Source organism: Paenibacillus sp. FSL R7-269, from assembly GCF_000517865.1.
Taxonomy (GTDB): Bacteria; Bacillota; Bacilli; order Paenibacillales; family Paenibacillaceae; genus Paenibacillus_AQ.
The window spans coordinates 57,672-99,440 of record NZ_ASPS01000060.1 but is presented as its reverse complement, the minus strand read 5'-3'; the positions used below and the strand labels follow the sequence as shown (position 1 = coordinate 99,440).

The 41,769-nt window shown below is 53.8% G+C and carries 34 protein-coding genes (1 of these 34 cut by a window edge); 17 read left to right on the top strand and 17 right to left on the bottom strand.

The genetic code is table 11. The features are described 5' to 3' along the window. Window positions 1–45: 45 nt before the first annotated feature. Entirely contained in the window at window positions 46–951 is a 906-nt protein-coding gene (dapA, locus tag C162_RS25540; protein WP_036699186.1) for a 4-hydroxy-tetrahydrodipicolinate synthase, read from the bottom strand. Between the two features lie 121 nt (window positions 952–1,072). On the opposite strand from dapA, the gene C162_RS25535 reads away from it, so the two are divergent. Then, window positions 1,073–1,969, top strand: coding sequence for a LysR family transcriptional regulator (locus C162_RS25535; protein ID WP_036699185.1), 897 nt, complete (start codon window positions 1,073–1,075; stop codon window positions 1,967–1,969). 339 nt (window positions 1,970–2,308) lie between these two features. Here C162_RS25535 and C162_RS25530 read toward each other — a convergent pair whose 3' ends face one another. Then, a complete protein-coding gene (locus tag C162_RS25530) occupies window positions 2,309–3,199 on the bottom strand; it encodes a LysR family transcriptional regulator (RefSeq protein WP_036699184.1) in 891 nt (296 codons plus the stop codon). 169 nt (window positions 3,200–3,368) lie between these two features. Between C162_RS25530 and C162_RS25525 the strand changes: the two genes are divergently transcribed. From C162_RS25525 to C162_RS25510, 4 genes are read left to right on the top strand one after another with little or no spacing between them, the layout of a single operon-like run. Beyond that, window positions 3,369–4,373: an ABC transporter ATP-binding protein gene (locus C162_RS25525; RefSeq protein WP_036699183.1), complete on the top strand. Its 1,005-nt coding sequence runs from the start codon at window positions 3,369–3,371 to the stop codon at window positions 4,371–4,373. A 2-nt stretch (window positions 4,374–4,375) separates the two neighbouring features. Beyond that, window positions 4,376–5,461 (top strand): ABC transporter substrate-binding protein, encoded by a 1,086-nt coding sequence (locus tag C162_RS25520; protein WP_036699181.1) that lies wholly within the window; start codon window positions 4,376–4,378, stop codon window positions 5,459–5,461. A gap of 25 nt (window positions 5,462–5,486) precedes the next feature. Continuing rightward, complete coding sequence (locus C162_RS25515) at window positions 5,487–7,172, top strand: ABC transporter permease (protein ID WP_036699179.1); 1,686 nt, start codon at window positions 5,487–5,489, stop codon at window positions 7,170–7,172. Beyond that, complete coding sequence (locus tag C162_RS25510) at window positions 7,169–8,557, top strand: MBL fold metallo-hydrolase (protein ID WP_036699177.1); 1,389 nt, start codon at window positions 7,169–7,171, stop codon at window positions 8,555–8,557. The genes C162_RS25515 and C162_RS25510 overlap by 4 nt, the downstream gene beginning before the upstream one ends. A 470-nt stretch (window positions 8,558–9,027) precedes the next feature. On the opposite strand, the gene C162_RS25505 is transcribed toward C162_RS25510, so the two are convergent. Then, window positions 9,028–9,486, bottom strand: coding sequence for an AraC family transcriptional regulator (locus C162_RS25505; RefSeq protein ID WP_327196394.1), 459 nt, complete (start codon window positions 9,484–9,486; stop codon window positions 9,028–9,030). A 223-nt stretch (window positions 9,487–9,709) separates the two neighbouring features. Between C162_RS25505 and htpG the strand changes: the two genes are divergently transcribed. Beyond that, window positions 9,710–11,593, top strand: coding sequence for a molecular chaperone HtpG (htpG, locus tag C162_RS25500; RefSeq protein ID WP_036699175.1), 1,884 nt, complete (start codon window positions 9,710–9,712; stop codon window positions 11,591–11,593). Window positions 11,594–11,776: 183 nt separating this feature from the next. Here htpG and C162_RS25495 read toward each other — a convergent pair whose 3' ends face one another. Then, entirely contained in the window at window positions 11,777–12,646 is an 870-nt protein-coding gene (locus C162_RS25495) for a LysR family transcriptional regulator (RefSeq protein WP_036699173.1), read from the bottom strand. A 161-nt stretch (window positions 12,647–12,807) separates the two neighbouring features. Here C162_RS25495 and C162_RS25490 point away from each other — a divergent pair, with 161 nt between their 5' ends. Then, the gene (locus C162_RS25490; RefSeq protein ID WP_036699201.1) at window positions 12,808–14,547 is read left to right on the top strand and encodes an ABC transporter ATP-binding protein; all 1,740 of its coding nucleotides are present in this window, start codon (window positions 12,808–12,810) and stop codon (window positions 14,545–14,547) included. After that, window positions 14,544–16,283: an ABC transporter ATP-binding protein gene (locus tag C162_RS25485; protein WP_036699172.1), complete on the top strand. Its 1,740-nt coding sequence runs from the start codon at window positions 14,544–14,546 to the stop codon at window positions 16,281–16,283. Before C162_RS25490 ends, C162_RS25485 begins: the two co-directional genes overlap by 4 nt. 74 nt (window positions 16,284–16,357) lie before the next feature. Here the strand turns inward: C162_RS25485 and C162_RS25480 are convergent, their stop codons facing one another. Next, the gene (locus tag C162_RS25480) at window positions 16,358–17,230 is read right to left on the bottom strand and encodes an AraC family transcriptional regulator (protein WP_063829056.1); all 873 of its coding nucleotides are present in this window, start codon (window positions 17,228–17,230) and stop codon (window positions 16,358–16,360) included. A gap of 190 nt (window positions 17,231–17,420) precedes the next feature. Between C162_RS25480 and C162_RS25475 the strand changes: the two genes are divergently transcribed. Continuing rightward, complete coding sequence (locus tag C162_RS25475) at window positions 17,421–19,499, top strand: beta-galactosidase (protein WP_036699170.1); 2,079 nt, start codon at window positions 17,421–17,423, stop codon at window positions 19,497–19,499. 106 nt (window positions 19,500–19,605) lie between these two features. Here C162_RS25475 and C162_RS25470 read toward each other — a convergent pair whose 3' ends face one another. The 3 genes from C162_RS25470 to C162_RS25460 are packed head-to-tail and all read right to left on the bottom strand — an operon-like array spanning window position 19,606 to window position 20,928. After that, entirely contained in the window at window positions 19,606–20,241 is a 636-nt protein-coding gene (locus tag C162_RS25470; RefSeq protein WP_036699168.1) for an NUDIX hydrolase, read from the bottom strand. A 26-nt stretch (window positions 20,242–20,267) separates the two neighbouring features. Then, on the bottom strand, window positions 20,268–20,720 hold the full coding sequence (locus C162_RS25465; protein WP_036699165.1) for a hypothetical protein: 453 nt from the start codon (window positions 20,718–20,720) through the stop codon (window positions 20,268–20,270). Next, window positions 20,707–20,928 carry a helix-turn-helix transcriptional regulator gene (locus C162_RS25460; RefSeq protein WP_036699162.1) on the bottom strand — a complete coding sequence of 74 codons (222 nt, stop codon included), beginning with the start codon at window positions 20,926–20,928 and terminating at the stop codon, window positions 20,707–20,709. The genes C162_RS25465 and C162_RS25460 overlap by 14 nt, the downstream gene beginning before the upstream one ends. A 167-nt stretch (window positions 20,929–21,095) precedes the next feature. Here C162_RS25460 and C162_RS34635 point away from each other — a divergent pair, with 167 nt between their 5' ends. Beyond that, the gene (locus C162_RS34635) at window positions 21,096–23,267 is read left to right on the top strand and encodes an ATP-binding cassette domain-containing protein (RefSeq protein WP_051493916.1); all 2,172 of its coding nucleotides are present in this window, start codon (window positions 21,096–21,098) and stop codon (window positions 23,265–23,267) included. 104 nt (window positions 23,268–23,371) lie between these two features. Here the strand turns inward: C162_RS34635 and kduD are convergent, their stop codons facing one another. From kduD to kduI, 3 genes are read right to left on the bottom strand one after another with little or no spacing between them, the layout of a single operon-like run. After that, entirely contained in the window at window positions 23,372–24,127 is a 756-nt protein-coding gene (kduD, locus tag C162_RS25450; protein WP_036699159.1) for a 2-dehydro-3-deoxy-D-gluconate 5-dehydrogenase KduD, read from the bottom strand. A gap of 38 nt (window positions 24,128–24,165) precedes the next feature. Further along, complete coding sequence (locus tag C162_RS25445; protein WP_036699156.1) at window positions 24,166–24,921, bottom strand: DeoR/GlpR family DNA-binding transcription regulator; 756 nt, start codon at window positions 24,919–24,921, stop codon at window positions 24,166–24,168. Between the two features lie 34 nt (window positions 24,922–24,955). Further along, window positions 24,956–25,789: a 5-dehydro-4-deoxy-D-glucuronate isomerase gene (gene kduI / locus C162_RS25440; protein ID WP_036699154.1), complete on the bottom strand. Its 834-nt coding sequence runs from the start codon at window positions 25,787–25,789 to the stop codon at window positions 24,956–24,958. Window positions 25,790–26,011: 222 nt separating this feature from the next. Here kduI and C162_RS25435 point away from each other — a divergent pair, with 222 nt between their 5' ends. From C162_RS25435 to ybaK, 4 genes are all read left to right on the top strand, one after another. After that, window positions 26,012–27,691, top strand: a complete 1,680-nt coding sequence (locus C162_RS25435; RefSeq protein WP_051493915.1) for a hypothetical protein — start codon at window positions 26,012–26,014, stop codon at window positions 27,689–27,691. 239 nt (window positions 27,692–27,930) lie between these two features. Next, the gene (gene aspA, locus C162_RS25430) at window positions 27,931–29,355 is read left to right on the top strand and encodes an aspartate ammonia-lyase (RefSeq protein ID WP_036699151.1); all 1,425 of its coding nucleotides are present in this window, start codon (window positions 27,931–27,933) and stop codon (window positions 29,353–29,355) included. A gap of 89 nt (window positions 29,356–29,444) precedes the next feature. Continuing rightward, window positions 29,445–29,717, top strand: coding sequence for a YolD-like family protein (locus C162_RS25425; RefSeq protein ID WP_256706908.1), 273 nt, complete (start codon window positions 29,445–29,447; stop codon window positions 29,715–29,717). 12 nt (window positions 29,718–29,729) lie between these two features. After that, complete coding sequence (gene ybaK / locus C162_RS25420) at window positions 29,730–30,200, top strand: Cys-tRNA(Pro) deacylase (RefSeq protein WP_036699144.1); 471 nt, start codon at window positions 29,730–29,732, stop codon at window positions 30,198–30,200. Between the two features lie 100 nt (window positions 30,201–30,300). Here ybaK and C162_RS25415 read toward each other — a convergent pair whose 3' ends face one another. The 3 genes from C162_RS25415 to C162_RS25405 form a co-directional block, all read right to left on the bottom strand. Then, complete coding sequence (locus tag C162_RS25415) at window positions 30,301–31,122, bottom strand: phosphotransferase (protein WP_036699141.1); 822 nt, start codon at window positions 31,120–31,122, stop codon at window positions 30,301–30,303. Between the two features lie 53 nt (window positions 31,123–31,175). Further along, window positions 31,176–31,928: a YdcF family protein gene (locus C162_RS25410; RefSeq protein WP_036699137.1), complete on the bottom strand. Its 753-nt coding sequence runs from the start codon at window positions 31,926–31,928 to the stop codon at window positions 31,176–31,178. Window positions 31,929–32,382: 454 nt separating this feature from the next. Beyond that, complete coding sequence (locus C162_RS25405; protein WP_051493914.1) at window positions 32,383–33,345, bottom strand: helix-turn-helix domain-containing protein; 963 nt, start codon at window positions 33,343–33,345, stop codon at window positions 32,383–32,385. A gap of 174 nt (window positions 33,346–33,519) precedes the next feature. On the opposite strand from C162_RS25405, the gene C162_RS25400 reads away from it, so the two are divergent. Continuing rightward, the gene (locus C162_RS25400; RefSeq protein WP_036699131.1) at window positions 33,520–35,637 is read left to right on the top strand and encodes a glycoside hydrolase family 52 protein; all 2,118 of its coding nucleotides are present in this window, start codon (window positions 33,520–33,522) and stop codon (window positions 35,635–35,637) included. 229 nt (window positions 35,638–35,866) lie between these two features. On the opposite strand, the gene C162_RS25395 is transcribed toward C162_RS25400, so the two are convergent. The 3 genes from C162_RS25395 to C162_RS25385 form a co-directional block, all read right to left on the bottom strand. After that, a complete protein-coding gene (locus tag C162_RS25395) occupies window positions 35,867–36,973 on the bottom strand; it encodes a glycoside hydrolase family 88 protein (RefSeq protein WP_036699129.1) in 1,107 nt (368 codons plus the stop codon). A 118-nt stretch (window positions 36,974–37,091) separates the two neighbouring features. Next, complete coding sequence (locus tag C162_RS25390; protein WP_051493913.1) at window positions 37,092–37,949, bottom strand: AraC family transcriptional regulator; 858 nt, start codon at window positions 37,947–37,949, stop codon at window positions 37,092–37,094. Window positions 37,950–38,047: 98 nt separating this feature from the next. Continuing rightward, window positions 38,048–39,154 carry a GerAB/ArcD/ProY family transporter gene (locus C162_RS25385; RefSeq protein ID WP_036699127.1) on the bottom strand — a complete coding sequence of 369 codons (1,107 nt, stop codon included), beginning with the start codon at window positions 39,152–39,154 and terminating at the stop codon, window positions 38,048–38,050. Between the two features lie 180 nt (window positions 39,155–39,334). Between C162_RS25385 and C162_RS25380 the strand changes: the two genes are divergently transcribed. Then, complete coding sequence (locus C162_RS25380; protein WP_036699126.1) at window positions 39,335–40,843, top strand: spore germination protein; 1,509 nt, start codon at window positions 39,335–39,337, stop codon at window positions 40,841–40,843. A 1-nt stretch (window position 40,844) separates the two neighbouring features. Beyond that, window positions 40,845–41,769: the 5' portion of a Ger(x)C family spore germination protein gene (locus C162_RS25375; RefSeq protein WP_036699124.1), read on the top strand. Its footprint extends 293 nt past the window's final position; the window shows 925 of its 1,218 coding nt (coding positions 1–925); its start codon is at window positions 40,845–40,847; its stop codon lies beyond the right edge, outside the window.

Genomic DNA, 41,769 nt, shown 5'->3' with positions numbered 1-41,769 from the left:
TCACTGAAAATGGCGGGGGTTTGTCTGTTACATGACTCTTATCTGTTATATCGCTTCTTGGCTGCCCATGACAGCTTCCCCTGCAAGGTAGGCGCCCAGCTCTTCGCGCAGCGCGGCGCTGATGGAAGTCATTGGCAGGCGCAGCGTATCCGAGGAGAGCTCTCCGAGTTCGCTGAGCAGCCATTTGATCGGGGCTGGGTTGGACTCCTTGAACAGCAGCTTCATCAGCGGCACCAGCTGATCATACGCAGCCTGTGCAGCCTCAACCTGACCGGCTCTGTACTGCTCGTAGATACTGAGGAAGCGGCCGGTATATACATTGGCTGAGGCCAGCATGCCTCCGGCGGCTCCATAGCCCAGCATCTCGAAGAAATGCAGATCGTCGCCGCAGAGCACAGGCTTGCCGCCGCTCCTCGACAGCTCGGAGACGAGCAGGGGGGAGCCGGAGCAGTCTTTTAAGCCTACGACATTATTCATCTCCAGGATCGTACGGGCGGTGTCCAGCGTCATGCCGACTCCAGTGCGGCCCGGGATATCGTAAGCCATAATGGGCAGACCCACCTCTGCCGCCTTGCGGAAATGGGCGATGATGCCTTCCTGAGACGGACGGCTGTAATAAGGGACAACCACCAGTGCGGCATCGGCACCTGCGTTCGCCGCCAGCTCAGTACGGGCTACGGTAGAGTATGTATCATTCGTACCTGTGCCCACCACGAGCGGGATAGAGCTGGACTTCAAAAGTTCCCGTGAGGCATCCACGAGCGACTGTAATTCCTGTATATTGACTGTCGGCGATTCTCCAGTGGTTCCATTGACGACCAGACCATGAATATTGTTCTTGATGATGTTGTTCACATAACGCTGATACGATTCCAGATCAAGCTCACCAGCAGCATGGAACGGGGTGACCACGGGAACATAAATTCCATAAATCTGTTCTTCTGTTAACATGAATATCGTCCTCCAAAAATGTAAAATCCGTTTGTTCTACTGTACCATGGATTCTTGCATCGTTGTTAGCTATAATAAATGATGTGGGTTATCAATAATATTGATGTTAGGGTGAGAGACGATGGACTTAACGTATATGCGGACCTTCCGCGAAGTAGCCAAGCGGCAGAGCTTCACGCGCGCGGCTGAGGAGCTGGGCTATGCACAGTCCAGTGTCACAATGCAGATACAGAAGATTGAGAAGGAATACGGCGTGCCGCTTATCGAACGTCACGGCCGCGCCTTGCGCCTGACACCGCCGGGGGAGGAGCTGCTTAAGCTGTTCGTGGAGATTCTGGAGCTCTATGACCGCTCTAAGGAAACGATCGCCCAGCAGATCGGCGGAACGCTTACGATTGGAACGATTGATTCACTTGCGGCCTTCTATCTGCCGCCGTTCCTGCAGCAGCTGCGGACGATGTTCCCTGGTCTGAATATTCATCTGCAGACCGAGCAAGAGGCCAATCTGATCTCCAAGATCAGGGACGGCGAGGTCGATATCGGCCTTCTGCTGGACCGCAGCACGGTGGATAGCGCGCTTACGCGGACGATCATCCGAGAGGAGCCGCTTGTCCTTGTGGCACCAGCCAGCCATCCGCTGGCCCGGCTGGAGCAGGTGACCCTACAGGATCTGAATAACTGCGAGCTGATTGTCTCCGAGGAGAGCTGCATTTACCGCAGCCTGTTCGAGAACCTGCTCCGCGACCACGGCATCGTGTTCCGGATTGGTTTTGAGCTGTCGAATTTGGAGGCGATTAAGCGTTGTGTGCGCAATGGCCTGGGCATAGCGCTGCTGCCGCGGATTGTGGCTGAGGAGGAGATCGAGCGGGGGAACCTGTCCGAGCTGTCTTTTGCCCACCCGGAGATTCATTTCGATTTGCAACTGCTGCTGCATCCGAAGAAGTGGAAGTCCCTGCCGCTCCAGTCGCTGATTCAGATGCTGCTTGAGGATGCCAAGGCGAAGACTGTGGCGTTGTGAAAGTAACATACTGAAGCGGGGAGTCGCCTCGTACCAAATTCATACCACTAGAAGAGCACTGCCGTATCACCCTCAAGTAGGGTGCGGCAGTGCTCTTTTTCGAGTTATAAGCAAAATCGGTTGCTCCACGCTATGCATTAACGTTCTAGTTGTCGCGATGATGGTACTTTAGAACAGCAGGTTCCTTTGGCAAATATGTTGTAAGAATTACAACAGGGGAATGCTGCTTTTCGTACAACAATTGACGATTACGATCGTTAGTATAAGGGGCAAGTTGCATTTTGTGCAGGATTCGAAATGGGAATTGCGTTAATCCTGCATAGACTTACTCAATGGCAGCTAACAGTTTTTGGTTGCCAGCAGGCTGCTCCGGAAGCTCTCCATCTGCACCGAAGGATGCCGGTCCTTGTTATGCACGGCATAGATATAACGCGGCGCCATTTCCCCTTGAATAGACAGCATCTGAATTAGTCCTTGCTGCTCCTCCCACTGTACCGCCATCCGGGACATCACAGAGATGTGCCCGCCGAGCCGCACAAGCTGCTTGATAGCCTCCAGCGAATCCACCTCAATCGTATTGCGCAGCCGAAGCCCTTGCTGCTCGAACCAGCGTTCGGTCAGGCTGCGTGTGGTGGACTCGCTCCCATGCAGAGCAAAGGGAGTCTTACTGATCTCCTCCATGCTAAGCTGAGTCTTGCAGGCGAACGGATGCCCGGGAGAGCAGATCAGGACAAGGTCATCTGTAATCAGTGGCTCAGCCTGCAGGGCAGGCTCCGTGAAAGGCTCTGAGGAGATGACGCCTAAGTCAATTTCGTGGCGGATCAGCATCTCCCGGATCACAGGGGCGGGCTTTACGGACAGAGCCATACGGATGCCGGGGAACTCCCGGGAGAACGCATGTAATAAGGACGGCAGCAGATAGGTTGCAGGTACATAGCTGGCCCCAATCAGCAGCGCTCCCCGGTAGAGGGTGTCGAATTCGCCTGCTACCCGGCGGGCCTCACGGGCAAGCGCATTAATTTTCACGGAATAATGAAGGAGGGCTGCTCCGGCCTCGGTGAGAAAGGTTTTGCCGCTGCGGGCTTCGAATAGCCGGACCCCAAGCTCTTCTTCAAGCGACTTCATATGAAAGGTTACGGTCGGCTGTTTGATCCCGAGTACCTCGGCTACGCTGGTCATATGGTGCAGCTGGTCGATCAGTTCAATGATTTGCAGTTTCATCAGATTCATAGATGTACCTCTTCTATGCGTTAGTGGGAGATCCCCCACCATAGATTTTATCTATGAACGTTAACAGAATTCATATATAAAGTTAATTACATGTTTACATGAAAAATAAACAACCTGCGAATACAGACGTTAGACTGAGGACAGCTCAAGAAGACAGGCAGGGATCGAAATGAATATTCAGATGAAGGGGATTCATAAAAGCTTTGGCGGACAACCGGCGCTGCTGCCTGCGGGGCTTGAATTGAAGCACGGTAAGTTCACCACCTTGCTGGGGCCTTCCGGTTGCGGAAAAACCACGCTGCTGCGGATGTTAGCTGGCCTTGAGCGCCCGGATGGCGGGGAATTATACGCTGACGGGAAATGTTATTTCTCCGCTGCGCAGCGGATCGATCTTCCGGTACACAAGCGGAATTTGGGGATGGTGTTTCAGGATTTTGCACTCTGGCCGCATATGACGGTGTATGAGAATGTTGCTTTCGGGCTAAAGGCCTCAGGGCAACGTGCGCAGTTGCGGAGCAAGGTGCTGGAGACACTGGAGATGGTCCGGTTGCAGGGGATGGAGAATCGGTATCCGCATCAGCTGTCGGGCGGTCAGCAGCAGAGGGTTGCTTTTGCCAGAGCGGTAGTTGTCCGTCCGGGTGTGGTGCTCTTCGATGAGCCGTTAAGCGCGCTGGATGCCGTACTCCGGGAAGAGATGAGAGTGGAGATGATGTCGCTGGTCCGGGACATGGGTCTAACTGCACTCTACGTGACCCACGATCAGATCGAAGCGATGTCGATGTCCGACGAGATTGTAGTTATGAAAAGCGGGCGGATATTGCAGACAGGAACTCCTGAAGCAGTATACGAGGCCCCGTCAGAGCCGTTCGTCGCTTCGTTTATCGGCAAGTCCAACTGGCTTACGCCGGAGCAGGAGATGGTGCGGCCTGAGCATATCGGATGGAGCCGTACGGCGGGCGATGACCTGTGTTATTCCGCTGTTGTACGAAGTGTTAGTTATGTTGGAGAGCGTTATGAGATCCGCGCGGAGGTGGAGGGGGCCGGACTATGGACAGTTTATCTGAACAACCGGATTCCCGTAGGAGAAAGGGTCCAGCTCTATGTCTCACCACGGCAGATATGCCGGATGAACTCGAATTCAAATGAAGAAGAACCTAAAAGGAGCGAATCATAACTATGAAATGGAACAAATCACGTAAACAAGGGGCAATGCTGCTGTTATCTGCTGTGATGAGTATGAGTCTGGCGGGCTGCGGTACGGGCAACAGCACCAGTGCCGGCGGGGCCAGCACGAGTACACCTGAGGCAACGGGTGCAGCTGCGTCAACTCCTGAAGCTACAGAAGCTGCGTTAAGCGGCAAGCTGGTACTGTATTCCGCCGGCCCGCAGGGCTTGGCAGACGATATTGTGAATGGCTTCAAGGCCAAGACAGGCCTCACGGTGGAGATGTTCCAGGGAACGACCGGCAAAATTCTGGCCCGGATGGAGGCGGAGAAAGCAAATCCGGTGGCCGACGTGGTGATTCTGGCTTCCCTGCCTTCCGCACAGGCGCTTAAGGCGGACGGTCTGACGCTACCCTACCCGGAAGCGGCCAATAAGGAGAAGCTGAATCAGGACTGGTCGGATGCCGAAGGCAATTATTTCAGTTCAAGCGCCTCTGCGCTCGGGATTGTCTATAATACGAAGCTGGTAGCGAATCCGCCCAAGACCTGGGCAGAGCTGGCAGGTATGGAGTGGAAGGATGCCGTCAACATTCCTGATCCGACGCTGTCAGGCTCGGCGCTGGATTTCATTACAGGCTATCTCAGTGTGAACGGCGAGCAGGGCTGGGATCTGTTCAAGAATTACAAGGCGAACGGTGTTGCTATGGCTGGAGCAAACCAGGAAGCACTTGATCCGGTGATTACAGGAGCTAAGAGTATTGTGGCAGCAGGAGTAGATTATATGGCCTACAAGGCCAAAGCAAAGGGAGAGCCGCTGGATATTATCTATCCTGAGGAGGGCACCGTGGTTAGTCCGAGACCGGCAGCGATTCTGAAATCAAGCCCGAACGTGGCGAATGCCAAAGCGTTCATTGATTATCTGTTGTCCGACGAAGCCCAGCAGTTGGTAGCGGATGCGTATCTCATACCGGGCCGCGAGGATATTGAAGCTTCGAACCGGACCAATCTGAAGGACATCCCGCAGCTTAAGGTGGACTGGGCCTGGATGAGTGAGCACGGGAATGAGACGGCTTCGAAATTCGCAGAAATATACAAATAAAGGCTTAAGGTTGAGGTGAAAAGCAATGAGTCCAGTCTCCATGGACAGTAACCGGATACTTCGGAGAGCGGGCTTGCTGCTCTCCTTCTTTTTGCTGGCGGTCAGCATTGGCATTCCGCTCCTGCTCATCTTCTGGCAAAGCGTCACCCCGAATCAGAGCCTGGACTGGATGGCCCCGCTCCGTACGATCACCGGACAGAGTCTGTCCGGGGTGCTGCTGAATTCGGTATGGCTGGGAATATGTGTAGTAGCTGGAACCACGCTGCTTGCGATGCCGCTGGCCTGGATGATGGCTAAGACCCGTATGGGGCTGTACCGCTGGATTGACGTTATTCTGCTGATTCCGTTCATGACCCCGCCGTATATCGGCTCCATGGGCTGGATTCTATTCATGCAAAAAGGCGGCTATCTTCAGCAGTGGCTTCCGGGTGCGGGTGCGTTAAGTGATTCTTTCTTCAGCTTCTGGGGGATGGTCTTCATCATGAGCATGCATCTGTTCCCGTTCCTGTATCTGCTGCTTAGGGATGCGCTTATTCGTATAGGCGGCAATCTGGAGGAGGCGGGAGCGGTGCACGGGGCAAAGGCAGGCTACCGCTTCCGGCGGATCATCATGCCGCTGCTGCTGTCGGCCTATGGCATGGGGGTGATGCTCGTCTTCGTTAAGACGATTGCGGAGTTCGGGACACCGGCTACCTTCGGCCGCAAGATCGGCTATTATGTCATGACCTCGGAAATTCATAAATACATTTCCAGCTGGCCGATTGACTTCGGCAAGGCTACGTCGCTTGCATCCGTGCTGCTGTCGGTCTGTCTGGTGATCTGGTATATGCAGTCGGCGGTCAGCCGCCGGTTCACTTACCGTCTGGTGGGCGGCAAGGGACAGCGCTCCAAGACGTATTCGCTGCGCGGCGGCGCAGGCTGGCTCGCAGGCTTATATCTGGCTTCACTACTGCTATTATCCATAGGCATCCCTTACTTCTCGATTATCGCCGCCTCGCTGATGAAGCTGCGCGGTGCCGGGCTGTCGCTGGACAACCTGACGCTCGATCATTACAGGGAGCTGCTCTCCTGGGGATCGGTGAGTCTGAAGGCAATTGGGAACAGTCTGGGGCTGTCGCTTGCCGCAGCATCGGTGGCTGTCATACTTGGAGCCGGCCTTGCTCTGGCCATCGGCAGGTCTTCTACCCGGCTGCAGCGGATCATTGATCTGCTGAGTCTTTTGCCTAATACGGTTCCGGGTATTGTAATGGTGGTAGGGCTGATTCTGCTCTGGAATGCGCCATGGATGCCCTTCACGCTCTACAACACCTACGGCATGGTAGTACTAACGTATGTGGTGCTGTTTCTTCCTTATACGGTGCAGTATGTGAAGTCCAGCTTCTCGCAAATTAACGGGTTGCTGTTTCAAGCGGCCCAGGTTAGCGGAGCAGGACCATTCTATATCTTGCGGCGAATTCTGCTTCCGCTCATTATGCCCGGTATGTTGGCAGGCTGGATGATGACCTTCACCATATCTGTAAGGGAGCTGGTCGGATCGCTGTTGATTCTGCCGCCTTCGATGCAGACCTCGGCTACGTATATTTTTGCCCAGTTCGAGCAGGGGCAGGTATCGCTTGGCATGGCAATGGCGGTGGTATCGGTCGGCTTGACGGTGCTGCTGCTGCTCGGTATTGAACTGCTGAATTCCAGAAGAAAGTGGAATGGATCATGACGAAACTGACCATATGGGGCGGGGCCGGTGAACACGGGCGTTCTGCTTACCTCCTGAGTGGCGGCGGCTACCGTCTGCTGCTTGATTGCGGGGTGAAAAAAGGCGGAGCCGGACAATATCCCCTTATCGATCCCGGGCAGGTAGCCCTGCTGGATGCGGTACTGCTCTCCCATGCCCATGAGGATCATTCGGTTGCACTACCGCTGCTGTATGCGCAGGGTTACAAGGGAGAGGTATGGACAACGTGGGAAACCAGGGCTCAACTGGATGCCTATTTCCGCTCCTGGCGTTCGAGTATTAGCCGTGAGGGGCATGAACTGCCATACACTGAAGCAAATGTACAAGCGATCCGTTACCGGTATCTGGAGGAGGAGGGCAGCTGCCTGTCCTGGTTCGGACTGGTTCCCGGGGTTCAGGTCATGTGGGGGCGAAGCGGGCATCTGGCGGGATCAGTATGGTTCCTGATCGCTGGGGAAGGGCAGTCGATCTTCTATTCCGGTGACTATACGGCGGAATCTCTGCTGCTTGCTGCTGATTCACCGGCTGAAGCAATACAGGCAGCCGGGGGCATCCCTGACCTTGAACAGAGACTGAGGGCATGGTCACGCGGCCAGCGTCTTGATCTGGCGGTTGCCGATGCGGCCTACGGAATGGACGAGGAGAGCCAGTCTGATAAGCAGAGGCAGCTGGAGCAGGCCATACGCAGGACTGCGGCACGGGGAGGCAAGGTACTGCTCCCGGTTCCGGCAGGCGGACGCGGCCAGGAGATGATACTGTGGGCCGCCAAGCTTTATGCGGATCTGCCAATGGTAGTGGAGAAGAAGCTGATAGAGGGGATGAGGCGGCTGGCAGACTCGCCGTTCTGGCTTAGGAGCGCTGAGCGAACGGGAGAGTATTCCGCACTGGAGAACATAGCAGATTTTCTTGCCGCCCGCCGCTGGACGATACCGCAGTGTGAGGCGGAGCGGGAGGCGCTGCTGTCAGGCTCCGGCCCTTCCCTGTGGTTCGTACCAGATGGCATGATGCAATCGTCCTTGTCGCGTTGGTACTATGCGAGGTGGGCGTCCCATTCAACCTATTCCGTGCTGATCACCGGTCATGTAGCCGCCGGAACCTTCGGGTACAGGCTGCTGCATGAACCCGGACAGCATGGAGTATGCGAGGTGCTTAAGCTGCGTTACAAGGTGCATCAGGGCCGGAAAGATGTGCAGCGTATGCTGAAGTCCCTCCCCGTCCGGCACGCCGTGCTGGTTCATGCCGCGAAGCCGGAGACCGACAAGCTCCGTGAAGCTTTGATCCAGGGTGGACAGCTGACCGGCTGCACGCTGCATTCTATGGCGCCTGGAGAAGAGTTGGATTTGGAAGGCCAAGGAAATAACGGATGAAAAGAGGCTGTCTTATAAGTGGAATTTCACTTATAGAGATGGCCTCTTTTTTGTTGGGGGGTGACGCGTAGGCCAAATGTATGCGAAAACCGAACACAATGTGCAGACACGAAGGTAATCGACCCAATGTATGCGGAATTCCGAATACAATCGGTGCTGCTGCAGTGAGGAACGCGCCCCATGCTCCGCAGTCCGTAACATTGTAGAGAAATCATGCAAGAAATGCAGCAATACTGCCCGGTAGAAGCGACTGCTGCTGAAATCCTGCATAAAATGCAACAAATCCGGCGCTAACTTGCTCCCATCACCGGAATTCCTGCAAGTGATGCAACAATGTACCACACCCAGTAACTTCTTTAGTGAAGTCCTGCAAAATGTGCAACAATACTGCTTCATACAAGTGGTCGGTGAGAGAAAATTTCAGAACTGGCTAGAGATGAGGAGCACTTTTTCAAAGCGCCTTCGCGCTCTTAATCAAGCACAGGAAAACACAACTCACAAAGATGCCTGCTGACCATGACTTCCGTGTATCTCTCTATAACCGGCCGTCCGGGATCAAGCTTATAGCCGCTGCGTGACAGCGCCGGGAGAATCTCGGCCCATGCTTGTAGTACAGCCTCAGCCGTATGCTGGATGGTTACCACTGCGTAGGCTCCGCCGGGAAGCTCGCCGTAAGGTACTAAGGCCTCGGCTGGAGAATTCTCAGGCAGGCTGATGCAGGCATCATATCTGCACTCCGCAGGTGGGGTGGTCTCAGGGTTGTCCTGCGGAATACCGAACAGCACCGCCGAGCCTTGAAGCAAGCCTTGTTCCCGCGCCCACTCCTTCAATTGTTCCATCGCCTGGACGTTACCGGGTCCGTAGTGACCTGTCCGCCGTACATAAGCTATGCGTGTTGCCGGAATGCTCTCGAGCTGAAGATTCATCATTGTTCATGATCCTTTCTGTGGTCAAATGAAGTACATTTCGAATGCTAACATGGACTAAAATAGAATGCATATCATTTTTCGGCAGCCTATTATATGCAGCAAGATATTGACATGAAAAACGAGAATATGGTATATAAAAGGGAGTGTTAGCACTCAAGTGAGTGGAGTGCTAAACGATGCTCCGCAATCCGAAGGTTACTTTTGAAAGGAGATTTATTTATTCATGGCTAAAAAAGAGTTTAAAGCTGAATCCAAAAGACTGCTGGAAATGATGATTAACTCCATTTATACGCAGCGCGAGATTTTTCTGCGGGAACTGATCTCAAATGCAAGTGATGCCATCGATAAAATCTATTACAAGGCACTGGCCGATGATAATCTTGTGTTCAATAAAGAGGACTACTACATTAAAGTAACCGCTGACAAAGAAAGCCGCATGTTAACCATTGCCGATACCGGCATCGGGATGACACAGGAAGAACTGGAGAACAATCTGGGGATTATCGCGAACAGCGGCTCGTTTGCTTTTAAGAAGGATAATGAAGCCAAAGACGGACACAACATTATCGGACAATTCGGGGTCGGATTCTATTCCGCATTCATGGTGGCTGACGATGTGACCGTAATTAGTAAGGCGCTGGGCAGCGAGCAGGCGTTCAAATGGGAATCCCAGGGGGCGGACGGCTATACGATTGAGCCTTGTGAGAAGGATACGGTCGGTACCGAAATTACGCTGAAGATCAAAGAGAACACCGAAGACGATAACTACGATGAATTCCTCGAAGAATACCGTCTGAAATCGGTCATCAAGAAATATTCGGACTTCATCCGCTTCCCGATCAAGATGGATATTACCGGCAGACAGCCCAAAGAGGGCGCTGAGAATGAATTCATCGATACGATTGAAGAACAGACGGTCAACAGCATGGTGCCGATCTGGCGCAAGAACAAGAAAGAGCTGACCGATGAAGATTACAACAACTTCTATGCTGAGAAGCGTTACGGGTTCGACAAGCCGCTGAAGCATATCCACATCAGTGCTGACGGCGCAGTGGTCTACAACGCGATTCTGTTCATCCCGGAGAATACTCCGTTCGACTACTACACTAAGGAATATGAAAAAGGCCTGGAGCTCTACTCCAACGGCGTGCTGATTATGAACAAATGCGCCGACCTGCTGCCGGATTACTTCAGCTTCGTCAAGGGGATGGTCGATTCCGAGGACCTGTCGCTCAATATCTCCCGTGAGATGCTGCAGCATGACCGCCAGCTTACAATGATCGCCAAGAACATCAAGAGCAAGATTAAGAGCCAGCTCTTGAGCTTGCTGAAGGATGAGCGCGAGCAGTATGAGACGTTCTATAAGTCTTTTGGCAGACAGCTGAAATTCGGGGTCTATAACGACTACGGTATGGAAAAAGAAACGCTGCAGGATCTCCTCATGTTCCACTCCTCCAAGGAGAAGAAGCTGGTGACGCTGGCTGAATATGTAGAGAGAATGCCGGAAGACCAGAAGTATATCTACTACGCTTCGGGTGAATCGGTAGAGCGCATTGAGAAGCTGCCGCAGACTGAAATGGTGCTGGATAAGGGCTATGAGATTCTCTACTTCACCGACGATATCGATGAATTCGCAATCAAGATGATCATGGCGTACAAGGAGAAGGAGTTCAGAAATGTCTCCAGCGGTGACTTAGGGATTGAAGAGAGTGCCGAGGATAAGCCATCCGAAGAGGAAGAGAATGAGAACAAGGGATTGTTCGAAGCCATGCAGGGCATTCTCTCCGGCAAAGTGAAGGCGGTCAAAGCCTCCAAGCGGCTGAAATCCCATCCGGTCTGCCTGTCCACCGAAGGTGAGCTGACGATCGAGATGGAGAAAATCCTCAAGGCTATGCCTAACGGCGGCCAGGATGTGCAAGCGGACAAGGTGCTGGAAATCAACATTCACCATGATGTCTTCCAATCACTTAAAGCGGCGGCCGAGGGCGATAAGGAGAAGCTGGGCCTGTACACCAACCTCTTGTACAACCAGGCGCTCCTGATCGAAGGTCTGCAGGTTAATGATCCGGTGCAGTTCACGAACGATATTTGTAAAATCATGGTCTAACACCGGCGCTGCCGCCGGTCAGTTGACCTTGGCTTATTAAAAGACCCCGCGACTGGCTTAGGCCGGCGCAGGGTCTTTTTGAATGTTTGTGGGGGTATTTAGTGCATATATGGAAAGCATCCAAGGGCAGGATGACTGGCGCAGATAATGGACATCCTCCAGAAGGGAGGAGCCTGAGCGTATTCATAGTGACTTGAAGGTCTCGATGAACTTGGTCGCCATGGACGACAAATACTTATCCTTCATCCATACGGCGGCCACCCGGGTGCGCAGGGTCTCGCAAAGGATTTCTTTGTAGATCAGGTTGCTGTGATTAGCCAGCTCAAACGCCGACCTCGGCACAATGCCGATCCCTAGTCCCGCATTGGCCCATAGCAGCGTGGTGCGGGCATCATCGTTCATACAGAAGATCTGTGGCTCAAAGCCGTGCTCTAGACAGGTCTCGCGGATGAGCTGCTCGAAACGGCGGTAGATAATCAGCGGTTTGTCCTGCAGCTCGCCCAGCTGGGCAGCATTCTGGCTCGGGGCCCAGTCATAATCAGCGGTCATCACCGCGATCATCGGCTCCGAATGGAAATACAGGCATTCCAGATTACTGGTGTTGAACGGGGTGCGGACAATGCCCACCTCAACAATGCCCTTGTTCAGCAGGTCAATAATCATGAACGTATTGCCTTCGTGAATTTCAAAGGTTACACCCGAATAGCTCTTATGGAATGCTGTGAGCGGCTCGTGCAGCAGAGTAGCACCTGAAGAAGAGACCGTTCCAATGATAAGGCTGCCCTTCAGCCCTTTGGCATAGTCACTGATCTCCCGGGCGGTGGAATCCGTCAGCTCCAGGATCTGCTGGGCCCGGTTACGCAGAATGATTCCGGCATCTGTCAGCTGTATGCTGCGCGGTCCGCGCTCCACCAGCTTGACCCCCAGTTCCTCCTCCAGTAGCTTCAGCTGCTGGCTGAGCGGCGGCTGGGCCATCCTCAGCTTCCTGGCTGCGGATGTAATTTGTCCTTCCTCGGCAATGGCCAGGAAATACTTTAATTGGCGAATATCCATGGTTGAGCCTCCATTTGTAAGGGTTATGACATACGTTATCCATATGGGATTGATACGAAACCAATATTATCAATATGTAAGCAGGTATGACATAATCATAACGGGTCTTTTGTTTTTTTCAAGAGGGATTACATACTACGCTAAGTTAGGTGAGGATGAATGTGCGCAAAATTGCAGTTTTCTTAAAACCGTACAAAAAAGAAGTGACGATCGGGCCGATTTTCAAGCTGCTGGAGGCGATTCTTGAGCTGCTCTTGCCGACCATTGTTGCCCTGATCATCAACAACGGAATTGCCAAGCAGGATAGCAGCTACGTCTACAAGATGGGCTCCCTGATGGTGGTAATGGCCATCCTGGGCTTCGGCTGCTCTCTGGTATGTCAATATTATGCGGCGCGGGCTTCACAGGGGTTCGGGACCTCGCTGCGCAACAAAATGTTCAAGCATATCTCTTCGCTGTCGTATGCGGAGCTGGATGTTATCGGCACACCTTCGCTGATTAATCGGATCACTAACGATGTTAACCAGCTGCAGGTGGCAGTAGCCATGCTGATCCGGCTGGTCATCCGTGCGCCGTTCATCTGTATCGGTGCTATTATTATGGCGATGTTCCTGGATTTCCGTCTATCACTGATCCTGATTGCAGCGACACCGGTATTTGGAGTGATCCTGTACTTCATCATTACCCGCAGCTCGCCAATGTACCGCAAATATCAGGTGAAGCTGGACCGTCTGTCGCTGGTGCTCAGCGAGAATCTCTCAGGAATCCGGGTGATCCGGGCCTTCGCAGAGAGCCGCCGCGAGAAGCAGCGCTTCAATGAAGCCTCTGAGGATCTGACGCAGACGGCCATCCGTGTCGGACGGATATCCGCCTGGCTGGGACCAATGACGACACTGGTAGTGAACGCGGCAATTATTGCCATTCTATGGGTGGGCGGCATTCACATTGAAGCTGGGAATCTGTCGCAGGGTGAGATTATTGCATTCATTAACTATGTAACCCAGATCCTGCTGGCCCTGATCGTAGTCTCCAATCTGGTCATTCTGTTCACCAAAGCCTCGTCGTCTGCCAGCCGCATCAATGAGGTGCTGGCTATGACAGCTTCGGTTGCTGAAGTGCCTGCTCATGCACCTGCTGCGAAGCCGGACGGTGCAGCGCCGGTGATTTCCTTCCGCAATGTCTCTTTCGGCTATAACACGACCGGTGAGCAGGCCCTGGAAAATATCTCTGTAGATATCCTCAAGGGGCAGACGGTAGGATTAATCGGCAGTACCGGTTCAGGTAAGAGCACCTTCGTAAATCTGATTCCGCGCTTTTATGACGCTGTAGAAGGGGAGATTAGAGTCGAGGGTGTAAATGTACGGGACTACCGGCTGGAGCAGCTGCGCAGCAGAATCGGCATTGTACCGCAAAAGGCGGTATTGTTCACCGGGACGATTGCCGAGAATATCCGCTGGGGAAAGGCGTCTGCTACCCGGGATGAGATTATGGCCGCAGCAGAGGTTGCCCAGGCTGAGGAGTTCATCACCCGGCTGCCTGAAGGGCTGGATACGCTGGTCGTACGCGGCGGGCATAACCTGTCCGGCGGACAAAAGCAGCGGCTGACCATTGCCCGGGCTGTAGTAGGACGTCCGCCGATCCTTATCCTGGATGATTCCTCCAGTGCGCTGGACTTCGCTACGGATGCGGCACTGCGCCGTGCACTAAGCAAGAACAGTACAGATATGACCGTGCTGCTTGTATCCCAGCGGGTAAGCACAGTTAGGCAGGCCGGTCAGATTATCGTCTTCGAGGAAGGCCGGATTGCCGGAATTGGTACGCATGAGGAACTGCTGGAGAGCTGCGCAGTCTATCAGGAAATCTGCATGTCACAGCTCTCAAGCGAGGAGGCACTACAATGACCAGTACAATGACCTGGAAACGTTTGTTTCAATATACCCGTGAGTACCGGAAAATAACGTATGGAGCTATCTTCTGCGCCATCCTGAGCGTGGTTGCCAGCCTGATCGGGCCGCTCCTGATTGGCCGTGCCATTGACCACATGATCGGGCCGGACCGGGTGGAGTTCCCGGAGATTCTGCGCCTGCTGCTGATTCTGGGCAGTGTGTATCTGGTCGGCAGCTTCTTCGGCTGGCTGCTCACTTATTATACGAATAAGCTGGCGTTCCGCACGGTCTATGACCTGCGCCGCGAGCTGTTTGACAAGCTGGACGCCCTGCCCCTGAAATTCCATGATAACCATCCCCAGGGCGACAGCATCAGCCGGTTCGTGAATGACATGGATGCCGTCTCTGACGGTCTGCTCCAGGGCTTCTCCACGCTCCTGACTGGGATCGTAACCATTGCCGGAGCTATAGGGCTGATGCTCTATATCAGCCCTATAATGACACTGGTGGTGCTGCTGTCTGCTCCGGCAACCTTCTTCGTTGCCCGCTTCATTACGATGCGCTCCCAGCAGCTGTTCCGTGAGCAGGCCAAGATTCTCGGGGGGCTGAACGGCTATGTTGAGGAAATCGTCGGCGGGCAGAAGGTGGTGCAGGCTTATCATTACGAGGACCGTTCCTTTGCAGGTTTTGCGGAGCGTAATAATGAGCTGTACAAGACAGGGACGAAATCGCAGTTCTATGGCTCGCTCTCGAACCCGACCACGCGGCTGGTCAATAATATCACCTTCTCGCTGATTGCGATGATCGGGAGTGTGCTTGTTATCGGAGACCTGTTCTCCGTAGGGGATCTTTCCAGCTTCCTGATCTACTCCAGTCTGTTCGCGAAGCCGTTCAATGAGATAACCGGTGTGATCACACAGCTGCAGTCAGCCACTGCTTCGGCGCAGCGGATCTTCACCATTCTGGATCTCCCGCAGGAAGCCCCGGATCAGCCGGATGCCTATGTGATGGAGAACAGCCGGGGAACAATCACCTTCGATAAGGTAAGCTTCGCCTATACACCAGAGCGTCCGCTAATCAAGGACTTCAGTCTGGAGGTGAAGCCGGGCACACGCGTGGCGATCGTCGGCCAGACCGGGGCGGGCAAGACCACTCTGGTTAACCTTCTGATGCGTTTTTATGAGGTTGACAGCGGAACGATTCGAATTGACGGAGTAGATATTACCTCCATCACCCGTGACAGTCTGCGGCGCAATTTCGGAATGGTGCTTCAGGAGACCTGGCTGTACGGGGCTTCCATCCGCGACAATATTGCTTATGGCAAGCCGGAGGCTTCCGAAGCGGAGGTGATTGCGGCTGCTAAGGCTGCGAATGCGCACAGCTTCATCAAGCGCCTGCCTGAAGGCTATGACACCAAGATCAGCACCTCGGGAGATAATCTCTCCCAGGGCCAGAAGCAGCTGCTCACCATTGCCCGCGTCATGCTGGTTGATCCGCCGATGCTCATTCTGGACGAGGCGACCAGCAGCATTGATACGCTGACAGAGGCGCGGATACAGAAGGCCTTCCTGGCAATGATCACCGGCCGGACCAGCTTCGTGATTGCCCACCGGCTGTCCACGATCCGCGAGGCGGATCTCATCCTGTTCATGAAGGATGGGGATATCGTGGAGAGCGGAACGCATGATGAGCTGCTGGGGAGCGGAGGCTACTACGCCCGCTTATACAATAGCCAGTTTACGGCGGTGTAGGAATACTCTAATTTATTTAGCTGAGGCATAACTTCTCCGGAAGTGTGCCGCAGCTATTTTTTTGCCCAGCAAGCTTAAAGTTGATCCTTGCCCGGATGCAGCCTGCTGCGCATCACCCCGGGAGTCACTCCATGGGCCTTCCGGAAGACCCGGATGAAGTAATTGGTCTCCATGCCGAGGTTGAGGGCGATATCCTGCACGGGACGCTCCGGGTCCTCGGTCAGCATCTGCATGGCGCGCTGCAGCCGCAGGTTCTGCAGATATTTATGCGGAGTGACGCCGTATTCCTGCAGGAACAGACGCTGGAAATGCTGGACGGAATAACCGACAGCCGCCGCCAGATTGGTGATCAGCAGCGGCTCGGTGAAATGCTCGTTGATCAGGCTGACTGCTTTGTTCAGTGCATCGTTGCGGACGTTTTCGTTCTGCAGCCGGGTCGCTGCACCTGTGGAGACTTCACTTTTGCGCAGCATCAGCAGCAGCCGGTACAGCGTCACCGATAACTCCTGCATCGGCTGTTCCTCCTGACGCGCCGAGCTGTTCCCGTTCACCGTGTGCCAGATCCCGCCGAGCATGTCCCAGCATTCCTCGAACCGCTCGGGGCGGAACGGGGCCGAAGGCAGCAGGCCGAGACCCTCCAGAACGGAGGCAGACTGGCTGCCGTGGAACCCGATGAAGCCGACATGCCACGGTTCGTGGGATAACGGATAATATTCATGTCCGCGGTCGGGCGGAAATGCATAGGCCATCCCCGGCTGCAGCACCGTTTCGGTGCCGTCCTCCAGATCACGGAACCGCCCGCTGCCGCTGCGGATCAGAAAAATCTGATGCACCGGGAATCCGGCAGGACGCACATGGTGATACTGGATATGACGGCCGACAGAATACGGATAGAGGGGAAAAGCACTCAGGTCACGCGGCATTTCAATCAGAGAGAAGGGGAGCATACGAACACCTCATATTCATTTTGTGCTATTCAAACGCTATTATTATCCTACCATTGACTACAGATTATCCTTTATTATAAATAGTGTAAATCGATACAAGCAAGAGGGAAAGCGCTACTGAAGAAATTGTATCAGTGAAAAGTCCCATCCTGACATCTACTACCACACATAAACGAGAGGATGAAATCATATGAGCAGCAAAGTTCCTGCAATCAGCAGCAAGGCTCCTGTAATGCTTCACGGTGCCGACTATAATCCCGAGCAATGGCTGAAATATCCGGGGGTGCTTGAAGAAGATATCCGCATGATGAAGCTGGCAGACTGTAATGTCATGTCTGTAGGAATTTTCTCCTGGGTATCCCTGGAGCGCGAAGAAGGGGTATTTAACTTTGAGTGGATGGATCAGCTCCTGGACCGTTTTGCAGAGAACGGAATTTACGCCTTCCTGGCGACTCCGAGCGGTGCGCGTCCGGCATGGATGTCCGAGAAGTATCCTGAAGTGCTGCGGGTGGAACGGAACCGGGTTCGCAACCTGCACGGCGTCCGTCATAATCACTGCTTCACTTCACCGGTCTACCGTGAAAAGACAGCGCTGATCAACTCCAAGCTGGCTGAGCGTTACGCGCATCATCCGGCAGTGATCGGCTGGCATATCTCTAATGAATTCGGCGGCGAATGTCACTGTAATTATTGTCAGGATGCCTTCAGAGACTGGCTCAAGGCGAAGTACAACAATGATCTGGATGAGGTGAACCACGCTTGGTGGGCTACCTTCTGGAGCCATACGTATACTTCCTGGGAACAGATTGAGTCCCCTGCTCCGCATGGTGAGACACAGGTTCACGGACTTAACCTGGACTGGCGCCGGTTCGTAAGTGATCAGACGATAAACTTCTGCCAGCATGAGATTGACGCCGTGCGCGGCTTCAACCCTGATCTGCCGGTAACTACCAATATGCATATGATTGACGGCGTGGACTACCGCAATATGGCTAAGATTCTTGATGTGGTATCGTGGGATGCTTACCCGGACTGGGGATATACCGAAGACGATGATGACGCCCGCTTGGCCGCTTGGACAGCGATGCACCATGATATGTACCGCAGCTTCAAAAAGAAGCCGTTCCTGCTCATGGAAAGCACGCCTTCCCTCACGAACTGGCAGATTGTCAGCAAGCTGAAGCGTCCGGGGATGCACAAGCTGTCCTCACTCCAGGCCGTTGCGCATGGTTCTGATTCTGTACAGTACTTCCAGTGGCGTAAAAGCCGCGGCTCCAGCGAGAAGTTCCACGGCGCGGTGATCGACCATAGCGGACATACGGAGACCCGTGTCTTCAAGGATGTAGCTGAGGTGGGCCGTACCCTGGCAGGACTGGAGGAAGTTGTAGGTACTACAACCCCTGCTGAGACAGCCATTCTGTTCGACTGGGACAACCGCTGGGCGGTGAAGGATGCTCAAGGTATCCGCAATTCCGGCCTGAAATATGAAGAGACGGTGCTTCAGCATTACCGGGGACTGTGGGAGCTGGGAATTCCGGTAGATGTGGTAGGTTCGGGCGATGACCTGTCCGGCTATAAGCTGGTAATTGCTCCGATGCTGTACCTGATCAGCGAAGAGAACGGGAAGCGGATTGAGAAGTACGTAGAGCAGGGTGGAACCTTCCTGGCCACTTATTGGTCGGGAGTGGTCGGCGAGACCGATCTGTGTCACCTGGGCGGCTTCCCTGGACCGCTGCGCAGAACGCTGGGCATTTGGGCCGAAGAGACAGAAGGGCTGCATAGCCGCGACCTGAACGGTCTGGTGCTTGACCCCGGCAATAGCTTGAAGCTGAGCGGGGAATACGATGCGCATGAGATTGCCGAGCTGATTCATCTGGAAGGCGCTGAGGCGCTGGGTCATTACCGCAGCGACTTCTACGCCGGACGTCCTGCACTCACAGTGAACAAGCTGGGAGCAGGTAAGGCTTATCATCTGGCAACACGTGTGAAGGACGCGCAGTTCTATGTAGACCTGTACGCCGCAATTACCGGAAAAGAGCGGATCAGCCGCACCCTGAACACTGAGCTTCCGACCGGAGTAACCGCACAGCTGCGTTCCGATGGCGAGCATGACTATGTCTTCGTGCAGAATTTCAGCGGCACCGAGCAAGTAGTGGCGCTGGACGGACAAGCCTACACCGATGTAGAGTCCGGCGCAGCCGCTCCGGCCGAGCTGAAGCTGGCAGTGAACGGACTGGCAATTCTGAAGCGTGAAGCGGCTAAGGCATAAGTGAAGCGGCTTAATCGCGTAATATAGTACATGTATCGGCAAAGTTACATTGAGTTACAGAAGAAGGCAGAACCCCATCGACGGGTTCTGCCTTTTTAAGTATGACTTAGGTTGTGGCTGGACCGTACAACCGCTCAATCCCCTCAATCACCCGCCTAAAATATTCATGCTCATGCGGGACAAAGCGCGTGAAGTCCACCAGCTCATCGATGCCCGTTCGTTCACCGTTCCCGTTAATCTGGAAGCCCTGTACTTGAAGTTTGCTGTCTGCTCCCGAGATGAAGCTGCGGAAATCAGCGAAGCGGGCCTCTACGATGCCTGCCACCTCTTCCAGCTGTGGGGTGAATGCACTGAGCGCATAGCGGTTCTCATAGACATATACATGTGCCCGTTCACGGTCCATGAATCCGGCAGAATCCATCTGGTAGGGGATGACCCCCAGCGGCTGCAACTCGTCAAAAGCTATCGCAAGCCCCAGTTCCTCCTGGACCTCGCGGATACCGTCCAAGGCCGTCTCCTCTGCCAGCAGATGTCCGGCAGCGGTGATGTCTAGCAGCCCGGCATAATCTTTCTTTTGCTGACTGCGCAGCTGGAGGCAGATTCTCAGCCCGCTGTCAGCTTTACGGACAAACCAGCAGTGGAAGGTCTCATGCCAGAGGCCTTGGCGGTGCACCTCGTCCCGGGGAGCCGTCCCCGTCCGGTTCCCTTGTTCATCAAATGTAGCTAATAATTCTTCGTTCATACAGTTCGCCTCCAATGTCCGGTAAGTTAAATTTTCCGGGAGTAGTATGCCGATAGCAGAAGGTACAACGACAGAAGTGTAATCAACGTAACGGCAATCGTTAAGAACACAGTTTGGTTAATCAAAGAGGCGGCGACAGCAGAAAGAGACAATAAAAGAAAGAAAAGACGTATAGCAGCCCTGCCCGTTTTTAAGGCGATCATCCGGTTTCGTTCATCTTGCGCGGCAATATGTAACGCTTCTAGTATTTCAGGGTTTTTGAGCGCCTTGCGGAGTCTGGCAATACGGAGAGCGGCAGAAATCCACGAACCGGACAATAAACCGGCGAGAATCCCTATATCCCAGCTGTCCAGCGCGTCGAGCCTGCCCCACACGAATGCTTTGAGTATAAACGCCACAATAACGGTTATCCCCATACTTACCGCGTAGAAGGAATTGATAACGATCCGCCGCCGCAGCTCCTGTTCAAAAGACTTCATAGTCGATATCCTCCACATCTGAAAAATCAAAAATATCCTCGATCGGCAAACCGAAAAATTTTGAAATTTTATAGGCAAGCGGGAGGGAGGCGATGTACTTTTCATTCTCGATTGAAGTGATGGTGTGCCGTGTGACACGCAGTGCCTTAGCCAATTCCTCTTGGGAAATCCGCCGCTCTTTTCGCAGCTCGCGTATTCTTGTCTTCAATAATCAGCCACCTCCCCTGAAGTAATGTTATCTGCACCTCAACTCTGTTATTATGTTGCACGGTTACGGGCTTAGTCAAGTTCACTATACCATTTATGTGTAGTTGACTACACTAAATATGTGCAGTAAGCTATACATAAGATAACCTAAAGGATGGTGCGGGGAGCATGGAGAATATACGGTTCGCAGGGGTCAGAAAGTCCTTTGGCGATGTCGCTGCCGTAAACGGCCTGGATCTGAGTATCGCGGAGGGCGAGGTCTACGCACTGCTTGGGCACAATGGAGCGGGAAAGACCACAACGCTTCGCCTGCTGCTTGGTCTGCTGGAGCCGGACGACGGGGAGGTCATTGTTTTTGGGAAGAATCCTATACAGGAGGGGGATAGTGTGCGCGGGCTGTGCGGTGTTTTATCTGAAGATACAGGGTTGTACGAGTCTTTGAGCGTCTGGGATAACCTGATGTATTACGCTGATATTTATGGTATGAGCCGTGTAGAATCCAGTCGCCGTATTGACGAGCTGCTGCGGACATTTGAACTGCATGACAAGAAACGAACGATGATTAAGGGCTTGTCTACCGGCATGAAGAAAAAGGTTGCCCTGATCCGGGCCATACTGCATAAACCGCGCCTTCTGATCCTGGATGAGCCTACGAATGGGCTGGATCCTGTTAGCACAGCCGATCTAAGGAAGATGTTATTGCGGCTGGCGAAGGAAGAGGGGACCACCATCATTATGACCACGCATCATCTGGAAGAGGTCCAGAAGCTGTGCGATAGAATCACGATTCTGCGGCACGGGCGGAATATTTTTACCGATTCCATCTCAGCGCTCCAAGACAGCAAGCATTACATGGACAACGGGCAATTCAGTCTTGAGAAGCTGTACATGGATATGGAGCAGGGGGGGAGGCCGATGAACAGATCCTATCCCGTTTTTCGTATTCAGTGCGCAGAGTTTGTAAGTGACAAAGGGATGCTCTTCTTTTACGGCCTGTCCATAGGCATTACCGGTATAATCCTTCCACTGTTCATGCACGGGGTAGAAGTCTCCTTAACTGCCGCAGCATTACTTACGGCAGTCTTACTAATACCCATGTTATCCGGCAGCATTGCGGGAGAACGGGAGCACCGCACTTTGGAGACACTCCTGTCCAGTCCCATCCATGGGAAAAGCATGCTCTGGAGGAAGTTTGAGTTCTGCTTCTTATTTGCGCTGGGCTACTTCACTATAACCGTTCTCTGCTCTGCGTTAACGAGCTATCTTGCCGGCGGCGGAGCGGCGTTGATTCTTTGGCAATGGATGTGCATCATGGTTGTAGCTGCATTGAATTATAGTGCAATATGCATGGGCGGGGTGTATGTTTCCTCCACATCAGGAGATTTGCGGGCTGCCAACCAGCGGGTGTCGATAATGGCTTATCCTCTGAGCTTTCTGTTTGTCGTCTGTCTGTCGGTTATAGAAACCGCGGATTTGTTGTCGGCGCTGATCACAAGTTGTATCTGTACATTGATTTACCTTGGGGTTATATCGATGTTCGCAGCGAAGATCCGGAGGATGAAGCAGCCGGATTTCTTCCAGCCCATAACCATCCAGAAGCCGGAGAGCGCACATCAGCAGCGTATATCATTAGCTCTCCCGAGATCTCAGTTTGGCATAGTGTTGAGATTGGAGTGGAAGGTGTTAATGTCCTTGAAAAGGATGCTCCTGAGCTTTGGATTTCTGTGCTTCTCGCCCGTTGCTATGATGTGTCTGCTGCTGTATTATACGGGAACGCTTGACCTCAACTATGCCGTTCTGCTAACCGTGCTAATAATAATGAGAGTACCGACCAACTTAATAGCATACTCCATAGGCGGGGAAAAAGTATATAAGACAGGGGAAGCCTTATTGTCTACACCTCTGCAGATCCGGCCGGTCTTTCTGGCCAAATGTATGATTCCAGTGCTTGTAACGTCGGTCATGCTGACCGTCTCATCCCTGCTGACGTTAGCAGGCGTAACTATTGCAGCGCTGATCAAGCCTGATCTTGTCTCCATCCAAGGCTATACGGCTGCCCAGCTTATCCTGCTGTTTCCCGTTGGTCTGCTCTCATCCATCGCCATGATGTTCATAGCAGCTATTCTTTCTCTGCGGCTCAGAACTCCGCGTCAGGGCTTGTATGCGACAAGCCTTCTGTCGGTTCTGTTTGTGTTCCCGGTATTAGCGATCATCTACTTGGCTCCGAACATGCTAATGGGGTCCATGATCTATCTCGCAGTTCTCGTAATTGGTAATCTATTCTGTCTCAAAAGAATTTCGGACAACATAACCCGGCCTCAGCTCATGAGCAGACTATAAGGAACATACAAAACCCCCGGCCATGCTTCATTAAGAAGCAACCGGGGGTTCGTTGTATAGGTGCCGTTCCTGTAAGGTCGGCACCCGTTTCCACTTGTCGTTCCTTATCTAGCCAACCAGCCGCCGTCCACATTGAGAATGTGGCCGTTCAGGTAGTCGGAAGCGGCAGAGGCCAGGAATACGGCAGGGCCCTTCACATCTTCGGCAGTTCCCCAGCGTCCGGCTGGAATACGGTCAAGGATGGAGTCGGAGCGGCTCTGGTCCGCACGGATTGGAGCGGTGTTCTCAGTAGCCATGTAGCCTGGAGCAATCGCGTTGATGTTAAGGCCCGAGCCTGCCCATTCATTGGCGAAGGCTTTGGTCAGACCGGCTACGGCATGCTTACTTGCTGTGTAGCCCGGCACGTTGATGCCGCCCTGGTAGGAGAGCATGGAGGCGATGTTGATGATTTTGCCGCTTCCCCGTTCCAGGAAGTGACGTCCGACAATCTGCGACAGCAGGAAGACCGTGTTCTGGTTGAGGTTAATGACATCGAACCAGTCCTTCTCACTATGGTCCTTGGCCGGAGTGCGGCGGATCATGCCTGCACAGTTGACGAGGATATCCACTTTGCCGGTGAAGGCAACGGCTTCGTCGAACATGCCTTGAAGCTTGGAATGGTCGCTGAGGTCAGTGGCGATGCTCAGTGCTTTGACGCCAAAAGCTTCACAGGCTGCTACAGTCTCGTCACTGGAATTAAGAGATACGGAGACTACGTCTGCACCGGCTTCTGCGAAGGCGATGGCAATGCCTTGTCCAAGCCCTTGCGCTGCGCCTGTTACGATTGCTGTTTTACCTGCCAAGCTGAATAAAGATGACATATGATTAATCTCTCCTTTGAGCTAGTTGAATTATATAATTACCCGCATTCAATGTTGACGCCAGCCTTGCGGAACAGCCCGGCAGTCTCCGGGGCAAGCCCGCTGTCTGTCAGCAGCACATCGACCTCCTGCAGGGAAGCGAAGGTGCGAAGCGCGGTCTGACCGAACTTGTGATGATCGCATGCGGCGAACACCTGGCGGGCCGTGGAGACTAAGGCCTGTTTGAAATCGATGAAGTCGCCGGTGTATATGGACAGGCCGTGTTCAATATGAACGGCTGTGGCCGAGAGAAAGGCTTTTTGAATATTAAGCTTCTGTACATAGGACACGGCTTCAGGACCGGCCAGCATATTGCGGACACGGTAACCGCCGGGAACGACCAGCCGGATGTTATCTCTGGAAACCAGCTCACTGATGATGTAGACATCATTGGTAATGACCGTAAGGGGAATATTCGTAAGCCGCCGGGCAATCTCAAGCGTTGTGCTTCCGCCGTCCAAGGCAATGATGTCATCTGGAGCGATATGCGCCAGCGCACACCGGGCAATCTCCGTCTTCTCCTCGGCGTATTTATCCAGCGGATTGCGCAGGGGCAGAATGCCGAACTGATCGCTCTGTGCCAGCACGGCGCCGCCGTGGACGCGCATAATCAGTCCCTGTTCCTCCAGCTTGCTTAAATCCTCGCGGATCGTTTTGCCGGTAACCTGGAGCTTGTCGCTCAATTCATTCACGGTTACATCCTTCTGGTTCAGCATAACTTCCATAATCATCTCGTGCCGCCGTATCGGGTTCATCCGCCTGCCTCATCTTTCCGTAGTTGATTTGCTTCTATTGTAGTTCTTTCATCCCTACGGGGTCCATATCATCGTAACGCTTGTTGTCTCCGGCCATGCTCCAGATGAAGGTATAGTTATGCGTGCCCACACCGCTGTGAATGGACCAGCTTGGCGAGATGACAGCCTGTTCATTGTGCATTACAATGTGGCGGGTCTCGGTCGGTTCGCCCATCAGGTGGAAGACGATAGAATCATCCGGCAGATCGAAATAGAAGTAGGCTTCCATCCGGCGCGGATGCGTGTGAGATGGCATGGTGTTCCACATGCTGCCCGGCTTCAGCTGAGTCATCCCCATTACAAGCTGTGCGCTCTGCACGCCGTTCGTGTGGATGAAGCGGTGAATCGTCCGTTCGTTGGAATTCTCCAGACCGCCCATAGCCCCGGATTCGGATTCAGCCAGCGTAGTTTTCGTAGTCGGGTAGGACTGGTGAGCCGGAGCGGAATTCAGATAGAATTTTGCCGGTTTTGCACTGTCCGCACTCTTGAAAATAACATCCTTCGAGCCTTGGCCCACATACAGGCATTCCTTGAAATCGACCTCATATTCAGTTCCGTCCACAACAACCGAACCTGGTCCGCCGACATTGATGATCCCCAGCTCGCGGCGTTCCAGGAAGTAAGTTACGCCAAGTTCCTTGAGGTCCGTAGTCAGAGCCACCTCGCCGTTCACCGGATTCGCTCCGCCAACGATCATGCGGTCTTCATGTGTCAGGACAAGCTTCAGCTCGTCTGGTGCAAAGATAACCGGAATATGGAATTCCTTGCGCAGGCGCTCAGTGTCAAACTGCTTCACTTCATTCGGATGTGATGCAAAACGTCTTTCCATCGAATATTCAGTCTCCTTAGAAAACATATTTTCGTTCGTATAGGTACAATTTAATCCATATACGTTCATTTATCAAGTATAATCTTTTTTAGTGCGTTTATTTTAGTTTATTTATTCCGCAATATGATTGCCATCTGAACTGAAAGCGTCCACAATAGAGCGGGAGAGAGTGGATTGTATTGTAAGTTAACGACAGAAATATCACTGTGGAGGGTGAGCGATATGACAGACCAGCCTAAGCATCAGCAGAAGACTTCTTATAAAATGCGCCAGCGGGAGATTATATATTCGGCCGCGATGGAGGCAGAGCGCCTTCCGCTGCAAGCCAGCGGGCTATGGTTCCATGATGATGTGCGCAACAACTTCTATTATGCTTCCTATTTATTTGCCGCTGCGGTGGACGATACCCTGGAGCTGCCGTTCAACCGGGAGGAAGCGCAGCGGAAGGCGGATGCCGTCCTGCTGGAGACCGTTCTTCTGCAGAACCGTCAGCCTGGCACGAAGCTGTACGGACACTGGCCGCTGGGGCTAAATCCTGTTCCGAGAGAAGCAGCACCGCATGAGCTGCCGGTCGAAATTATGGGCAGCCTGATGGTCTGGTTCTGCAAGCAATATTCCGCCAAGTTCAGCGCGGGACTGCGCGTGGCATTCCATACGGCACTCGGACATATCTACCGCAGCGGCTTCTTCCGGAAGCAGGTAGCGGAGTTCGGCCACCATGAAGCGAAATATACGGCGGCGAAGCTGATCTTCGGCCAGCTGTTTGAGGATGAGGAGCTCAGGGAAGACGGGCGGCACAGCCTGGAGATTACACTTGCGCATATCCGTGCGAAGGGCATGCCGGAGTATGGCAGCCTGCCGTGGTTCTGGCACTGGGTGCAGGCGTTCACTTGTGCCTGGGAGCTTGAAGCGGAAAGCAGCGTCAGAGAGACGCTTGGCGAGATGCTGGACTTCCTGTGGGCTGAGCGGAGCCAGTGGTATCTTCAAGGAGCCTGGGCAGGCGCGCATTCCCGGGGCTGGCCGCATGATATTCCGGCAGACGGCAATGTGCTGCATGACTATGTGCAGTTCGGGGATTTCGCGCTGCCTCCGGAGATGCCCCGTACCGAATATGCAGGGTTCCTCTATTATGAAGCGCCGGGGGAGGTGTGCTCTGCTGCATTGAACCGCCAGTTACCGGTAGAGGTCTGCAAGAAGACCGAGAAGGTGGTTGCCGGTTCCATGGAGCGCCAGCCGGCGCTGCATTCCTACGCCTATATCTGCCAGGATTACGCAGCAGGCGGGATGTGGGAGCGGGTGGAGGAATTCGACAATGAGCAGCTGCGTTGGGCCTTCTCACTGCCTGTTCCGGCGGCTGAAGGCGTGAACCGGCTTTACTTTTTCCATCCGGGTCAAGGCTACCAGCCGGGCGATCCCCGGCACCAGAGTCCTTATATGGAGGTGCTGTATCATCGGAACACGATCCTGTCGCTGTTCCCGGTGCCCGAAGGAGAGGATACGGCCATTGTCGGGGTGCTTCCGCTGGGCGAATGGATCAGGCAGCCCAAGGCGCTGCTTGGCTATGCGGGCAATGTGTATTTTGCCGTCTATGTATCACAGGAATATGAACTGCTGGAGCGGCCATCCTATCTGGAGGTAACGTCCAAGAACATGCCGGGAGGCGTCGTGGTCGAAGCGCTTAGCACAGATCAGGCGGCAGAGCTGGGGATACACAGTCTTGAGGAATTCGCCGCAGCCGCTATGAAGCGGGCACCGGAATTTACGGAGGGAGAGAACCTCTCGGCAGCGTATACGGCCTGGAGCGGGAATGAACACCTGCAGCTCAGCATTGACAATAAGCATACGGGAATACGTTCGCAGATTAACGGCAAACCGGTATCATTTGAACATTATAAGGTCTAAACGGGACACTCCGCCCCCTGGGGATCTTAAGATTTTTTCAGATTGGAACTATCTCAAATTTTAAGCTACAATGACATAGAGCCCGGGGGTCAGCAATGGCTGCCGGGTTCTTTGCGCTACTCGCATAGGGCCTGAGCATGGAGCAGCAATGAAGGTAATATCTTTAGGGCTGCAAGGAAAGAATAAGTTGACTAATTAGCAGCTGAGGATCTACTACTGAAGACATGGGGGAGAGCAGGATGACAGAGACAGAATATCGGCTGGAGAAGGATTTTTTGGGCAGCAAGCAGGTGGAGCATCAGGCCTATTACGGGATACAGACCCTCCGGGCGGTGGAGAATTTCCCGATTACCGGCTACCGTGTGCACCATGAATTAATCAAGGCGATGGGGATTGTCAAAAAATCCGCTGCGCTCGCCAACATGGAAATCGGCCGCCTCTATAAGGGCCTGGGGGAGGTCATCGTCCAAGCGGCAGATGAGGTGATTGCGGGGAACTGGGATGAGCAGTTCATCGTGGATCCGATTCAAGGCGGCGCGGGCACCTCGCTCAATATGAATGCCAATGAAGTGATTGCGAACCGTGCGCTGGAGCTGCTGGGCAAGGCCAAGGGAGATTACCTGCAGCTTAGTCCGAACACTCATGTGAATATGGCGCAATCGACGAACGATGCTTTTCCGACGGCGATTCATATTGCCACACTATCGCTGCTGGAGCAGCTGCTGATCACGATGCGGACGATGCACGGTGTGTTTTTGCAGAAGGCGGCTGAATTCGATTCCGTCATCAAAATGGGGCGGACCCACCTGCAGGACGCGGTGCCGATCCGTCTCGGACAGGAATTCGAGGCGTATAGCCGGGTGCTGGAGCGTGACATTCAGCGGATCGAGCATACGCGGGGCCATCTCTATGAGGTGAACATGGGTGCGACCGCCGTGGGTACCGGACTGAACGCCGATCCCCGGTATATTACGCGGGTCGTCGAGCTGCTGGCTGAGATCAGCGGTCTGCCGCTGGTCAGCGCGGAGCATCTGGTGGATGCCACGCAGAATACGGATGCCTATACCGAAGTCTCGGCTTCCCTGAAGGTCTGCATGATGAATATGTCCAAAATTGCCAATGATCTGCGCCTGATGGCCTCCGGCCCGCGCTCTGGCTTCAATGAAATTACGCTGCCGGCCCGCCAGCCGGGATCGTCCATCATGCCCGGCAAGGTGAATCCGGTGATGGCCGAGGTGATTAACCAGGTAGCTTTTCAGGTGATTGGCAATGATCATACGATCTGTCTCGCCGCTCAGGCCGGTCAACTGGAGCTGAACGTTATGGAGCCGGTGATGGTGTTCAATCTGATTCAGTCGATCAGCATCATGAACAATTCCTTCCGGGTGTTCACCGACTATTGTCTGGCAGGAATTGAAGCCAACAAGGAGAAGCTTGCGCGTGAGGTGGAGCGAAGCGTCGGCATCATTACCGCCGTGAATCCGCATCTGGGCTATGAGGTCGTCTCGCGGATTGCCAGAGAAGCCATTCTGACCGGAGAATCGGTGCGGGCCTTATGTCTGAAGTACAATGTGCTGAGCGAAGAGGAGCTGAACCTGATTCTGGACCCGTATGAAATGACCCATCCGGGCATCGCGGGGGCTGCGCTTTTGCATAATGATTGAATAATAATCGTGATTTGTGTAAAATCAGGCTTCCTCTCATGGTATAATAGACAGGAGCATTTACACCGGACATTATCCTATATTCTGTAATGGCTTACTGGAGGCAAAGTGTGGCGAAGGCAAAAGTGGCAAAACGTCCAACCCGCGACGAATTCGTGCTTGAAGAGCTGGGCAACCAGCTGGTAGAGGCGAAGCAGGAGAATTCTGAGATTCTGCTGACGGTCTGGGGGAAGGAAGAAGAGGTGCGCGGGGTTATTGTAGAGATGGATTCGCGTACCGGCAGGGTGCATGTCAGAAATAATGAAGAGATTATCAAGGTGCCGTTCATGGACATTATGCAAATCAATTACCCCCGGGATTAGGGGGAGCGGCAAATGAACAAAACGAATGCCATGCGCATACTGGATGCAAGGAAGATAAGCTACACCATTCATAGCTACGACAATGAGGACGGGCTCATTCACGGAACAGCGGTTGCTGAGAAGATCGGTCTGCCTCCTGAGGTAGTATTCAAGACACTGGTCGCACACAGCGGACCGCAGCCGTATGTCTATGTGATCCCGGTTGCTGAGGAGCTGGATCTGAAGAGAGCTGCCAGAGCTGCCGGAGTGAAGAAGATCGAGCTGCTGCCGCTGAAGGAGCTGCTGAAGCACACGGGATATGTGCGCGGAGGCTGTTCCCCTGTCGGCATGAAGAAGCTTTACCCTACGTTCATTCACAGCAGTGGGGCGGAGCTTGAGGTCATCGCAGTCAGCGCAGGCCGGATAGGCGTTCAGATGGAGCTTGAGCCGAAGCTGCTGGGCGAAGCGGTGTCTGCGGTTTTTACAGATTTGATTAAAGAGTAGAGTAAGCGGGATGCGAAATTCACTCTTCATTAGCAAAAATAAAAGCAGCAACTCTCCCTGGTCATGTGAGAATTGCTGCTTTTTTACTTTTTGCGCTTTTTCAAAGAGAAGCAGTAGTCCATTCGCTATAATGGTCAGCTATGAATTGCAGCTCGCGCTCGTAGTGGGCCAGGTGCCCTTCTTCCACCATTTTGACAAAAGCCGGGTTGCCCGCCTCAGCCTCCTTCTTCAGCGTATCGCACATAGCTGTGAGCCGCCGGGTCAACCAGTCGTGCAGATCTTCCGGGACAGGGAGTCCATAGGCTTCGAAAAACAGCTCAATCCGCCGCTGCCGGTCCGCTGCATGCAGGGCTGCCTGGTAAGGTACCGTGGAGCCTGTCAGATAGTCGGGTGCAAAACCGGCGAGCGGAACTGAAGTGTAGAGGGTATAGGCAATATCCCATAGGCGCGGGCCCGGACCGGCCATGTCGAAATCAATCAGCGCCACGGGCGCACCATGCTGAAACACCACGTTGTACAATGCCGCGTCATTATGGCAGATCACTTCATGTGCCGCAGGATCGGCATAGGAGAGCTGCCACTTCGTATGTATACTATTCGTTACAAAACCTTCCGTTGCATCATGATAGCTGCGTAACAGGCGCGCTAGGCTAGTAAGGGTCTCTTCAGACCACATGTACGGCTCCAGCTCAGGATAAGCGTTGCCCGGAACCTCACCGGGAAGAAAGGATAGAATCTCGCGCCCTGCTTCATCTACGCCTAGGAATCTGGGTGCTCCTGCGAAATTCTGCTGCTCCAAATGATGAAGCAGTGCATGAATACTCGTGCTCCAGCTCCCTGTGGGACGGCGGACGGTGTCTGCCTTGCGGATGATCTCATTTACATTTCCGCCGGTTAACTTCTCTTCATCGTACGGGTTCATTGGTTATGTTACCTCACTTTCTTTGCTTCTTCCCTTCTTCACATACAGCCTACTTAAGGCAGCAGCTTCGCGGCTATTAACCCCAGATACTCCTTCAGCGCAAGTCCGGTTGTGGAGACGGCTCCGGCAGATGGAGTGAATTTGCTTACATAGAGTGACATAGGACGGCTGGCTTGGAAATCTACCGGAAAAGCCTGCGGCGTAAGTCCGGCATGCTCGAACTGGACCATGCTGCGCGGCATATGGAAGCCGGAAGTTACCAGAACGGGACGGCTTAAGCCATGCTCCTGCATGAGCTTCGCGGTATTGACCGCATTCTGCTCCGTATTGAGCGAGCGGTTCTCCGGCAGGATGTCCTCTGCGGGGATGCCGAGGCCGATGAGCTGCCGCCGGGCGATATCCGCTTCATTGCCGCTGTCGGCGAATACCTGTCCCCCGGAGAAAATGATGGGCAGGCCAGTCTCGCGGTACAGCCGCGCAGCCGCCAGCAGCCGGTTCGCCGCTGGACCGGACATATTGCCCTGCCCGTCCAGATCCGGGGTGCCGGAGGTGGCCCCTCCGCCAAGGATTACGATCACATCGCCCTCTGCGGCAGCAGGCTGAGGGTACTTCCGTTCCAGGCTCCCGATCAGCGTATCGCTGACAGCAGAGGTCATCGACAGATAGAGCAGGAGCGTGACGCATAGCAGCACGACCGCAGGACGGCGGCTATTTTTCCACAGCCAGACCACCATGCCCAGCAGCAGCAGGACGAATATCCCGGGTGGCAGGATGAAGCTGTATACGAATTTAATGAGATAGATCATAGGGTCACCAACTTTTACAAATAGGATATAAGACATTTAACAAAAAATTCAACCGCATAGCAGCTCAATTCTAGTTGTATGGTACCACGGGTCCGGCTGGAGTCCCCGGCTTCACCCGGCTGATTCCGCAATTCTGCGCTGCGCTACTTCGTGCTTCTCGTGTCCTCCGTGTGCGCTCTCGGTGAGCTTACAACTGAAGTGGACTGAGGTACCTTTATTTTGCCATAATCAAGCTTGATAGTGCCGAAACGGACTGAGATTCCGCTAACTTATACTTTTGAGCCTCAAAGGACATATATTAGGACGCATAAAGGATTCTCTGTCCGCTTAGCCCGGATTTTCACCTAATTTGCTCATATAGCGGTATCTCAGTCCTCTTCATTGTCAGTTAGAGAGTCATGTAGGCGGCGGGGTATGGGTTTGCCGGATTCTGGTTTGAAATAGTATATCTTCATTATGTAGCTCTCCCTGAGTGTGGGAGGGGCGCTCCGTCGCCTGTCTTGCCCGGCTCTTCCGTAAGCTGGCGGTAGCCCATGGGGGGCAGACCGGTCCAGCGCTTGAACTGCTTGCTGAAATGGGACACATCGCGGTAGCCCAGCCGGTAGGCGATGCTCTCTACAGACAGGCTGTTATCCAGCAGCAGCAGCTTGGCATGGCGGATAATGAGATCGGAGAGATACTGCCTGGGCGGCAGCCCGTAGATCTGCCGGAAGGCGCGGTTGCAGTGGCTCGTGCTATAGCCGAGTCTGGCTGCGATCTCTTCGATACTTCCGGCTCTGCTTCCTGATGCCGCAGCCGTGAAGACGGATTCCTGCAGCAGCCCTTCAATGGCATTCGCCAGCGCAACGGTCTTCTCCGTCACTCCCGGCAGGGTGCTCCGGGCAGGGGAAGGCAGGGCAGCCAGTACCCAGCCGCTAAGGGCGGCGAAGAACTGGAGCGAAGCGCTCAGCATAACAAGCCGGCCCCGCTGCGCATCACTGGCCTCCGGGAGAATGGTCGAGCGGATGATGTCGTCCAGGGAAGAACGGATCGCCTTCAGCTCCTGGGTGTCTCCGCTTAGACTGACGGTATCCATTGTCATTAAGGAGCGGCGCAGAACCAGATCGTCAATGTCGAAGTGCAGGCAGTAATAAGACATCTCGTCGCCTGAGGCTGCGCCCAGACTGGAGTGCAGCACACCGGGGCGGATGAACAGAATGTCGCCGCTCTCCTGGATGTAGGATTGTCCGCCTACGGCCATGCGCTGCGAGCCCTGCAGAACGATGTTGATCTCGAACATCGGGTGAGTGTGTGCCGGATATTGCCACTCCTTGTTCACCTTGCGCCAGTGGGCGGCAAAGAGATGGAAGGCAGCCTGAACATCCGGGGACATGCGTCCATCCATGGAATGCTGTGTGCCGGGATCTAATACGTTCATGTTCAACCTCTTCTTTGTTAAAAGATGGATCTATTATAGCATAGGCCGCTGTGTCCGATTGATTTGTCCAAATAATTGGCGGCTTTGCGCCTGTTGCCTGAGGGGAGGATAGCGCTAACATAGAGCTAGAGCCCGGCACTGCCGGGACATAGCTGGAGGGAGTGTATATACTGTATGCCAACGAACAAATTCTTCAATGCCCATCATTCACCGATAGGATCATTCTCAAGCTTCACCCTCGGATTTCAAGGAGCGTCCGGTGGCTTTGACCTGGAACTTGGCAGACCGCCGAGACAGAACATATATATCGGCCTTGCGCGTAAGGATGGCCATGGTTACGACACGTTTCCTTTCCATGAGCAGGGCAGCGACGATGAGAGCAAACGCTACGACATCGAGAACCCGGACCCGAGTCCGGACAAGCCGCAGATGCTGTTTCACTTCGGGGAAGATGAAATTACGCGCGATTTCCGGCTTACAACGGACAGCTGGCAGGCCGGCGATCTGACCTTCCGTATTCTGTCACCCGTCCGGCCCGTTCCGGACCCGGAGACGGCCTCGGACGCAGAGCTGAAGGAAGTGCTGCTGCCAGCAGTGCTGGTAGAGCTTGAAGTCGATAACACAGCGGGCAGCTCTACGCGCCGTGCTTTCTTCGGCTTCCAGGGGAATGACCCGTATAGCGCCCTGAGAAGATTCGATGGCGGCCAGGAGGATCTGACGGGTGTCGGTCAGGGCCGGTTCCTGGCGATTGCCGCGAAGCAGGGAAGTGTTAAGGCGGCAATGCATTTTACAATGGAGGATATTCTTGCAGCGGAGCTGGAGGAGAACTGGACGTTCGGGCTGGGGCAGGTTGGCGCGCTTATTATGGATGTGCCCGCCGGTGAACGCAAGGTGTACCAGTTCGCGGTCTGCTTCCACCGCTCCGGTTATGTGACTTCAGGAATGGATGCGAGCTATTACTATAACCGCTATTACAGCAATGTGGAAGCTGTTGCGGAATACGCGTTATCCCGGTTCGACACGCTGAAGCAGCAGGCTGAAGAGGCGAACGGGATGCTGGAGGGAACGGGCCTCAGTGACGACCAGACTTTCATGCTTGCTCACGCTATCCGTAGCTATTACGGCTCTACCGAGCTCTTGGAGTACAAAGGCCAGCCGTTCTGGGTCGTCAACGAAGGCGAATACCGGATGATGAACACGTTCGATCTTACGGTAGACCAGCTGTTCTACGAGCTCAAGATGAACCCGTGGACCGTCCGCAATGAGCTGGATATGTTCGTGGACCGGTTCAGTTATGTCGACACCGTCCGCTTCCCTGGGGACCCGGCCGAGTATCCGGGCGGACTTAGCTTCACGCATGATATGGGAGTAGCGAACGCCGTGTCGCGTCCGGAGTATTCCTCCTATGAGCTGTACGGCATTGACGGCTGCTTCTCGCATATGACCCACGAGCAATTGGTCAACTGGATTCTTACTGCGGCGACCTATGTGGAGCACACGGGCGACCGCAGCTGGATGGAGCGCAACCTTACCGTTCTGGAGAGCTGCCTGCAGAGCATGCTGAACCGGGATCATCCGGACCCGGCGAAGCGCAATGGTGTGATGGCACTCGACAGCTCACGGACCATGGGCGGTGCTGAGATTACGACCTATGACAGTCTGGATGTCTCTTTGGGCCAGGCACGCAACAATATTTATCTGGCAGGAAAATGCTGGGCTGCTTATCTGGCTATGGAGCGGATTTTCCGCGACAACGGCAATACGGAGCTGTCCCAGACTGCCGGCCGGCAAGCTGAACTGTGTGCGGCTACCATCGTGGCTAGTGTGACCGAAGGCGGCTACATTCCGGCGGTCATCGGCGAAGGCAATGATTCGAAGATTATCCCGGCCATTGAAGGCCTGGTATTCCCTTATTTCACAGGCTGCAAGGAAGCCTTGGAGCGTGGAGGACGATTCGGCGAATATCTTGAGGCACTGGACACGCATCTGAAGGCTGTGCTTGTGGAGGGAGTCTGCCTGTTCGAGGACGGCGGCTGGAAAATCTCCTCCACCAGCAATAACAGCTGGCTGAGCAAAATCTATCTCTCCCAGTTCATCGCCAGAGAAATTCTCGGCCTGGAATGGGATGAGAAGGGGCGCGCAGCAGATCAGGCCCATACGGCCTGGCTTACGCATCCGCAGCTCTCGATCTGGAGCTGGAGCGACCAGATTATCTCCGGCGAAATCACCGGCAGTAAATATTACCCGCGCGGGGTAACGGCCATTCTGTGGCTGGAGGAGCAGAAGAAGTAGGCAGTAGAAGCCGGATATCCGGCGGTGTTAACTTAAACAGCGAATCTCCCATGGCGGGGATTCGCTGTTTGTTTTTTATTGTTATTTTTGTATAACTGCGGCGGAACTCACTTGAAGAAAACAGTTGAAGTCGGAGAAATGCGCCCACGCAGTGCCGAATGTGATCGGTTTTCCGATTACATTGGACTCGCGCATCCATGCAAGCTGTCTGAGCCTGCTTCCAGCCAGACTAGAACAACCGGTGCTTCCAGCCGTTCAGCTTCGCTACGGCTTCAACATAGTAGTAGTCGCCGTAGATCAGCGACACATTTGTGAGCGAATCCCCGCTGGCGGCTCCATGCAGCAGAATGGCTTCATGGTCCGGCTGGTCCCAGGTGGCATAATTCTCTGTAAGTGAACGCAGAATCCGCTCCGCGGCATCTGCATACACACGTTTCTCACCCGGCGGCACAAGCTCTGCCAGCTCAAGGAGGCCAGAGGCGGCAATCGCGGCGGCTGAGCTGTCTCTGAACATGCGCTTGTCATCTGCAAGCCGGAAGTCCCAGTGCGGCACGTGATCCTCCGGGAGAGCCGCGATGAAATAATGGGAGATACGTTTAGCAGTATTCAAGAAACGCACGTCCCCGGTGTTACGGTAGGTGTTCGTGAAGCCGTATAGCCCCCAGGCTGAACCCCGGCTCCAGCAGGATTCAGGGGAATATCCCTGACCGCCGAAGTTCTCCAGATAAGCGCCGGTCGCGGCATCGAAAGAGAGAATATGCTTGGTGGACCCGTCCTCGCGCACACCATAAGTCATAGCGGTCTCGGCATGGCTGACCGCAATAAGACGGTAGCGCGGATCACCAGTCACCCGGCTGGCCCAGAACAGCAGCGAGATGTTCATCATGCAGTCGATGATCACCCAGCCGTGCTTGTCCCCGTTCCAGGCGCGGATGAACTTACCTGCAGGATTATAACGCGCAGCGAGGTAGTTAGCCGCTTCAAGTCCCCGGCGCAAGCCCTCTGCATCACCGATCAGCGTATGCTTAATCACCGCAGTGGCCAGGAACTGAAAGCCTACGTCATGATGCAGCTCTTCGGTCGGTTTCGCGAACCACTGTCCAATCGTTTCGTCCCAGGGCCAGGCTGCATCCTTATAAGCTTCCTTGCCGGTCATGTCATACATAACCCAGAGTATTCCCGGCCAGAAGCCGGAGGTCCACCAGTCGGTCCCGGGATTATCGAATCTGCCGTCTGCTCCCGCAGCATGAGGACTCCGCGTTCCGATCTGCTGGATCATGCCGTTCACTTTCGGTTCCAGACGGTTCATTACTTCCTGCCAATAAGCTATAGTCATCGCTGAAGCCTCCAAAGGAATTAGATTATGGCCTCAGTATAACGCCTCTATCGAACTGGAAGTTGTCTTTTGATATCACGAAATGTTGTTATATTGTCCTATTCCTCGCAAGTACCTCTCAGGTTCCCTTGCGGTATTGCAGCGGAGAAAGGCCAAGCACCCGTTTGAACAGTTGGTTGAAGTAGGAAGGATTCGGGAATCCGACAGCGCTGCCGATTCGCTCCACCGTAAGGTCTGTGGTCTCTAGCATCCGGCAGGCCTGCTTCAGCCGCCGGGCTGTAAGATAATCTACGAGCCGTCCGCCGGTCTCCTGATGAAAAATCCGCGACACATAAGATTTCGACAGATGAGTCTCTGCGGCCAGCTGCTCCAGACTAATCTCCTCGTGGTAATGGGCTTCAATCCAGTTCATGATCTGCTCTGAATAGCGAAGCTGCCGCTTGTCTCCGGTATGGATCAGCGACTGTTCTCCAGTTCCCAGACAGCTGAGGAGCTGTAGAAGGAGCATGGAGATATCCTCACTCTCTTCCCCGCTCTTACTCCGGCACTGGTTATAATTCGAGTAGATCCATTCCACAGTCTCCATGCGGTCACTGAGATCGAAGCCGCAGGAGGGATTGCTGCCCTGCCAGAGTGTAGAGAAGGCGGCCCTGCGTTTGGGGAAGCCCTGGAGCAGCTGCTCGGCAGTATGCGGGTCGAGATAGAAGATGGTGCGTACGAACGGACGCTCTGGGGAGACCTCTGAATAGATCCGGTGCAGCTGATAGGGCTGGAAAAAGAATAGCATCCCCGGACCGATATCATACATCTGCTGGTTGACCACAATACTGCCTTGTCCCCGGTGCACGAACATGATTTCACAGCATTGATGCCAGTGGTAATACCCCTTGTAATGATCATCGGTATAGATCCGGTAGTCCCAGATCAGCGACTGCCGGTTATCGAACAGTACAGGCTCGAATAGCTGTTTCATCATGCTGCAGTTCATCCCCCACAATGACAAAATAGAAACATTTCATTGCTTCCTATTATAGGGGACCTGCTGGGAGAACGCTACAGTAACAGCTCCTTCTTTTATCCTTGTGAGGCAGGTTTGCGTTTTCTAACCTTATAGACGATAAAGATCGTCATTGGGAGAACGAAGGAGAGTGTGAGGTTCCAATCGACCCAATAGGCTGGAATTTCTTTTACATAAAAAACAATATCATTGGAGCTGAGCTGGGACAGTCCATAGATCAGGAAGGCAACCGGGAAGATCAGCGGACGGTGGCTTTTCAGCTTGAACATTTGTGCAGTCCCCAGGACGAAGGCATAGAAATACAGCGCTGTTTTGAAATAAGTGGTAATAATCCAGGCGGTGGCCATGAGCGCTTCCAGCCGTTGCAGGAAGTTGGCAACATTGATTTTTTGGGCCAGGATATAGGCGGCATAGAAATTATGCTCCGAGAAATAGACGCCCAGCACGGTCAGCGAGAGGAACAGAATCAGATTCAGCCCAACGGATCCCGCGAAGAGTGCAATGAAGATGTCACGATTGATCTTGCGGTTCTTGCGGGTAAAGGGATACACCATTAAGAAGACGCACAGCTCCCCGAACGGGTAAAAGACCCCAAACATAATGGTATGCAGCATCCCAGGCAGCGGCGTGGTCATCATCGGGTACAGCCGGTCTATCTGAACCTGCGGAAATAAGAGGACCATCAGCGAGACCAGGAATAGGGCAAACAGCGGAAAAAACACCTGTGCCGCCCTGCCCACCACCTCCAGTCCCAGACGCAGGCCATACACCAGGATGACAAGACTCATGAACCGGATGACTCCGCCCGGTGTCCCCTCATAGATCTGGGTGGTCAGGAAATCCTCCATTTCGCGCACATATGTCGAGGCGGCCAGGACGAAGAAATTCAGATAGAATAAGCCTACTGCAATGCCCGCCCATTTTCCCAGCACCTGCTGACTGATCTCAATTATGGTTTGGTTTGGACTGATGTTCGCTACATTGATTAGCAGATAAATAAGGGCCATGCCGAGCGGTATGCTGATCAGTGCGGCGATCCAGGCATCCTGATGGGCTTCAGCCGTCATGGTGGTCGGATAGACCAGAGCCATATCCCCGATGAAAGTGAACAGACCGAGAATGACCATCTGCGCGGTGCTGATTCGTTCTTTTTCAATACCCACCTAACGCTCCTCCTTTCCTTTAACAAGTCATAAGGTTGCTTTGCTGCAATCTTCTTAGTATGACAGCTCCTTCCAGAAATTATGTGCTCATTGTCTTGTGTTCAGCAGCGGAATAATTAACTAGCCTTTCAACCAAACTATCAACGTACCGTATTGCTCAAATGAAGAGGGTGAAGCTGCATGGAGGATGAAGCGAACGGCAAATTATCTGCACGCCTGGAGGCCAATGAGGAACAACTGTCCCGGCTGCTCGGCCAGAGCACAGATCTGGTCAGCAAACGGCTGCAACTGGGAGAACATACGGAGCTTAATGTATTCTATATAGATGGTCTTATTGACAATCAGCTGCTGCATAACTCCATTCTGTATTCGCTGCAGGAAGGTAGGATCTGTGATCTGCTGGAAGCGGAGAGTCCTGAGCGGAAAATAGAGCTTCTCAGCAAGCGCATATTATTGGCTGGAGATGTTACTATCGTCCGGGACTATGTCCGCTTCATTCATGATCTGCTATCCGGCAATGTGATGATCATGGTGGAGGGGTCGGCAGAAGCGCTGCGCATCGGCCTGCCCGGCTGGGAGGACCGTAATGTAAGTGAACCCAACTCGCAGTCTGTCGTGCGCGGGCCAATGGAGGGCTTCACGGAGAACCTGCGAACGAACACAGCCCTGATCCGCCGCAAAATCAAAGACAGCCAGCTATGGCTCGAAACGATGCAGATCGGGCGTGTAACCCAGACCAGCGTATCAATCATGTATTTGAAGCATATTGCCAACCCGGAGCTGGTCGAGGAGGTTAAGCGCCGGTTGGACGCGATTGATACCGACAGTATTCTGGAGAGCGGTTATATTGAGGAGTTCATTCAGGATACGGTGGCTACACCTTTTCCCACAATCTATAACAGTGACCGTCCCGATACGATAGCCGGAGGTATCCTGGAAGGGAAGGTAGCTATTCTCGTGGACGGCACCCCTTTTGTGCTGCTGGCTCCGACGGTGTTTGTCTCCTTTTTCCAGTCGGCAGAGGATTATTATCAACGGGCGGATATTTCCTCGCTGCTGCGATGGATACGGTTTCTGGCTTTTTTCCTAACGATGTTCGCTCCAGCCTTCTATGTAGCAATCACCACCTATCATCAGGAGATGATTCCAACCAATCTGGTTATCAGTCTGGCTGCCCAGCGGGAGACGGTGCCGTTTCCGGCCTTTGTCGAAGCAGTGATGATGGAGCTGACCTATGAAATTCTGCGGGAGGCGGGGGTGCGAATACCGAAGAATGTCGGCCAGGCGGTCTCTATCGTCGGCACGCTTGTCATCGGCCAAGCGGCGGTTGCTGCCGGGTTCATCTCCTCGGCCATGGTCATCATTGTATCGATTACAGCGATTTCAAGCTTTGTTATCCCTGAAGCTGGAATGTCAGTGGCCGCAAGAATGATACGGTTCGTGTTGATCATGCTGGCCGGGTTTATGGGATTGTACGGGATTCTATGCGGAGTGTTCGTGCTGGTGTTGCATCTCGTAAGCCTGCGTTCATTTGGTGTACCCTATATGAGTCCGATCGGCCCCTTCGTCCGCGAAGATCTCAAGGACTCCATCTTCAGGCTGACCTGGCCGCTCCTGCGCACCAGACCTAGGCAGAACCGCACCCAGAACCTTAGGCGGCAGGCTCCGCCCAAGCGCGGGGGGTCTTAACATGAGGAAGCGAATGGCGAAGGTGCTGGCCGCCTGTATTCCGTTGTTGCTGCTTCCTATGCTGCTTAGCGGGTGCTGGGAGCGCAAGGAGCTGAATGAGCTGGCTTTTGTGCTGGGATTGGGTCTGGACAAGGCGGAGGACGGCTACAAAGTCTCCATGCAGGTAGTTATTCCTTCCTCCATCATCTCACAGAGCGCGGGTGGGTCAGGGGGAAGCGGTGTACCTGTCGTGCTCTATACCTTCAAAGTCAAAACGATTTATGAATCGCTGCGCAAATTCAATCTGGTCAGTTCACGTTCACCTTATATGGGGCATATCCGTGTGCTGGTCGTAGGTGAAGAGCTGGCCCGTGAAGGCCTTGCCGAGACGCTGGATGTGCTCAAAAGAAGCCGCGAGCCGCGTATGGATTTCTATGTTATGGTGGCGCGCAAGACGACCGCTGAGAATGTGCTTAAGGTGCTAACTCCGCTGGACCGGCTGCCGGCGAACAAGCTGTTCAATTCACTGGACAAATCCTACCAAATCTCTTCCAAGACAGTTGCGGTTACAGTGGACGATTTCATCGAAGATCTAATCTACGAAGGCACGAACCCCGTGCTGACCGGAGTAGAGTTGCTTGGGGACCCTGAGGCAGGCGGCGACAAGGCCAATGTGGAACGGACGAATCCGGACACGAGGCTGCATTATAAAAGCGTAGCCATCTTCCGAAGGGACAAGCTGATCGGCTGGATGGATGATGCTGTCACAGTGGGTTACAACTATGTCATTGATAATGTTACCAAGAACACGGGATATTTCAAGGACAAGAATGGAAGCCTGGTCGTTATGGAGGCGCTGACAACCACAACCAAGCGCAAGGTAAAGTTTATTGACGGCAAGCCGCATATTTACTTGAGTGTGGAGGCTTTATGCAACGTGCAGGAAA

Bases quoted from the DNA above. Each gene is read 5' to 3' on its own strand.
- dapA (WP_036699186.1), bottom strand. From the start codon at position 951: ATGTTAACAGAAGAACAGATTTATGGAATTTATGTTCCCGTGGTCACC.
- C162_RS25535 (WP_036699185.1), top strand. From the start codon at position 1,073: ATGGACTTAACGTATATGCGGACCTTCCGCGAAGTAGCCAAGCGGCAG.
- C162_RS25530 (WP_036699184.1), bottom strand. From the start codon at position 3,199: ATGAATCTGATGAAACTGCAAATCATTGAACTGATCGACCAGCTGCAC.
- C162_RS25525 (WP_036699183.1), top strand. From the start codon at position 3,369: ATGAATATTCAGATGAAGGGGATTCATAAAAGCTTTGGCGGACAACCG.
- C162_RS25520 (WP_036699181.1), top strand. From the start codon at position 4,376: ATGAAATGGAACAAATCACGTAAACAAGGGGCAATGCTGCTGTTATCT.
- C162_RS25515 (WP_036699179.1), top strand. From the start codon at position 5,487: ATGAGTCCAGTCTCCATGGACAGTAACCGGATACTTCGGAGAGCGGGC.
- C162_RS25510 (WP_036699177.1), top strand. From the start codon at position 7,169: ATGACGAAACTGACCATATGGGGCGGGGCCGGTGAACACGGGCGTTCT.
- C162_RS25505 (WP_327196394.1), bottom strand. From the start codon at position 9,486: ATGATGAATCTTCAGCTCGAGAGCATTCCGGCAACACGCATAGCTTAT.
- htpG (WP_036699175.1), top strand. From the start codon at position 9,710: ATGGCTAAAAAAGAGTTTAAAGCTGAATCCAAAAGACTGCTGGAAATG.
- C162_RS25495 (WP_036699173.1), bottom strand. From the start codon at position 12,646: ATGGATATTCGCCAATTAAAGTATTTCCTGGCCATTGCCGAGGAAGGA.
- C162_RS25485 (WP_036699172.1), top strand. From the start codon at position 14,544: ATGACCAGTACAATGACCTGGAAACGTTTGTTTCAATATACCCGTGAG.
- C162_RS25480 (WP_063829056.1), bottom strand. From the start codon at position 17,230: ATGCTCCCCTTCTCTCTGATTGAAATGCCGCGTGACCTGAGTGCTTTT.
- C162_RS25475 (WP_036699170.1), top strand. From the start codon at position 17,421: ATGAGCAGCAAAGTTCCTGCAATCAGCAGCAAGGCTCCTGTAATGCTT.
- C162_RS25470 (WP_036699168.1), bottom strand. From the start codon at position 20,241: ATGAACGAAGAATTATTAGCTACATTTGATGAACAAGGGAACCGGACG.
- C162_RS25465 (WP_036699165.1), bottom strand. From the start codon at position 20,720: ATGAAGTCTTTTGAACAGGAGCTGCGGCGGCGGATCGTTATCAATTCC.
- C162_RS34635 (WP_051493916.1), top strand. From the start codon at position 21,096: ATGGAGAATATACGGTTCGCAGGGGTCAGAAAGTCCTTTGGCGATGTC.
- kduD (WP_036699159.1), bottom strand. From the start codon at position 24,127: ATGTCATCTTTATTCAGCTTGGCAGGTAAAACAGCAATCGTAACAGGC.
- C162_RS25445 (WP_036699156.1), bottom strand. From the start codon at position 24,921: ATGAACCCGATACGGCGGCACGAGATGATTATGGAAGTTATGCTGAAC.
- kduI (WP_036699154.1), bottom strand. From the start codon at position 25,789: ATGGAAAGACGTTTTGCATCACATCCGAATGAAGTGAAGCAGTTTGAC.
- C162_RS25435 (WP_051493915.1), top strand. From the start codon at position 26,012: ATGACAGACCAGCCTAAGCATCAGCAGAAGACTTCTTATAAAATGCGC.
- aspA (WP_036699151.1), top strand. From the start codon at position 27,931: ATGACAGAGACAGAATATCGGCTGGAGAAGGATTTTTTGGGCAGCAAG.
- C162_RS25425 (WP_256706908.1), top strand. From the start codon at position 29,445: ATGGCTTACTGGAGGCAAAGTGTGGCGAAGGCAAAAGTGGCAAAACGT.
- ybaK (WP_036699144.1), top strand. From the start codon at position 29,730: ATGAACAAAACGAATGCCATGCGCATACTGGATGCAAGGAAGATAAGC.
- C162_RS25415 (WP_036699141.1), bottom strand. From the start codon at position 31,122: ATGAACCCGTACGATGAAGAGAAGTTAACCGGCGGAAATGTAAATGAG.
- C162_RS25410 (WP_036699137.1), bottom strand. From the start codon at position 31,928: ATGATCTATCTCATTAAATTCGTATACAGCTTCATCCTGCCACCCGGG.
- C162_RS25405 (WP_051493914.1), bottom strand. From the start codon at position 33,345: ATGAACGTATTAGATCCCGGCACACAGCATTCCATGGATGGACGCATG.
- C162_RS25400 (WP_036699131.1), top strand. From the start codon at position 33,520: ATGCCAACGAACAAATTCTTCAATGCCCATCATTCACCGATAGGATCA.
- C162_RS25395 (WP_036699129.1), bottom strand. From the start codon at position 36,973: ATGACTATAGCTTATTGGCAGGAAGTAATGAACCGTCTGGAACCGAAA.
- C162_RS25390 (WP_051493913.1), bottom strand. From the start codon at position 37,949: ATGATGAAACAGCTATTCGAGCCTGTACTGTTCGATAACCGGCAGTCG.
- C162_RS25380 (WP_036699126.1), top strand. From the start codon at position 39,335: ATGGAGGATGAAGCGAACGGCAAATTATCTGCACGCCTGGAGGCCAAT.